Origin of the sequence: Arthrobacter sp. CG_A4, assembly GCF_035985125.1 — a bacterium.
Classification (GTDB): Bacteria; Actinomycetota; Actinomycetes; order Actinomycetales; family Micrococcaceae; genus Arthrobacter.
In genome coordinates this window covers 57672-115342 of record NZ_JAXCID010000002.1, presented here as the reverse complement: position 1 = coordinate 115342, position 57671 = coordinate 57672, and the positions used below count along the sequence as shown (strand labels likewise).

Below are 57671 nucleotides of genomic sequence, written 5' to 3'. Positions count from 1 at the left end.
GGGTTCCAGGGTCTTGTCCACCAGGTTGCCCAGCGGCTCCGGCGGCGGGTAGCGCAGAAGCTGCTGGATGTGGACGACGCCGAGGAAACGGCCGGTGGGCGTCTCCAGCGGGGGCCGGGCGATGAAGATTGATGACGCCAGCGCCGGGGAAAGCTCCTCGCGGCGGACGTGGGCGAGGGCTTCCGCGACGGTGGCTTCCGGCGGCAGGATGACCGGGACCGGGGTCATCAGGCCGCCAGCGGTGTCCTCGTCATATTCGAGCAGGCGGCGGACATCTTCGGCGCCTTCGGGCTCCATCAGCTGCAGCAGCTGTTCGGCCTGGGCGCTGGGGAGTTCGGCGAGGAGGTCGGCGGCGTCGTCGGGATCCATTTCCTCCAGCACGTCCGCGGCGCGGTGCACGTCAAGGGCGGAGAGGATCTCCACCTGGTCGCCTTCCGGCATCTCCTGGAGGACGTCGGCGAGCCGCTCATCCTGGAGTTCGCTGGCAACTTCGAAGCGGCGCTTGTCGCTCATCTCCTGGAGGGCCTCCGCGAAGTCGGCCGGCTTCAGGTCCTCGTGGGTCGCGACGAACTGGGTGGCGGCCTGCGGCTCGGTCCGGGCGCCCTGCTGCGCGTCGGCCCAGTCAATGATCATGGTTTCGTTGCGGCGCAGCCTGCTCAGCGGCGAGAGGGAATGGCCGCGGCGGACAAAGAGCTTGCTGACAAACCAGTCGCCGGAGCGGTGCTTGTCCATCGCGATGTCCTCGATGGTCGCATCCCCACTGCCGTCCGCGAGGGTCACGCGGCGGTCGAACAGTTCGGCCACCACCAGGGTCTCGGCGCCGCGCTGCTCGAAGCGGCGCAGGTTGACGAGTCCCGTACAGATGATCTGGGTCGGGTCGATCGAAGTGATCCGGGTCATCGGCACGAAGACACGTTTCTTTCCCGGCACCTCGACGACGATGCCCACCACATGGGGGGCGCCGCGGTTTCCGCGGGAGAGCACGACGACGTCGCGCAGCCGGCCCAGGCGGTCGCCCAGCGGGTCGAAGACGTCCAGTCCGAGGAGGCGCGCAACAAACACCCGCGAAAGATTTGTGCTCACCTGTACAGGCTACCCAGTCTGCTCTCTTTTAGCTGAATTTGCAGGCGATGCACAGCCGGATAGGTAAGAATGGGACTATGTCAAACATTTTTGGTGCCCCCAGGGCTGGTGCCCCCTCCGGCCCGGACGAGGCCCGCAGTGTCCCTAAGGGCGACACCGTCGGTTCCTACAACTCCTACCTGGATGCCCAGAAGGCGGTGGACTACCTCGCGGACCAGCAGTTCCCGGTGCAGATGGTATCGATCGTAGGCAACGAACTCAAAATGGTGGAGCGGGTGACGGGCAGGCTCACCTACCCCCGGGTTGCCCTCTCCGGCGCGGCCAGCGGCATGTGGTTCGGCCTGTTCGTCGGCATCATGCTCTCCTTCTTCTCCACGACCGACGGCGCCTTCTCGATCGTGACATCGGTGCTGATGGGTGCCGCGTTCTTTATGCTCTTTGGCATCGTCACGTACGCCATGCAGCGCGGAAAGCGCGACTTCACCTCGACCAGCCAGGTAGTGGCGACCAACTACGACGTCGTAGTCTCCTTCGAAGCCGCGAACGAGGCACGCCGGCTGCTCCACCAGCTCCCGATGACGCAGCATGACGCCTCGGCGTCCGCCGGGAGCACCGGTTACGCCCAGCACCAGCCGTACCAGCCGGGTCCGGAGCAGGGTTCCCAGCAGTCCGGCCAGCAAGGCCAGGCACCGCAGCGCCCCGCGAGCTGGAATGACCCGTACGGCCAGAAGACTCCGCAGGACAGCCGGCAACAAGACAGCCGGCAACCGGCCGAAGGCCAGCAGGCTGAGCCGTCCCCGCAGCAGGCCGCCGGTCCGGCTGAAGCAGCAGCCGCTGCCGCGCCGGAGGCGGAAGAGGCCGCCAAGCCAGCCGGTTTTGCGTATCCGGACCTGCCCGACGGCCGCCCGCAGTACGGCGTCCGCGTCACCGACGGGCCCAAGCAGGAACCGGGCCAGGGCAGCTCACAGCGCTAGTGGTTCTTTTCGTTAGTTCGGTGGGGTTGGACGCGGGGAGTTAGACAGGGCCTCGGCCTTTTCGCGCCGGGGGACATGTCCATTCTTCGCGCCCGGAACTGGACAGAATGAAAGTATGTCCATCCGCTGGCTCCGGCGCGGGGCATGTCCCATCGGGCCGGTGTCCAGTCCAGCGGGACATGTCCATTCTTTGCGCCCGGGACCGGGCACAACGGGACTATGCCCATCCGCGCACCCCGGCGCAGGGCATGTCCCTTAGCAGTGCCCTCCCAGCCCCCAGGAGCCAAGCCCAACCGACGAACCAACGAAAACGCCCGCTAGCCGGCGCTGCCCGGTCAGGGCTTAGGCCCGCGCACAGAAAGCCCCGTCCGGAGAACCGGACGGGGCTTTCTGCGGGGCTTTCTGCCCGGGCTATACACGGCGGCGGTATGCCCCGGGTGGTGCGGGCCTGCAGCCGGACCATGCGCCGCGGGCCCGCGGTGGAACTAGGGGTTCTGGCCGTTGGCTTCCTGGTAGATGCCCGCCATCCAGGATTCGACGTCGTCGGCCTTGCGCGGCAGGGCGGCGCTGAGGTTGACCGGGCCGGCCGCGGTCATGAGGATGTCGTCCTCGATGCGGACACCGATGCCGCGGTATTCCTCGGGGATGCCGAGGTCCTCGTTCTTGAAGTACAGGCCGGGCTCGATCGTGAAGACCATGCCGGGCGTGAGGACACCGTCCAGGTAGAGTTCACGTTTGGCCTGGGCGCAGTCGTGCACGTCCAGGCCGAGGTGATGGGAGGTGCCATGCGGCATCCAGCGGCGGTGCTGCTGGCCCTCGGCGCTGATGGCTTCCTCCACCGACACCGGCAGCAGGCCCCAGCCGGCGAGCCGCTCCGCCAGGACCGTGGTCGCGGCGGTGTGGATGTCGCGGAATTTGGTTCCGGGCTGGGCTGCAGCGAAGCCGGCGTCGGCGGCGTCGAGCACTGCCTCGTAGACCTTGCGCTGGATCTCGGTGAACGTGCCGTTGGCCGGCAGTGTGCGGGTGACGTCCGCGGTGTACAGCGAGTCCGCCTCGACGCCGGCGTCGAGCAGCAACAGCTCGCCGGCATTGACCTTGCCGGTGTTCCGTGTCCAGTGCAGCACGGTGGCATTGTTTCCGGCGGCCGCGATGGTGTCGTAGCCGAGCTCGTTGCCGTCCTCCCGGGCCCGGGCGAAGAACGCGCCCTCGACGACGCGCTCGCCGCGCTGATGGGTCAGCGCCCGGGGCAGGGCCTTGACCACCTCGGTGAAGCCCTGCACGGTGGCGGCGACGGCCGTCTTCATCTGCTCGATCTCCCACTCGTCCTTGAGTAGGCGCAGCTCGGAGAGGGCTTCGAAGAGCAACTCGTCGAGGGCGTCGAGGATGCCAAGGTCCAGGTTTTCCGGATCTTTGGCCGTGTTGTAGCGGGCGGTGTCCACGAGGGCGTCGATGTTCTCGTCCACCTTGCGCACCAGCCGGATCGAGATGCCGCCGATTTCGGGGGCGCCCACGTTCTTGGTGATGGCGAGCTCGAGCTCGCTGATATCGTCGGTCGCCAGGCCAAGGCGGGCCTTGAACTCGGCGAGGCTGGGCCGGGCCCCGATCCAGAACTCGCCCGAGCGGGAGTCGGCGTAGAACTGCTCGGTGTCGCGGCCGGCCAGCGGGCGGAAGTACAGCGTCGCATGGTGGTGGCCGCCGTCGTCGCCCTTACCCTCGCCGGCAGGTTCCAGGATGAGCACGGCGTCGGGCTCGTGGTCCAGGCCCAGTCCGGTGAGGTGCGCGAAGCCGGAGTGCGGGCGGAAGCGGTAGTCGCAGTCGTTCGAGCGGACCTTCAGCGGACCGGCGGGGATGACCAGGCGTTCGCCTTTGAACTGGTCTGAAATTGCGCGGCGGCGGGTGGCGGCATGGCCGGCGACGGCGTCGCGTTCCGGCTGCTCATCCCGGGACGGGGCCCAGTTACTGGCCATAAAGGCCTTGAAAGCGGCGGAACTGGGCCGCTGCGAGCGGTTGTTGACGCGCTCTTCGAGGGGCTGGGAAGCGGAGACTGTGGTGTTATCTGCATCGTTCACGCATCTATCGTCTCACCAGCGGCGCGGCCGAGGCCAACAGGCCGGCGTTGCCCATCTACTAGGCTGGTGGGGTGAGGATAGACCTGCATGCCCATTCGAACGTTTCCGACGGCACCCAAGCGCCCGGTGCGGTGATGGCCTCCGCGGCTGAGGCGGGACTCGACGTCGTGGCCCTGACCGACCACGACTCGACCGACGGCTGGGCCGAGGCCACGCTGGCGGCCCGGGAACACGGGATTGCGCTGGCTCCCGGCATGGAGATCTCCTGCCGGACCACCGAAGGCATCAGCGTCCACCTGCTCTGCTATCTGCATGACCCGGCGCACCCCGGTCTGCTGGACGAGATCACCAAGGCCAAGGACGCGCGCTTCGTCAGGGCCGAACGGATGGTCAGCCTGCTCGCGGAGGACTATCCGCTGAGCTGGGACGACGTCATCCACCATGTGGCGCCCGGTGCCACCCTGGGCCGGCCGCACATTGCTGACGCGCTTGTCGCCGCGGGCGTGGTGGCAGACCGTACCGAGGCCTTCGAGTCCATCCTGACGTCGCACTCGCGCTACTTCGTGCAGCACTACGCGCCGGACCCGGCACTCGCCGTGGGGCTGGTCCGTGCGGCCGGCGGCGTGCCGGTCTTCGCCCACCCGGTGGCCTCGTCCCGCGGACGGATCGTCGGGGAGCGCACTTACCGGGAGATGATCGACGCCGGACTGGCCGGGCTGGAGATCGACCACCGGGACAATCCCGAGGAGGGCAGGGCGTTCCTGCGCAAACTCGCCGAGCGGCACGGCCTGCTGGTGACGGGTTCCTCCGACTACCACGGGGCCGGGAAACCGAACCTGTTGGGTGAGAATCTGACCTCGCCCGAGGTGTTTGCCCGGATCGAGGAACTCGGCACCGGAACACCTGTGGTGCGCTGACGGACCAGCCCCCCGTCCCCGCCCGCCTGCCCGCCCGTTGCGCTATCAGTTGGAGTCCCCATCCGGCCGGATTAGGCACCGGGACTGATAGGGCACGGGGAGTCAGTTGGCCGGGAAGACGCTGAACTCGGCGTGGGCCGCGAGGCGTTTGGCCATGACGTCGATCGCGGGCTGGTTTTGGTCCACACAGACGAACCTGCGGTCCAGCTTCGCGGCGACGGCGCCGAGCGTTCCGGAGCCGGCGAAGAAGTCCAGGCACCAGTCGCCGGGGCGGCTGGAGGCGGCCACCACCCGGCGGATCACGCCCTCGGGCTTCTGCGTGGGGTAGCCGGTCTTCTCCTTGCCGGTGGGTGAGACGATGGTGTGCCACCAGACGTCTGTGGGGAGTTTGCCGAGCTCGCGTTTGGCCGGTGTGACCAGGCCGGGCGCCATATACGGCTCCCGGTCCACCTCGGCGCTGTCAAAGTGGTACTTCGCCGGATTCTTGACGTACACGAGGATGTTGTCGTGCTTGGTGGGCCAGCGGTACTTGGCCCGCGCGCCGTAGTCGTAGGCCCAGATGATCTCGTTCAGGAAGCACTCCCGGCCGAAGATGGCGTCCAGCATCACCTTGGCGTAGTGTACCTCCCGGTAGTCCAGGTGCAGGTACAGGGTGCCGTCGTCGGCGAGCAGCCGCCAGGCCTCGACCAGCCGCGGCTCCAGGAATGACCAGTAGTCGCTGAAAGCGTCGTCGTACTGGTGCAGGGCGCCCTTAATCGTGTCGTAGGACCGGCCCTTGAACCCCACCCGGTCGCCCCCGCCGGCGGCGTTGACCACCATTGTGGTTCCCTGGCGCGTCTGGACCCGTCCGGTGTTGAACGGCGGGTCCACGTAAATCAGGGTGAAGGCGCCGTCCGGCAGCGTGGGGAGGTAGTCAGCGTTGTCCGCGTGAACCACCAGGTTGCTGCCGTCCGGCGCCCAGACGTTCTCTGTCATGGAGAGGTCAGGCCTCGGTGCTGCTAGCGGGAGACCCGGCCTGGGCGTCGCCGGCGACCACTTCGCCGTTGCGGCGGCGGGTGCGGGTCCGGTTGCGGCGTGCGCGGGTGGCGCGGTCCACTTCGGTGGGCGGCTTGACGGCTGCGACGGCTGCCGTCGGCTCTGCCGCCGGGCTGCCCGTGGCGTCGGCGTCGGAGGTACGACGGCGGTCTCCGGACCGTCCGCTGTCCCGTCCGCCGCCGGCGCTGCCGCTGCGGCGGCTGTCGCGGCTGCTGTCCCGTCCGCTGCCGCGGCCCCCGTCCCGACCGTTGCCGGTGCTGCCACTGTTTTGCCCGCCGCTGCGGGTACTGTCGCGCCCGCCATCACGTCCGCCTGTGCTGCCGGCGCTGCGGGGCGCATTCCTCTTGCCGGTTTCGCCCAGGTCCTCGAGGACTTCGGCGTCGACGCCGGCGAGGACGCGCTTGTTGCGGGGTAGGCGGCCCTTGGTTCCTGCCGGGATGTCGAGCTCTTCGAAGAGGTGCAGCGAGGAGCTGTAGGTTTCCACCGGTTCCGGGACGCTCAGGCCGAGGGCCTTGTTGATCAGGCCCCAGCGGGGCATGTCATCCCAGTCTACGAACGTCACGGCGGTGCCCTTGTTGCCGGCGCGGCCGGTGCGGCCCACGCGGTGAAGGTAGATTTTTTCGTCTTCGACGCACTGGTAGTTGATGACGTGGGTGACGTCGTCGACGTCGATGCCGCGGGCGGCGACGTCAGTGGCGACGAGGACGTCCACCTTGTTGTTGCGGAAGGCGCGCAGCGCCTGCTCGCGGGCGCCCTGGCCGAGGTCGCCGTGGATGGCGGCGGCGGCGAAGCCGCGGTCCACCAGTTCCTCGGCAACCTTGGCGGCGGTGCGCTTGGTCTTGGTGAAGATGATGGTGCGGCCGCGGCCGCGGGCCTGCAGAATGCGGGCCACGACCTCGATTTTGTCCATGCTGTGCGCACGGTAGATGAGCTGGCGGATGTCGCGCTTGGTCAGGCCCTCGTCGTCCGGGTCGGCGGCGCGGATGTGGGTGGGCTTCGTCATGTAGCGGCGGGCCATGGCGATGACCGGGCCGGGCATGGTGGCGGAGAACAGCAGGGTCTGGCGGACATCCGGGGTGCCGGCGATCAGGGTCTCGACGTCAGGGAGGAAGCCCAGGTCCAGCATCTCGTCGGCCTCGTCGAGGATGACCATCTTGACGTTCTTGAGCACCAGGTGCTTCTGCTTGTAGAGGTCGATGAGGCGGCCGGGGGTACCGACGACGATCTCGACGCCCTTTTGCAGGGCCTCGACCTGAGGTTCGTAGGCGCGGCCGCCGTAGATCGTGGTGATGCGGGCGTTGCGCTTGCGGGCGGCGTTCTGCAGGTCGCTGGCAACCTGCACGGCGAGCTCGCGGGTCGGCACAATCACGAGGGCCTGGGGTGCGCCCGGGGCGGGCAACTGGTTGTAGCCGGCGTCGTCCGGCCCGACGACGCGCTGCAGCGCCGGGATGCCGAAGCCGAGGGTCTTGCCGGTGCCGGTCTTGGCCTGACCGATGATGTCGTGGCCCGACAGGGCCACGGGCAGCGTCATGGACTGGATGGGGAAGGGGTGGGTGATACCGGCGTCGGCAAGGGACTCCACGATATCGGCGCGGACGTTGTAGTCGGCGAAAGTCAGCTCGGCAATCTCGTGCGGCTTTTCGTCCGAGATGATGGTCTCTTCCGGCTCAAGCGATTCCGTTCCGGATTCGTCGGTCAGAAGCTGGTGCGTGTGCAATTCACTCACAGGGGAGTTTCCTTATTCGTTTTGGGCTGCGCTGCTTGCTCAACGGGGCCGGCCGGCAGGCCGTTCCGGAGCACGCTCAGGCGCGCAGGCAATTCCAGTGGAAGCCGATCGCGGGCTATCTATGCTGGCACTGGGGACCAGCGGGTGTATCTCAAGATCGCGTAGGGGCGGGCTTGTTGAATTCGGGAATCATGGAAATCAACGACCGGGCATCCATCTCTACCCTCCCAGTCTAGCTGTACGCAGCCCGGAATCTTGACTGGCCGTGCCGCTGCGGCGCCGTCACGGCGGAAATTGCGCACGTGAGCGCCGCGGAGTCTCAGCCCGCGAGCTCCAGCCGGACCTCACGGGTAGTGATATCGGAGGACACGATCCGGACCCGGACCTGGGTTCCGGATTCCAGTTCGCCGGGGCAACGCGCCGTGACCGCGGGATCCGCGATCTGCACGATCCCGGAGGGGCCTCCGCCGTTCCCGTTTGCCTTTCCGGACGCCCCGTTCCCGTTCCCGTTTCCGTTCTTCCCGTTTTTGACGGGCTTGGTTGGCTTGGACCCGGAAATGACGACGGCATCGAATTCCTGGCCGATGTGGTTGATCAGCAGCGCCGCCTCGACGGTGTCCAGTGAGAGGCGCTCCAGCTTCGCGGCCAGCTGGTCCGACGCGGCCATGATCGAGGGAAGGGAGGGCAGGGCCTCGCGCGCCCAGGCCGGGACGTCCGTGCCGTTGCTGAGCGCCTCGCAGATGACCAGGACAAAGCGGTCGATCAGCCGGCGCAGCGGTGCGGTGGAGTGGGCGTAGGCGGCGCCAATGGCGGCCTGGACGGCGGCGTCCGGTACCGTCCCGTCAAAGGGGGTGTAGCCGGCGCCGCGGAAGAGCATACCGGCCGAGTGCACGATCGCCAGCTGTTGCGGGTCCGTGGGGTCAAGGGTGCGCAGGTACTCGCCGTAGCTCATCTCCCCGTCCCAGGGCTTGCCGAGGGCCCGGGTCTGCCGGTGGAAGTGCGCCAGGGAGCTCTCATCCGGGGCGGGCATGGTGCGCAGGATCCCGACCTTGCCTTCGAGCATGATCCCGGCCGCCGCCATCCCGGTCATCAGCGAAATCTGGGCGTTCCAGTCCTCCACCGGCAGCGGCGGGACCGCCACGATCCGGTAGCCGCCGTCGGGCAGCTGTTCGATTTCCTGTTCCGGCATGTTCAGGCTGGCGCCGCCGCGGAGCCGTTCCAGCTCCACCCGCTTGATCCCCACTTCCCTGAGCAGCTGCAGCACGGGGGCCGCGGTGCCGGCGTCGAGCTCGGCCTGCACACCCTTGTAGCTGAGCTTGGCCCGGCTGCGGATCTGCGCCCGGCGCACCAGGACCGCAGCGACCTCGGCGGCGGAATCGAGCTCGAATTCCCAGACGAAGGCCGCACACAGCTGTCCGGCGAGCAGGCTGCCGGCTGCCTCGCTGATGACCTCCGGGTGCAGCGGGATCCGGCCGCCCGGGGTGTAGAAGGTCTGGCCGCGGCGGCGGGTTTCGGCGTCGAGCGCCCCGCCGGGGGCCACAAAGGAGGGGACATCGGCGATGGCATAGAACACTTTGTAACCGTCACCGGAGCGGTCGATGAAGAGCGCCTGGTCCAGGTCGGTGGAGGACTCCGGATCGATGGTGACAAACGCGATGTGGGTGAAATTCAACTCCGGCAGCTCATGCCCGGCCACGGCCTCCTTGGCTTCCCGGAGTGCGTCCTCGGGAAAGGGTCCCGGCAGCTCCAGCGTGGTGCGCAGCGTGGTCAGCGCCGCGGCAAGTTGGTTCTGCTGCTGGTGGATGCTGGGCGTCAGGCGATGATGGGACACGAAAATCAGAGTAGCCCGATTCCCGCGATTAGTCTTGGATCATGAGTGCATCCCCGTCCGATCCCGCGCGTTACAACAGTTTCCTGAGGGATCTGCTCGGCGCGATGGCCTACGGCGAGCTGTCGGCCTTCGAGCGGCTGTCCTCCGATGCCCGGTATTCGCCCACCCTCCACGACCGTGCGGTGCTCGGCCGGATCGCTGTGACCGAGTTCCAGCACTACGAACTGGTCAGCGCACGGCTGGAGGAACTGGGCCTCGACGCGGAGGCCGCCATGCTGCCCTTCCAGCCGTCCGTGGACCACTTCCACGAGCGCACGCGCCCGGCAGACTGGTTCGAATCGCTGATGAAGGCCTACGTAATAGACACGGTCTCCGCCGATTTCTACCGCGCCGTGTCGCGCCACGTCGACGGCTCGACCCGGGAGCTGGTGGAGCGGATCCAGTCCGATGAAGCGGCGACGGCGGTGCTGCGCGAGCTCCTCCGGGCGGCCCTGGACGATGACCCACGGCTGGCGTCGCGGCTGGCACTGTGGGCGAGGCGGCTGTTGGGGGAGGCCCTGACCCAGGCTCAGCGGGTGAGCGCCGGGCTTACGTTCCTCGGCGGCCTGATCGGCGTGGACGAGGAACAGTCAGAGGAACAGATCCGCGGGCTGAGGGCCGAACTCGCGGCCGGGCACTCGCACCGGATGAAGCGGCTGGGGTTGACCGGCTAGGTCCCTATCAGGACTCTGCCCCGAGAGGCCAGGCTCAGGCCTCCGCGGCGTCGAGCGCGTCGAGCAGGGCGCGGGCGGCGTCCGCGGGGTCGTCGGCCTCGGTGATCGCCCGGACCACGACGACCCGGCGGGCGCCGGCCTCCAGCACCTGCTCCACATTGCCCAGGTCGATGCCGCCGATCGCGAACCACGGCACGGTTCCGTTGGCGGCGCCGTTGGCCCCGCCGTCGTCCGTGCCGTCGTTTCCGGACCGGGTCCGGCGGGTGGTCTCGGCGGCGTACCGCACCAGATCCAGCCCGACGGCGGCGCGCCCCGGCTTCGTGGGGGTGGCCCACACGGGTCCCACGCAGAAGTAGTCCGGCCTGCCGCGGCCGGGGGAGGCCGCTATCGCGGCGTCCACCTGGTCGGGGCTGTGCGTGGAGAGCCCGATCACGGCGCCCTCGCCGAGGAAGGTCCGGGCGGCCGCAAGCGGGAGGTCCTTCTGCCCGATGTGGAATACCGGCGCCGCCGACAGCGATGCAATGTCCGCCCGGTCATTGACCGCCCAGAGCCGGCCATGACGGTGGGCGGCCTGGTTCAGCACCTCCAGGAGTTCCAGTTCCTCGGCCGCCTCGATGGACTTGTCGCGCAGCTGGATGATGTCGACGCCGCCGGCAAAGGCGGCATCAACGAAGGCTGCAAAGTCGCCGCGGTCCTTGCGGGCGTCGGTGCACAGGTACAGGCGGGCGGTGGTGTGGACGGCATCCTTGCTCATGCTCCCAGACTAGTAGTCGTTTTCGCTGGTTCGTCGGGGAAGGCACCGGGCGGGGGACATGCCCATCTTTCGCACCCGGGACTGGGCATGATGGCACTATGCCCATCCGCTGACCCCGGCGCGGGGCATGTCCCTTCGGGCCGGTGTCCATTCCAGCGGGACATGCTCATTCTTTTCGCCGGGGACTGGGCACAATGACACTATGTCCATCCGCTGGCCCCGGCGCGGGGCATGTCCCTGAGCCCGGACGCGTCAGCGCGCTCGGACCTCCGACGAACTAACGAAAATGCCCACCACTTCCCCTACACTGGGGCCATACCGCGGGAGCCCGCCGCAACCGACCGCCACTGGCGTTCGGCGCCGGAGGGGCTGAGAGGGCGTCAGAGCCGACCGCTTGACCTGATCCGGCTAGTACCGGCGTAGGGAAGGAATCCTTGATGGGCACACCATCCGCCTCAGTTGCTTTAGTGCCTGACGACGCCGGTCATGACGCCACGGCCGGGAATTTTTACGACGTTGCCGTGATCGGCGGCGGCGTGGTGGGCCACGGCATCGCCTGGGCCGCGAGGCAATCGGGCCGGTCCGTCGCCCTGATCGACGACGCCCCCGGCAGCGGCGCCAGCTTCGCCGCCGCGGGCATGCTCGCCCCCGTGAGCGAACTCCACTACCGGGAGGAAGGCCTCCTGGAACTCATGCTCGAGTCCTCCCGCCTGTGGCCTGGCTTCGCCGCCGGACTCGACGGCAGCGCCGGGAACCCTGGGGACCCCGGGGACCCCGGTCTCCCCGGGGGAATCCGGCAAACCGGAACGGGCACCGGCTACCTCACGACGTCGACCCTTGTCATTGGGGCCGACGCCGCCGACCGCCGGGCGCTCACGGACCTCCGGACCGTGCAGCAGTCCTGCGGACTGACCGTGGAGCAGTTGACCGTCCGCGGGGCGCGCGGACGCGAACCGCTGCTCAGCCCGGGGATCTCCTGCGCGTTCGACATCCGCGCCGACCATCAGGTGGACCCGCGCCGGCTGCTTGCCCGGATCGCGGCGCTGCTGGCGGCAGACAGCCGGTACTCCGCTGTTCCCCGCCGCGCCGCAGGGCTGCTCTGGGAGGGCGGACGCGTCAGCGGAGTCGGTTTGGCCGGCGGCGGGACGGTCCGGGCAGAGGAAACGGTCGTGGCAAACGGGCTCGGCGCCGCCGGGCTGGCCGGACTGCCTGCCGGGCTGAACCTTCCGCTCCGGCCGGTCCACGGAGACATCCTCCGGCTCCGGGTGCCCGCCCACCTGCGGCCGCTGCTGGGCTCGACAGTGCGCGGCCTGGTCCGCGGGGTGCCGGTCTACATTGTCCCGCGGGAGGATGGCACTGTGGTGATCGGGGCGACCCAGCGTGAGGACGCTCCCGCCGATGGGGGCTCCGCAGGCGACGCCGTCTCCGCCGGGGGCGTCTACCAGCTGCTGCGGGACGCGCAGCAACTACTCCCCGCCGTTGCCGAACTGGAGCTGCTAGAGGCTACCGCCAGGGCACGGCCCGGGACGCCGGACAACGCTCCGCTGCTGGGCCGGGTGCGGGACCGGGCCCCGGACCGGGACGTCGGAGGCCTGATTATCGCCACCGGATTCTTCCGGCACGGCATCCTGCTGACCCCCGCGGCCGCAGAGATCTGCCGGCAACTGCTGGACGGCACCGCCGATCCGCGCTGGGCGCACTTCCGGCCCGACCGGTTCTCCGCCGGCTCCCCAACAACCAGCCCCCGCGACACCCGCACCCAAGACACCCGCCCCCGCCCAGAGCACAGCAAGGAAACGGTATGAACATCAGACTCAACGGAACGGAGCACAAGCTCCCCGACGGCGCCTCCGTCAGCACCCTGGTCAGCCGGGTCACTGGCCGGAATTTGGCCCCGAACGGCCAGTCCGCGGATGGCAGGAAGCTCGGTGTCGCGGTGGCCCGCAACGCCGAGGTGGTGCCCCGCAGCCAGTGGCACGGCACGGCGCTCGCCGACGGCGACGACGTCGAGCTGGTCACGGCGGTACAGGGAGGATGAGGAACATGGAAGCAACCACCCGTCCAGCGGCCCCGGGAGCATCCGCGGGCATCAACGATCCGTTCACGGTGGACGGCGTGCAGCTGGGATCGCGGCTGATCATGGGCACCGGCGGGGCGCCGAGCCTGGCAGGCCTCGGGGCCGCGCTCCTGGCGTCCGGCACGGAACTGACCACGGTGGCCATGCGCCGCTACTCGCCCGCCGAGGCCGGCTCGCTGTTCCAGCTGCTCGTGGACCGGAACATCCGGGTGCTGCCGAACACTGCGGGCTGCTTCACCGCCAGGGACGCCGTGCTGACCGCCGAGCTGGCCCGCGAGGCGCTGGAAACGGACTGGGTGAAGCTGGAGGTGATCGCCGACGAGAACACCCTGCTGCCGGATGCCGTGGAACTGGTGGACGCCGCTGAGCAGCTCGTAGGCCGCGGCTTCAAGGTTTTTGCGTACACCAACGACGACCCCGTGCTGGCCCTGCGGCTGGAGAACCTCGGCGCCACCGCCGTGATGCCGCTCGGCGCGCCGATCGGCACCGGGCTGGGCATCCTCAACCCGCACAACATCGAGCTGATCGTCTCTCGCGCTTCCGTTCCCGTGGTCCTGGACGCCGGAATCGGGACCGCCTCGGATGCCGCCCTGGCCATGGAACTCGGCTGTGATGCCGTGCTGCTGGCCACTGCGGTGACCCGGGCACAGAATCCGGCGCTGATGGGGGAGGCCTTCAAGCATGCGGTGATCGCCGGTAGGCTGGCGAAAAAGGCCGGCAGGATCCCGCGCCGGGAGCACGCGCTGGCGTCATCTGCCATGGAAGGCCGGGCCGAGCTACTTTAGGAATTCTCTGCCCGGGCCGGCAGATCCGGACCAGCGAAGGAGCCGTTATGGCAGCCACGGACGATGTTCTCAGCCGAAGCCGGATCGATGCCGCCCTGGCGGGCCTGCCGGACTGGAGGTACCGCCTCGGCGGGTTGGTGACGGTCTACAAGGCGCCGACGCCGGCTGCCGCGCTCGAGTTGATCGCCGCCGTCGGACGCGTGGCCGACGAACAAAACCACCACCCCGACCTGGACTGGCGCTACACCAGGGTGTTCCTTCGGTACAGCTCGCACGACGCCGGAGACGAAGTTACGCCGCGGGACGTCGCCGCCGCGGGCGCGGCCAGCGCGGCGGCAGCGGGGCTCGGCGCCGCCGCGGAGCCGGGCCTGTACCGGACCGTGGAGGTAGCCATCGATTCTGCGGATCCGGCGGCGATTGCCGGGCTCTGGCGGGTGGCCCTCGGCTACCGCAAGGGCAGGTACGGCAGTCTCGTTGACCCGTTCGGGCGCGGCCCGGCCCTCTGGTTCCAGCAGACCTCCGCGCCCAACGCCAACCGGCTTCACCTCGACGTCCACCGCAGCGCGGCGGAGTCCGGGCCTGTGCTGGAGAAGACGGCAGCCACCGGGGCGTTAATGAACCGTGACCACGCACCCGGCTGGGTGGTGGTCACGGATGTGCAGGGCAACCGGTTCTGCCTCGCCACCGAGGAGGGCCACGGACCGGACCTGCCGTCGGGATAGACCCCAGGCAGTTCGATGGCCGGACCCGGTTAGAGGCGCAGGATGGCGGTGAGCCGGGCGGTATCCTGGCTGGTGCGGTGCTTGCCGAGGTACAGGACCGCCGCAGCGCCGGCGCCGGTGCCCAGCGCCATCGGCAGGATCCACGGGATCCAGGTCAGCCCCGGCTGGTAGCCAAGACCGGCCGCCATGAGGATGATCCAGCTCAGCATGCCGACGGCAAGGGCGACTCCGGCGGGCATGCTGATGCCGTACTTGGCGTGCCGTTTGTCATTGGCCCAGACCACGAACCCCGCGGCCACGGTCACCATGGCAACTACGATCAGGGAAAGCATTTTTCGGACTCCTAACGGATCTGGGGACAGGGCCTCGCGGCAATGCTGCGCGGGCCCGAGTCGCGGGCGGGGGACTAGAGCGCGCCGAAACCTACACGGCGCGTTTCCTCGGCACCGATTTCAACATAACCCAGGACGTTCGCCGGGATGATGATCTGGCGGCCCTTTTCGTCCGTCAGGCGGAGCTCGGTGCCCTTCGCGATGGCCTCGCCGACAACCTTGGCCACGGCATCTGCATCCTGGGCGGATTCCAGCACAATTTCGCGGCCGATGTTCTGTATGCCGATCTTTACTTCCACAGCAAGGCCTCCAAGCCAATCAAAGTCGAATAAATATCAAGGGTCATCTCTATTTGTAGCCTAGGACTCCTTGGGGAAGCGGGAGATTCCGCGCCAAGCTAAACGGTAGATCAGGTCGCTGGCCACATCGAGGTCAAGGTTTCCGTCGGTTTCCAGCCAGTAGCGGGCGCTGACCTGCGCCATTCCGGCGAGTCCGCGGCCCAGCAGCTGGGCTTCCAGCTCGGGCAGTTTGGTGTCTTCGGCGATGACGCGGGCCACGGCGTCGGCAAAGGTCTTGTTGAAGGATTCCAGCCGGGCGCTGACATCGGGGTCATTGATCAGGTCCGATTCGAACACCAAGCGGTGGGCCTGGTCGTCGCTGGCGATGAAGCGGAAGTAGGCGCGCATGACGGCCTGGACCCGCTCGTCGTTGTCCGAGGTGGAGTCCAGGGCGCCGAGCAGGAGCTCGATGAGCTTGCTCAGATGGCTGTCCAGCAGGGCCAGGTACAGCTCCCGCTTGGAAGGGAAGTGCTGATACAGCACGGGCTTGCTGACGTGCGCGGTCTCGGCGATTTCGTCCATGGCGGCACCGTGGAACCCATTGGCCACGAAGACTTCCTGGGCAGCGGCCAGCAGTTGAGCACGGCGCTCATCACGGGGCAGACGCGCCGAGCGCTGTCCGCTGCGTGCCTGCCCGGCCGGAGGTTTACCGGCCTGACCCCGTTCAACCGGTGCCTGATGAACCACTTTCAGCCTACTTTCCCTTGCCGTTACGACCACCTTACGCGCGGGTAATATGACCTGGCGGCATCTTCGGGCATAGATTGAAGTATGGCTTCGAAGTTCACCGCAAACGCCGGCCCCCCAATCACGGATCGGCAACCGGATCGGTTGCCGGGAACAGTGCCGGGCACACCGCCGGGCACACCGCCGGGACCGCTGGTAGAACCGGCGGATGACCTCAGCCCCGAAGAGGTAGAACGCTACTCCCGGCACCTGATCATCCCCGAGATCGGCGCGGTCGGACAGCGCCGCCTCAAGAACGCCAGGGTCCTGGTGATTGGCGCCGGGGGCCTCGGCTCGCCGGCCCTGCTCTACCTGGCCGCCGCCGGGGTGGGCACCCTCGGCATCGTCGACGACGACAGGGTGGACCTGAGCAACCTCCAGCGCCAGGTTATCCACGGCGTTGCCGACGTCGGGCGGGCCAAGATCGAGTCCGCCCGCGACGCCATCGCCGCCCTCAACCCGCTGGTGGAGGTCCGGCTCCACAATGTCCGGCTCGACGCGTCCAACGCCCTGGACCTGTTCGCCGGCTATGACCTCATTCTCGACGGCGCAGACAACTTCGCCACCCGTTACCTCGTGAACGACGCGGCCGCGATCCTTGGCATGCCCTACATCTGGGGCTCCATCTTCCGCTTCGACGGACAGGTCAGCGTCTTCTGGGAACAGCACGGACCCACCTACCGGGATCTGTACCCGGAAGCTCCGCCCGCCGGCTCGGTGCCGTCCTGCGGGGAAGGCGGCGTGTTCGGCATGCTCTGCGCCGCCGTCGGATCGCTCATGGTGACGGAGGCGGTCAAGCTGATCACCGGCGTCGGGCGCTCCCTGCTGGGGCGAGTGGCACTCTTCGACGCCCTCGGCGGAACCTGGCGCGAGATCAAGGTCTCCCGCGACCCGGCGGCTGAACGCGTGACTGAACTCATCGACTACGAGGCCTTCTGCGGCATCACATCCGCCGCCGACGCCGGTCCCGAACACACCGTAACGGCCACCCAGCTCGCCACCATGCTGGCCTCCCGCGGGGCCGGGCTCAAGGACTTCCACCTCGTCGACGTGCGGGAAAGCGGGGAAAACGAGATCGTCCGGATCGACGGGGCCGTGCTGATCCCGCAGGGCCGGATCCTGGCCGGAGAGGCGTGGCACGAACTGCCGCAGGACAAGGACATCGTGTTCCACTGCAAAGGCGGAACCCGGTCAGCGGCCGTCCTCGCCGCAGCCCGCGCAGCCGGTTACGATCGCGTCAGCCACCTCGACGGCGGGATCCTCGCCTGGGTGCGCGATGTTGAACCCGGGAAACCGGTCTACTGACCCCAGGAACCTGAACTGGCCCTCTTCTGGAAAGGCAGCGACATGAGCGATGACCTGAGTGATGACTTGGGCGTGACACAGCAGCACGCGATCGGCTCCGGCTTCGGACGGGGTTCGACGGCGGCAGCCGTCATCGCCGGGATTGACCTGCGCGGGAAGACCGCAGTCGTCACCGGCGGCTACTCCGGGCTGGGCCTCGAAACCGTCCGGGCGCTGGCGTCGGCCGGTGCCGCAGTGGTGGTGCCGGCGCGGCGGCCCGAACACGCCCGCGACGTCCTCGCGGACGCCGGATTCCCTGCAGGAACCGCCGCGGGGGAAGTCAGCGTGGCCGGGCTGGACCTGGCAGACCAGGCCAGTGTCAAGGAATTCGCGGACCGCTTCCTGGGCCCGGAAGGCGCCGGGCGCAGCCTGGACATCCTGATCAACAACGCCGCGATCATGGCCAGCCCCGAGCAGCGCGTGGGTCCGGGCTGGGAGTCCCAGTTCGCCACGAACCATCTGGGCCATTTTGCGCTCACCAACCTGCTCTGGCCCGCGCTCACGGCCGGTTCCGGGGCCCGGGTGGTTTCGCTGTCCTCCACCGGACACAAAATCTCCCCGATCCGCTTTGATGACCTCAACTTCGAGACCGGCTACAACAAGTGGACGGCCTACGGCCAGGCGAAGACGGCCAATTCACTGTTCGCCGTGCAGCTGGATGCGCTGGGGAAAGACGCCCGGGTGCGCGCCTTCGCCGTGCACCCGGGCGGGATCATGACGGAGCTGCAGCGCCACCTGCCACGCGAGGAAATGATCGCTTCCGGCTGGATGGACGAAGAAGGCAACGTCGACGCACGGTTCAAGACCCCAGCCCAGGGCGCTGCGACCTCGGTCTGGGCAGCGACGTCTCCGGCGCTCGACGGCAAAGGAGGCGTCTATTGCGAGGACTGTGACATCGCGGAACCCACGGCCGAGGGATCACCGGAGGCGCGGATCCGGGGCGTGAACGCGCACGCGGTGGACCGCGCGGATGCCGCCAGGCTCTGGACGCTGTCCGCCGACCTGACAGGCATCAACGCCTTCGGCTAGTGCCCGTATACCTCCGACTCGCCTGGATGACCACGTTGAAAGGCATGCGACGAGTCGTTCAGACGTAATGGAGCAGGAGGTCTTCCGGGAACGGGTCGCCGAGTGGCTCTGGCCAGGCCGGGTGGTCTGTGTCTGGGGCGGGCCATGGGTGTCCGGCCGTGAAGAGGTGCCAGTCGGGAAACGCGTCCTGGGGGAGTTTCAGGTCCAGGTCCAGGCTGGGGTCCTCGGGCGGTTCCGAATCGCGATGAGGTTCTGGATCCGTGGGCGGGCCTAGGTCGAGGTCAAGGAGTGCGTCTGTGGCCAGGGTGTGGTCGGGCCAGTGGGGTGGTTCCCAGTCCTGGTGTTCGCTGGGGTAGTGCCTGTTTGTGGGTGAGGTCCATCCTGGCGGGTGGTTTTTGCCGGCCCCGCTTGGGGTCCAGGCGGTGTTGTGTTTGAGGCGGTGGTGGCGGGGGCATGCTTGTCCGAGGTTGGAGATGCCGGTGGTGCCTTCGTCGGCCCAGGCCAGGAGGTGGTCCGCGTCGTTGTCCAGGGAGTGGTTGTTACAGCCCGGGAAGAGGCATCTGCCGTCGCGGAGCCGGAGCCATTGACGCTGGGCTTTGGTGAGGCGGTAGCTGGTCCGTCCGATTTCCAGGGGCGTACCGTCCCGCGGGTCGGTCAGGACCCGGTGGAAGGACTCGGCGCCGTCGGCGATCAGGCGCCGGGCCATGGACGGCGGGATCGGCCCGTACCCGTCCAACATGGCCGGTTCCCCGGTGACGCCCAGGAGGGACAGGACCGGGACGGTGATCAGGACCTGCGCCCGCGGGGACGGTATTCCGCTTTCGTCTGGTCCGCAGGTGACGCCGTTGGTGAGGAGCCAGGTGGCGGTGATGTCGGCGCGGAGCTGGGTGAGGGTGCGGGCCTCGTGAGGGTTTTGGAGGGCGCGGGCGGCGGCGGTGGCCCGGTCCCAGATTCCTGCGGCGGTGCCGGCCGGGAGGTACGCGGAGAGCCAGGCCATGCCGTCCCGGTCCGGGAGGTACTCGACCCGCCGGTCCGCAGCGCTGTTGCTGTGGCGGGTCTCGATGCTGACCGGGTGGTGGCGTTCGCGCCAGGTGCGGGCTTTGGCACGGAACCGGGACGGCACGAGCTCCCCGGGCGGGGCCCCGCGGGCGGGGTGCGGCGCGCCGGGGTCCAGGAAGTGCGCTTCCAGCCCGGCTGCCCCGGACGCGTCCAGGGTGCTGGTTTCCTCGCAGATGATCCGGGCGTGGGCCCAGGAGATCGCCCCGGCCTGCAACGCTCCCAGGGTCAGCGGCAGCGCCGTCGTCAGGGCCTGGCAGTCGGCCAGGAGCGCCCGGGAGGTCCGTTCGCTGACAGTCAGGACACAGGCGACTTCGGCGGTCAGCGCCATTTCCTGCATGGTGCGTTCCTGCGGGGACGCTCCCGGGGGTACCAGGGACAGGGTGGCCTGGACGTAGTCCGCGGCCAGCCGCACTTTCAGCGCCGCGGTCCGGGCCTCCAGCCGGGCCACGTCCGCGAGGGCGTCCAGGCAATCATCGGCCAGATCCCGCACCGGATCCCCGTCCCCCAAGGTGTCCGCGCCTGGCACTGAATCGGCGCCGTGCGGATCAGCATGGTCCGCGCCAGCGCCGAAGAAAGCAGCCAGCACAGCAGCGGACGCCGCGACCGCCGCCAGGGCCGCCCTGCTCTCCGCACTCCATGCTGTTCCGGTATCCATACACAAAGCCTAATAGGGAGCACCGACAATCCAAGGAGAGGCTGCGTGACGCTGGAACCGACGAACGTCCGTGGACAGGGTCAGTCTCCGAAAGGCGGGTGGGCGGTTTCCAACCATCGTCGCAACTGGGTCAATTCGAAATGGTGGCATGTTCGCATCACTAAAAGTCGGCCTTGGTGCCCGATGAACGATCCTTCACCGTGCACTCGTTATGCCGGACTTTTGCCGGGAGTACAACGCTGGACAGACACACAGAAGCGCACTAATACAGCTTCCGTCGAGTCCGACACTGTAAAGGTGGGATCGCGCATGGCGGCCCGAAAGTCGGGGCTATGCCAGAATTCCTCGTGGCCTACGCGCCAATCGGAAACCCCCTGGTAACCCTCGCCTTCGTCGATCGCGTGAGCTGCATCAACGGCGCCGAGGTGCACGACGCGAACCTCGGTAACTTCTGTGATGCAGATGGGCCGCCCTGACGAATCTACGACCACACCGCGTTCATTGACGACCGGCAACGGCTCGTCGTCTAGCGTGTATTAGACGACCAAGGAGGTCGTGCTCGTCTTCCGTCCGTCAAGGATTTCGCCCACGAGTGCATCTCGCAGGGGGCCCGGAAAGCCGTATTCTTCGACCGGTAGACCAGCACTTTCGTCTGGAGATAGCATGCTGAAAATCCTAGACGGCCCCACCTGCTTATGCATGACGCGCTGAGAATGACCGTCGAGGGTTCCGCAACGGGATTCCCATCCCCATACTCCAGCTGTCCACGACTGGGGCCAATTCGGGATATCCACGGCCGAAGTTGGGATCCATGGGGGTAGCTCCCTGGCCCAGCCGTAGCGGTGGATAACTCATGAGGACTGTCCCCGGTTGCCTGGGCCATCTCCCGGCTGATCGTTGAACGGACCGAAGGCTTGATCGTGCCAACAAACGGTCGGCGATGAACACCCGCTCATCTTCGGACAGACAACCCTTTGTTGCGGCTGATGCCGAGGATCCTGCATGCCGCGGAGTCGGATGCCCGTCTTTTATTAGCTGAACGTATCCAGGCGGCTTATCAACCAAGCCAACAAACCCCATTTCCGCAGGCGACGCGCCGAACGTCCCATAAACAGCACCCTTCTCAGTCAGGTGTTGCGACGGTGGTGAGAAACCGCGGCGTCCAGGCCGCTGAGCATGCGGACTGCGGCACGAAAGGATAAGATGTCGCGCCCTGTAGGCAGGGTCCGTCGGATGAGCCGAAGGAGAATGCGCTTTACGCGGTCTCCCGCGTGTCCCCGGCGGCGGGACGTTCCCGGTGGTCGACCGGGCACCCGGCGTCGGCGGTGTTTGCGGCGGGCTGCTCCACAGTGATGCCGTAGAGCGCCTCGAGGGCGGCGACATAATGTTCCTGCTGCCCGTTGGCGGCGAGCTCGCGGGCCCGGACGGTGGGGACGTGCAGCAGTTGCTTGACCATCCGGCGGAGGGCGAATTCGACTTCCTCGGCCGCGGCGGTACAGCCGTGTCGGGCGCGCACCTTTTCCATCTCGGCATCCAGCACGTTCATGGTGTGCCGGCGCAGGGCGACGATCGCGGAGTCCACGGAGCGGGCATCGCGTTCCTGTTCGAAGGAACTCGCGGCGCCGGCGACGATACTGCTGGCTTGGGCCAGCGATTCGGCCTGCTCCTGCGGGGCCGCCAGCCGGACCGATTCCAGCGTCAGCAGCTCGACGCCGCGGAGCCCGCCGACGGCGGGATCGAAATCATGGGTGAGGGCCAGGTCAATGGCGATCAGCGGCTGGAGTGACGCCGCGCGGACCCGCGCCAGCTCGGCTGCCTCGACACGCGTGTCGGAGCCGCTGCAGCCGATCATGACGTCGGCCGCGGCGACGGCGCCGGGGAGGGTGTCGCCATCGAGGGCGGTCCCGCCGCGGGTCGCGACAAAACCGGCGGCGCGGCCGGAGGAGGAATAGACAGAGACGTCGGTGCAGCCGCGTTCGCGCAGTAACGACATGGTGGCACCCGCGTAGGCGCCGGTACCGAAAACGACGGCCTTCTTGACCGACCAGCCGGGGTTCTCGGAGAGTTCGGTAGCGAGGTCCAGGGCCACGGAGACCACTGACAGCCCGCGGGCTCCGAGTGCGGTCTGTGCTCCGACGTCCTTGGCAGCCTTGGAGGCCGCCTGGAACAGCCGCACCAGGCCGGAACTTGCCGTGCCTTCGGCCTGGGCGGTGATCAGGGCCCGGCGCACCTGCCCGGCAATCTCGCGTTCGCCGACGACGGCGGAGTCCAGTCCGGAGCTGACCGAGAAGAGGTGCCGGCTGACCTCCGGGCCGGTGCGCGTGCTGAATGAGCGCGCGATGAGCTGTTCGTTGAGTCCCGTGGAGCCGCTGAGCTGGGTGATGAGCGCCGCGCGGGCGGCGGGAACGTCGTCCGGATGGGGGGCTTCCCCGTAGATCTCGAAGCGGTTGCAGGTGGAAAGCACAATGGCACCCGCCATGGCCGGCGACCCGGCGAGGGTGGATGTGGCAAGCGCGGAAGCACCGGTGCTCAGTTGAGCAACGGTCTCGAGGTCGATGTCGGCGTGGGTCGCCACCAATGAGAAAAGAACCACAGCAGGACAATCATAGCTTTTTCGCCGGGCTGTAGAACAACCGATTCGACATCAATCGCCCGTGTGTAGCCTCACCCCTGCCTGTGACCCCCGCCACCGCACGGGGACGCCCCGGGCCCGTGACAGGTTGTCGTTATCTTTTAGGGCTGATTTTGGGCACAATCGAAGTCATGACTCCTAGTGCTGCGGTAACTCCTGACACCACCTCCGGCCTCGATGCCGGGCACCCGCTGATGGACGGCCGTACCGCGGACTCACCGCTGATCACCGCCTACCGCGGCGGCAGGCCCTCCCGGCGTCCCGTCTGGTTCATGCGCCAGGCCGGCCGCTCACTGCCGGAGTACCTCAAACTCCGTGAGGGCGTCGCGATGCTCGACTCCTGCTTGCGCCCCGAACTCGCCTCAGAGATCACCCTGCAGCCCGTGCGCCGCCACGATGTTGACGCGGCCATCTTCTTCTCCGACATTGTCATTCCGCTCAAGCTGGCGGGCGTGGGAGTCGACATCGTTCCCGGCGTGGGACCTGTGCTGGACAAACCGGTCCGCACGGCCGCGGACGTCGCGGCCCTCCCGCAGCTGACCTGGGAGGCCCTCGAGCCGATCCGGGAGGCCGTCCGGCTCACCGTTGCCCAGCTGGGCAAGAACCCGCTGATCGGCTTTGCGGGCGCCCCGTTCACCCTCGCGGCGTACATGGTGGAAGGCAAGCCCTCCCGCGACCACCTCGGCCCGCGCACCATGATGCACGCCGACCCCGAGACCTGGACCGCCCTGGCCAACTGGGCCGCCGACGCCTCCGGCATGTTCCTCCGCGCCCAGCTGGAAGCCGGCGCGTCCGCCGCCCAGCTCTTCGACTCCTGGGCCGGCTCGCTGGGCCTGGCAGACTACAAGCGCTTCGTGGCCCCGGCATCGGCCCGGGCCCTGGACCACGTCCGGCACCTCGGCGCCCCGCTGATCCACTTCGGCACCGGCACCTCGGAACTGCTCGTGGCGATGCGCGACGTGGGCGTCGACGTCGTGGGCGTGGACTACCGCCTGCCGCTGGATGAAGCCAACCGCCGCCTCGGCGGCACAGTGCCGCTGCAGGGCAACATCGACCCCGCCCTGCTGTCCGCGCCGTGGGACGTCCTGGAAGCCCACGTCCGCGACGTCATTGCCGCGGGCGCCGCGGCCCCGGGCCACGTGCTGAACCTCGGCCACGGCGTGCCCCCGGAGACGGACCCCACGGTACTGACGCGCGTCGTTGAACTCATCCACTCGATTTCCCCGGAGTAGGGGAATGGAGCCAGGCGCGGGCGCCCCGGGTGCCCCGGCGAACACTGTGCCAAAAACCGCCGTCGTGGTGGGCGGCGGAATCTCCGGCCTGCTGGCCGCCCGCGAACTGGCCCGGGCCGGCGTCAGCACCACAGTCCTGGAAGCCTCCGGCGGCTGGGGCGGCTGCGTCGGCAGCCACACCGTCGCCGGGCTGACCCTGGACAGCGGCGCCGAATCGTTCGCCACCCGTTGCTCTGCCGTGGCCGACCTCGCCGCCGAGCTGGGGCTGGCGGCCCAGATCGTGGCCCCCAACCCCCGCGGCGCCTGGGTCCAGTTGCCCGAAGGCCCGCGTGAACTTCCCCGCACCGGCGTGCTCGGCATCCCGGCGAACCCCTGGGACCCGGAGGTCCGGCGGACCCTGGGGCTGCTCGGCACGCTCCGGGCCTCCCTCGACGCCCTGCTCCCGGCCTCGCTTGGCACCCGCAACGAGGACACCAGCGTCGCCGCTCTGGTCCGCGCCCGGATGGGACGGCGGGTCCTGGAACGCCTCGTCGCGCCTGTGGTGGGCGGCGTCCACTCGGCCGATCCCGAGGTGCTCGACGTCGACATGGTGGCACCCGGACTGCGTGCCGGCATCAGGGAACACGGCTCGCTCGCCGCCGCCGTCACCGCCCTGCGCTCAGGAGCCCCGGGCCGGGGAGGGGCGGATAGCTCAGCCCGCCCGCCCGCCACGCCCGCACACCCGCCCGCTTCGGGCGCGCCCGCCACGGCCGGCGTGACCGATCCCGGTCCGCAGAAGGCAGGTTCCGCCGTCGCCGGCCTGCGCGGCGGGATGTTTACGCTGGTTTCCGCGCTCCTGGCCGATCTGCGCCGGCGCGGCGTCACCCTGCTCAGCAACACCCCGGCCGGCTCCGTGGAACGCACCGCGGACGGCTGGCGCGTCGCCGCGGGGGACACCGCGTACGACGCCGGACTGCTCGTCATCGCCGTGGAGGGGCCGGCCGCCGTCGGACTGCTCACCGCCACCCTGCCGGAGCTGGCCCGCCGCCGCCCCGGCGCCGGCCCGGACGTGAGCCTGGTCACGCTCGTCGTGGATCTTCCACAGCTCGACGACGCGCCGCGCGGCACCGGCGTGCTGGTGGCGCCGCAGAGTCCGGGCATCCAGGCCAAGGCACTCACACACTCCACGGCAAAATGGGGCTGGCTGGCGGAGCGGACCGGACCCGGCACACATGTGGTCCGCCTCTCCTACGGGCGCGGCGACACCCGGCACGGAGTCCAGGGCGCGGGCGGGCCGCGCACTGACGAAGAACTGTTCGACGCCGCCCTCAGGGACGCCTCCACGCTGCTCTCCGTCCCGGTCACGGCCGCTGACGTGGTCGGCCGGGACGTGGTCCGCTGGGCCGGCGCGCTGCCCTTCGCATCCCTGGGCCACCAGCGCCGCGTCGCCGAGGTCCGGGGCATCTGCGCCGCGGACGGCACCCTGGCCGTGGTGGGCGGCTGGCTCGCCGGAAACGGCCTCGCCGCGATCGTGGCCGACACGCCCCGGCAGGTCCGCACGCTGCTGGGGTGAGCGCCATTTCCCGGTCCTGCTGTGGCGTTGCCCGGTCCGGCCGCCCCGCAAAATGTGAGCTTGATCACTTCTACGCGCTGTAGAAGTGATCCGTTTCGACTTCGCTACACCGAGGGGGCAAACTGGTAACCATGAGCCACACTTCTGCCGAATCTGTCACCAAAACCGGATCAGCAACCGAATCAGTAAGCGAAGAATCAGCCGGCCAGTTCTTCACTCTCTGGACTGTTTTTAAGCGCTCCGCCGACGTCAAGCGTTCTGCCGACGTCGAGCGCTCCGCCGACGTCCCGCGCCGCGGCGATGCTGCCGGTGATTTCGATGCCCTCGCAGCGCGGCTGGCCGAGGCGGGGGTGGTCCTCCGCGGCTGTTACGACGTTTCGGCAATGCGCGCCGATGCCGACATCATGATCTGGCTGCACGGACCCCAGCCCGAAGCACTCCAGCGGGCCGTCCGCGACATCCGCCGCAGCGAGTTGTTCGCCGGCACCGAGATCGCCTGGTCCGCCATGGGCGTGCACCGCGAGGCAGAGTTCGCCAAGAACCACACCCCGGCCTTCTCCCGCGGCGTGGAACCGGCAGAGTGGCTCTGCGTCTATCCCTTCGTCCGCTCCTACGAGTGGTACCTGCTGGCCGACGCCGAGCGCGGCGCGATGCTCCGCGACCACGGCCTGCTGGGACGCGACTTCCCCCAGGTCATCGCCAACACCGTCTCCTCCTTCGCCCTCGGTGACTGGGAATGGATCCTGGGCCTCGAAGCCCCCGAGCTCGTGGACCTCGTGGATCTGATGCGCCACCTGCGCGCCACCGAAGCCCGCCACCACGTCCGCGAAGAAATCCCGTTCTACACCGGCCGCCGCGTGAGCGCCGCTGAGATTGCCGAGGTCCTATCATGAGCCCGCTGGAGTCCCAGGAAACCGCCGCCGCCACCGCCGTGAACGAGGTTACGCAAGCGGGCCGGATGGCACCCAAAGAGTACGACGCCGTGCTCCTCGCCTCCTTCGGCGGACCCGAAGGCCAGGATGATGTTATCCCGTTCCTGCGCAACGTCACCCGCGGCCGCGGCATCCCGGACGAGCGGCTCGAAGCAGTCTCGCACCACTACCGCGCCAACGGCGGAATCAGTCCGATTAACCAGCTAAACCGCGATTTGTTGGCCGGGATCGAGGCCGAACTCGCCGCCCGCGGCATCGGACTGCCGGTGTTCTGGGGCAACCGGAACTGGGCCCCATACATCCCGCAGACCCTCACGGACATCCACGACGCCGGGCACCGCAAGGTCCTTATGGTGACCACGAGCGCCTACTCCTGCTACTCCAGCTGCCGCCAGTACCGTGAGGACATCGGCATCGCGCTGACCGAATCCGGCCTGGACGGGAAGCTCGAGGTCGACAAGGTACGCCAGTACTTCGACCACCCCGGTTTTGTGGAGCCTTTCGTCGAAGGCACCGCCGCCGGCCTCGCCGAGGTCCGCGCCCGGCTCGCCGCTGCCGGCACCCCGGACGCGCCCGTGCAAATCCTCTTCGCCACGCACTCCATCCCCACCCGCGACGCCGAGGCCGCCGGGCGTTCCAAGGGCGAGCCGCGCCACTTCGAGGCAGACTCCGCCTACGTCGCCCAGCACCTGGCTTCCGGCACCGAGGTCATCCGCCGGGTGGAGGCCGAGACCGGCCACACCGCGCCGTGGTCCCTCGTCTACCAGTCCCGCTCCGGCGCCCCGAACACCCCGTGGCTGGAACCCGATATCAACGACGCGATCGAGGAACTCGCCGGCCAGGGTGTCAAGGGCATCGTGATCGTGCCTCTGGGCTTCGTCAGCGACCACATGGAAGTCGTCTGGGACCTCGACACGGAGGCGCTGGAAACCTGCGACAGGCTGGGACTTGTCGCAACCCGCGTCCCCACCCCCGGCACGCACCGTAAGTTCGTTGCCGGCATCGTGGACCTGATCTGTGAGCGGACGGCCGCAAACAACATCGCCGGGCGCCCGCACATGAGCGCGCTGGGCCCCTGGTACGACGTCTGCCGGCCGGGCTGCTGTGCCAACTTCCGCGGCGAAAAACCCACCATCGCAGGAGCCGACACCACCGTCGGGACCGGCCACGATCCGTATGCGGTGGCTCCCTCCGCGGCGGGCACGCCCGCGCGGGCTTCGGGTCCGGAAACCCCGTGACGGTCCGGATCGGCACCCGCGCCAGCAAGCTGGCGCTCACCCAGACCCGCCAGACCGCGGACCAGCTGGCCGCCGTCGGCGGGTTCCCGGTAGAGCTGGTCCACATCCGCACCGACGGCGACGTGCTCACCGGCTCGTTGTCCCAGATGGGCGGTACCGGCGTCTTCGTCGCCGCGCTGCGCGATGCCCTCCTGCAGGATAAATGCGACGTTGCAGTGCACTCGCTCAAGGACCTGCCCACCGGCGCGGCACCGGGGCTGACGCTCGCGGCCACACCCAAACGCGCAGACGTCCGGGACGTGCTCTGCGCGCGCGACGGGCTCAAGCTCGCGGACCTGCCCGCCGGGGCCACCGTCGGCACCGGCTCCCCACGACGCGCTGCCCAGCTGCGCGCAGTCCGCCCGGACCTTGACATCCGCGACATCCGCGGCAACGTGGAAACCCGCCTGGGCCGAGTCCCCGGGCTGCCGGGCAACACCAACGACGCCGTCGTGGCGGGCAAGAGCTCCGATCTCGACGCCGTTGTGCTCGCCGCTGCCGGGCTCCACCGGCTCGGCCGGCTCGACGCGGTGAGCGAATACCTTGAGTCCGATGTTATGCTGCCGGCCGCCGGCCAGGGTTCGCTTGCGATCGAATGCCGCAGCGCCGATGCGCCGCGCAAGGCAGGGTCCACCGAAGGATCGCAGGGCGTGCTGGCGCAGGCCCTCGCCGCCCTCGACGATCCGGACACCCGGCTGGCCGTGACGGCTGAGCGCGCGCTGCTGGCCCGCCTTGAGGCCGGCTGCGCCGCACCGGTAGGCGCCTACGCGTCCCGAAAGGGCAGCACGCTGTCCCTCGAGGCCGTGGTCTGCGCCGTCGACGGCACCGCCTCCATCCGGGACACGAAGGCCACCGACGGGCTGACTGAAGTCGGCGCCACCCTGCTGGGGATCGAGCTGGCCGAGATCCTGCTGGCGCGCGGAGCCGCCGACATCGCGGACCTGGCCGCTTCCTGAACCGCGGAATCCATCAGTCCATGGGACGGCACAGTGAACCCGGCATGAGGATGCCCAGCGGCGCCCGCGTGCTGGTGGCCCGCAGCCCGGACCGTGCGGGAGAGCTCGTCTCGGCCCTGCGCGGGGTGGGGGCCGAGCCGTTGCTGCTGCCGCTGATCGACTTCGAACAGGCCGGCGACCAGCATTCCCTCGACGTCGCCTTCGATGCCCTGGGTGCCGGGGCCTACGGCTGGCTCGTGATCAGCAGCGTGACCACTGTCCGGGCCCTTGAGGCGAAAGCCGCCGAGCGCGGCACCTCACTCAGCGCCTGGCTGCCCGGCAGTATCCTCGTGGCCACCATCGGCCCTGCGACACGCCGGGTCCTGGAGTCCCGGGGTGTCGGCGTCGACCTTGCACCCACGGCCCAGCAATCCGGAACAGGCCTGCTCGACATCTGGCCCGACAACCAGGGCAGCGTGCTCCTGCCGCAGGCGGATATCGCCGACCCGCGGCTGCGCCGGGGCCTCGAAGCGAGAGGCGCGTCAGTCCAGGCCGTCACCGCCTACAATACCGTGGACTACCCGGCCGATCCCCGCCGCGCCCTGCCCGCCTGCCGGCCGGCCCTGCAGCAGCAGGATGTCCCGAACGGTGCTGCGGCCTTGGTGCTCACCGCCGCCGAGGCGAAAGCCGAAATCGGCGCGGGCCGGCTGCACGCCGTCGTCGCGGCCTCGCCCAGCGCCGTGCGCCGTATCCACGCGGACCTCGCCCCGCTGGGCACCTGCCGTTTCGTCGCCATCGGACGCTCGACGGCGGCCGAGGCGGCGTCCCTCGGGCTCACCGTTGCCTCCGTCGCGGAGGAGCCCACCGCCTCCGGCCTGGTGGCCGCCGTCGTCCGGTCTCTGGCTGCCCAGCCGCCCCCGCCCCGTCAGCCAGCCGTAAAGCACCCAGCAAAGGACACCCCATGAGCTTCCCGAGCCACCGCCCCCGCCGGCTCCGCACCACCCCGGCCATGCGACGGCTGACGGCCGAGCACCGCCTCTCGGCCGCGGAACTCATCCTGCCCGCCTTCATCCGCGAGGGCCTCACCGCGCCGAATCACATTGCCTCGATGCCCGGTGTGCAGCAGCACACCACCGACACGCTGAAGCGCGCCGCGGCCGAAGCCGTGGAACGTGGCGTCGGCGGCATCATGCTCTTTGGCATCCCCGCCGTCCGCGACGCCACCGGCACCGCCGCGCTGGACCCCGACGGCGTGCTGAACAAGGCCATCCGGGACGTCCGCGCCGAGGTGGGCGACGAACTGGTGATCATGAGCGACGTCTGCCTGGACGAATTCACCGACCACGGCCACTGCGGCGTCCTCGACGCCGGCGGCTACGTGGACAACGATGCCACCCTGGAGATCTATGGCCGGATGGCCGTCGCCCAGGCTGAGGCCGGCGCCCACGTGCTGGGGCCCTCCGGCATGATGGACGGCCAGATCGGCGTCATCCGGCAGGCGCTGGAAGACGCCGGCCACGCCAACACAGCCGTGGTGGCCTACGCCGCGAAGTACGCGTCGGCGTTCTACGGTCCCTTCCGCGAGGCAGTCGACTCGCAGCTCAAGGGCGACCGCCGCACCTATCAGATGGACGCGGCCAACCGCCGCGAAGCGATCCTTGAAGTGGAGCTGGACCTCGCCGAAGGCGCCGACATCGTGATGGTGAAGCCCGCCATGAGCTACCTCGATATCCTCGCCGACGTCGCGGCGATGAGTCCGGTGCCGGTTGCCGCCTACCAGATCTCCGGCGAATACTCGATGATCGAGGCCGCCGCCGCCAACGGCTGGATCGACCGCCGCGCCGCGATCACCGAATCCGTCCTGGGCATCAAACGCGCCGGGGCGAACATGGTGCTGACCTACTGGGCCACCGAGCTCGCCGGCTGGCTGCAGGAGTCCCGATGAACGCCGTGGCAACTACGGACCCTCTCCCGGCGGCGGACCCCACCGCGCCCGTCGGGCCGGGCCGGATCCTGCTGGGCCTGAACACCTTCGGCGACGTGGGCGTGTTCCCCGACGGGCATCCCGTCCCGCACGCCCAGGTGCTGCGGCAGCTGCTGGAACAGGCCGAACTCGCGGATCAGGTGGGGCTGCATGCCTTTGGTGTGGGGGAGCACCACCGCCGCGACTTCGCCGTGTCCGCCCCCGAGGTATTCCTCGCCGCCGCCGCAGCCCGCACCAAGCACATCCGGCTCGGCTCCGCCGTGACGGTGCTCAGCTCCGATGATCCCATCCGGGTCTTTGAGCGCTTCGCCACCGTGGATGCCATCTCCGAGGGCCGGGCCGAGGTCATGCTGGGCCGCGGCTCATTCATCGAGTCCTTCCCGCTGTTCGGGCTGGACCTGGCGGACTACGAGGTCCTGTTCGAGGAGAAGCTGGAGCTCTTTGACAAGGTCCGGGCGCAGCAACCCATCCATTGGGAGGGCCGCACCCGGCCGGCCATCAACGGGCTCAGCGCCTACCCCCCGCTGGAGCACCACCTGCTGACCGCCTGGATCGGCGTCGGCGGGACCCCGGAATCGGTGCTGCGCTGTGCCGAATACGGCTACCCGATCATCTTCGCCATCATCGGCGGCCAGCCGCGGTCCTTCGCCCCCTTGGCGGACCTGTACCGCGAGGCGATGGGCAAATACGGCCACCCGGTGCAGCAGCTGGCTACGCATTCACCGGGCCACGTTGCCGGGACCGACGAGGAAGCACAGGAAGAGCTCTTCCCGCACTGGCTCGGCCAGCGCAACCTGATCGGTTCCGAGCGCGGCTGGGGTCCGGGCAGCCGGGCCGAGTTCGACGCCCTGTGCGCCCCCGAAGGCGCCCTGTACGTCGGCTCGCCGGATACCGTCGCCGCGAAGATCGCCCTGTTGAAGAAGAACCTCGGCGTGGACCGCTTCGACCTCAAATACAGCAACGGCACCCTGCCGCACGCCGCCATGATGCGGTCCATCGAGCTGTTCGGCACCGAGGTGGCACCCCGGGTGGCCACCCTGCTGGCCGGCGCTGCGCCACTCCATTGAACGCGACTGAAAGATTAGGAACCATGACTTCCAGCCACCCCCGCAACGAGGAACTCTTCGACCGCGCCCGCCAGCTGATGCCGGGCGGCGTCAACTCGCCGGTCCGCGCGTTCGGCTCCGTCGGCGGGACCCCGCGTTTTATGGTCAACGCCACCGGCCCCTACCTGACCGACGCCGACGGCGACGAGTACGTGGACCTGGTCTGCTCCTGGGGCCCGGCGCTGCTGGGACACGCCCACCCGGCAGTCCTCGCCGCCGTACACGCCGCCGTCGACCACGGATTGTCCTTTGGGGCCTCGACGCCGGACGAGGCCAACCTCGCGGCGATCGTCCGGGAACGCGTCCCCGCGGCCGAGCGCGTCCGGATGGTGTCCACCGGTACGGAGGCGACCATGACGGCCGTCAGGCTGGCCCGCGGCTTCACCGGCCGGAACCTCATCATCAAGTTCGCCGGCTGCTACCACGGCCACCTCGACAGCCTCCTCGCCGCCGCCGGGTCCGGCCTGGCCACCCTCGCCCTGCCCAGTTCCGCGGGCGTCACCGCGGCCACCGCCGCCGAGACCCTGGTGCTGCCGTACAACGACCTGGCCGCCGTTGAAGCGGCCTTCGCCACCCACGGTGCGAACATCGCCGCGGTCATCACCGAGGCCGCGCCCGCGAACATGGGCGTCGTCACCCCCGGCGAGGGCTTCAACGCCGGCCTGTCCCGGATCACCCGCGAACACGGCGCCCTTTTGATTCTCGACGAAGTCCTCACCGGCTTCCGCACCGGCCGCTCCGGCTACTGGGGGCTCACCGGCGGGGCGGCGGACGCGGCCGAGCCATGGACCCCGGATCTGCTGACTTTCGGCAAGGTCATCGGCGGCGGGATGCCGACGGCGGCCCTTGCCGGACGTGCGGACGTGATGGACTACCTCGCGCCGCTGGGCCCGGTCTACCAGGCCGGCACGCTGTCCGGCAATCCGGTGGCCATGGCCGCCGGCGTCGCCACCCTGACCCACGCCACCCCGGAGGTGTACGCCTTCGTGGACGCCCGCGCGCTGGAACTCTCTGCGGCGCTGTCCTCGGCGCTGGCGGCGGCCGGCGTGGACCATTCGATCCAGCGCGCCGGGAACCTGTTTTCGGTGGCGTTCGGTACCTCCGCCCGCGGCGTGCACAACTACGACGACGCCCAGGGCCAGGAAGTCTTCCGCTACGCGCCGTTCTTCCACTCCATGCTGGATTCCGGCGTCTACCTGCCGCCGTCGGTCTTCGAGTCCTGGTTCCTCTCCGCCGCGCACGACGACGCCGCGATGAACCGGATCTTCGACGCCCTGCCGGCCGCGGCGAAGGCGGCGGCTGCCGCGAAGGCGTAGCCTCCGGAAGCCGCCGTCCTGCCGCCTACAGCACGTCCGAGAGGAAGCCCTGCAACCGTTCGGTCCGGGGGTTGGTGAAGAGCTGCTCCGGCGGGCCGGACTCCACCACGACGCCGGCGTCCATAAACGTGACGGTGTCCGAGACGTTCCGGCAGAACCCCATCTCGTGGGTCACCACCACCATGGTCATGCCGCCCTCGGCCAGCTCCGCCATCAGGGCGAGGACGCCTTTGACGAGCTCCGGGTCGAGGGCGGAGGTTGCCTCGTCGAAGAACATCACTTCGGGCTTCATAGCCAGCGCACGGGCGATGGCCACGCGCTGCTGCTGCCCGCCGGAGAGGTTGGTGGGCCGGGCGTCCGCCTTGTGCTTGAGGCCCACGAGGTCCAGCTGTTCCAGCGCCTCGGCCCGGGCCTGCTCCTTGGACATGCCGCGGAGCTTGTGCAGTGCCAGCGAGACGTTTTCCGCTACGGTCTTATGCGGGAACAGATTGAACTGCTGGAAGACCATGCCGATGCGCCGGCGGAGCTCGTCAGGGTTGTCCTTTAGCACGGACTTCCCATCGAGGATGATGTCGCCCTGATCGGGCTCGATCAGCCGGTTCATGACCCGGAGAAGCGTGGACTTGCCGGAACCGGACGGGCCGATCACCGATGCAGTGGTGCCCTTCTCCACCGCCAGGTCGATGCCGCGGAGGACATGGTTGGAACCGAAGGACAGATGGATGTTTTTCGCTGTCAGCGACCCTGAAGCAAACTCACTCATGCCTGGGCCCCCTTTCCGACCTTTGCGGCCGCTTCATCGGGTTCCTTCTTTTCCGGCCGGCCGGAACGCAGCCGGCCGTCAATCCAGTTCACGAAGTGTGTCAACGGAACCGTCAGGGCGAGGTAAAAGATTGCCGCGGCAACATACGGGGATAGGTTCCCGTTGGTCGACGCCGCGTCCTTGCCGATTTGGAAGATTTCCCGTTCCGAGGCCAGCAGGCCCAGGAGGAAAACCAGCGACGACTCCTTGATCAGGGCGATGAACTGATTGACCAGGGCGGGCAGAACCCGCCGGATGCCCTGCGGCACCACCACCAGCCGCATCGAAGGGCCGTAGCCGAATCCCAGGGCGCGGGTGGCTTCGAGTTGTCCCTTGTCCACGCTCTGGATGCCGGAACGGAAGATCTCACCGATGTACGCCGCCGACATCAGCGACAGTGCCGCCACGGCCATCGGGTAGGGGCTCGTGGAACCGGTCAGTTGCCGGATGATCGGACCGAAGCCGAGACCGATCACGAGGATGGTCAGGACGGGCGGCAGCCCACGCAGGATGTCGGTGTAGACACGCGCAATCCAGCGCACTGCAGCGTTCCTGGAGATACCCATCAGGGCAAGCACCATCCCGAGCAGTGTTCCGATGATCCCTGACGTAATGGCCAGGACGAGCGTATTCGGCAGGCCCACCGCGAACATCATGGGGATGACTGCGCCCATCGCCTGCCAGTCGAGGAAAGTCTCGCCAAGTTGCTTGAGGATATCCAGGAGATTCATCGACGCCCCGGGTTACTTGGCCGGGATCTGGACGGCCTTGCTGCCCGGCTTCCAGCCCTGCGGAGTCTGTTCCGCCGCGGTCTGGCGGTCCGTGTACCACTCGGATGTCAGTTTGGTCCATGTGCCGTCGGCGATGACCGCATCCAGACCGGTGTTCAGCGCGTCGATGAGGGCTTTGTTGTCCTTGTTAACGGCGTAAGAGGTGAAGTTCTGGGTGTTGACGACCTTCTCGGCGATTTTGGTTTTGTCGCCTTCCTTGACCTGGCCCGTGGCCTGCTGGGACGGGGCCACCCACGCGTCCACCTGGCCGTTCTTCACGCTGGCGTAGACCGTGTTGTAGTCCGGGAAGCGGACGGGCTCAAGCTTGAGGGTGTTGGTGACGTAGTCATCCTGGACGGTGCCCTGGACGACGCCGACACGTACCCCGGCCTTTAAGTCATCAAAGGACTTGATCGGGGCGTTGTCCTTCGTCACGACGGCCATGTAGCCGAAGTCGTAGCCGTTGGTGAAGCCGACCGATTCACGGCGTTTGTCGGTGGTGGAGATCGAGGAGGATCCGACGTCGAACTGCTTGTTGTTGACCTGGGAGAGCAGCGCGGAGAAGTCGGTTGACGCGAATTCGACCTTGAGCCCCAGCTTGTCGCCGATGGCACGCATGATCTCGTTGTCGTACCCGGTGAACTTGCCGGCGGGGTCGATGAAGATGTTTGGCGGCGCGTCCGAGAGGGTACCCACCCGTAGGGTTCCCTCGGTGATCAGGCCAAGTTTTGACTTGTCGATCGCGTCCAGGGGAGTGACGTCGGCGGTCGTGTACGTGTCCAGGGAGGTCTGGTCGCTGCCGGCGAGGGCATCACTGGGCGTTCCGCTCGGGGCGGCTGTTCCGCCGCCGCAGGCCGCCAGGGATACGGCAACGGCAATCGCCGCCGGGACGGTAGTCAGCCACTTCATCGCTTTGGATTTCATCGCGCAAATCACTTTCATCGGAAGTTCAGGGGGTCGCGGGGCCGCGCAATGCAGCCCCGCCCGGGCATCAGCGCCGGCAGGGGGCAGTTGGGTCCGCGAATATTATTGTTACACCTGACCCTGAGGCCGGTTGAATCCGAAGCAATGCAGGGCAGAAGCTGCTTTCACCGAATTTACTTCAGCTTCACCAGATATCGCCCGTAATCTGGGCAACGCAGGCGGGCTGCAGCGGAATGATCGGCTTGGGCGCGCCCGGCGTCCGGTTGGTCGCGGGTGTGTGACTTCGGTCGCATCGCCGGAATCAGGCGCCGCGGCCGTCGATTCGCGGGCCGTGTTTGCCCGCACGTTTCCTTCCATGACGCCCGGCCGCCCTAGAAATCCCCGCGGCCGGCGTCCTCGGGGGGCAGTACGGGCCAGTCACCCTCAATCACGGCGGCGGGCTTGGTCTTGCGCAGGTACGTCTGGAAATCGGCGGCCTGCGAGGATGCCCATTCGATCTGGAGTTGATGCAGGTGGCTGGCGGGCATCCGCAGCTTGGGGAATTTCCCGGCCATGGCGTCGAGCATCCGCAGGGTGGCCAGGGCGTCGGCCGCCGAGGTGTGCGCGTTGTCCAGGTTGACGCCGTACTCCTCGCACAGGGCGGTGAGTGTGCGCTTGCCCTTGCGGTAGCGGTCCACCTGCTTGTTCATGATGTATGGGTCCAGGACCGGGAAGCGGCTCAGCTGTGGAATGCCGTAGCGGGCCGATTCCGCGGCGAGCACGGTGAAGTCGTAGCTGGCGTTGAAGGCGATCACCGGGACGTCGGCGTCGAACAACTCCTGGAGCACGGCGGCAACATCGCGCGTGACATCCGCGGCGGGGCGGCCCTCGCGCCGGGCCTGCTCGGTGGTGACACCGTGGATGTCGCTGGCCTCCGTCGGGATTTCGATCCCCGGATCGGCGAGCCACTCGTGTTCCTTGATGATCCCGCCGTCGGCGTCCACGACGGTGATGGACGCCGTGACGATCCGCGCGGCGCGGGAGTCCCGCCCGGTGGTTTCAAGGTCGAAGGCTGCGCGGGGGAGGGTGTTCCAGGTGCTCATGCGTCAACGCTACCTGCTGCCGCCGACAGTAACGGGCCACCACCCCGGGCCTTGGGACGGCGTGATACCGCCCGCGCCAACGAAGGGCCGCACGACCCTGCACTGGCCCGCTCCGGCGGCCCCGCGCTGGCCCGCTCCGGCGGCCCCGCGCTGGCCCGCTCCGACGGCCCCGGCCGCTAGGCTTATGCCATGCGGATGGACTATGTGGAGGCGGTGCTGGAACTCGTGGCACTGATCCCCGAAGGCGCCGCCGTGGCCTATGGCGACGTCGCCGAACTCCTCGGCTCCGGCGGGGCCCGGCAGGTGGGTTCGGTCATGAGCCATCACGGCAGCACGGTCCCGTGGTGGCGGGTCCTCAAAGCCAGCGGTGACGCCCCGCCCGGCCACGAGCGCGAGGCCATCGCCCTGTACATCGTCGAAGGCACGCCGCTGCTCGGCAGCTACGCGGACTACCTCCGCACCGGGGAGGGACGCTGGCGGGTGGACATCACGGCTGCGCGATGGGCGCCGTCGGACGGCGAGTTCGGCCGGATTGATGCCATCGCCGGGCGGCTTGGACGCTCCTCGCCTAAAGTGTCAGCCCCTGATGATGAAATGACTGTGTGAGCACCCCCAGCCAAACCCCTGCTTCAACGCAGCCCCCGACGCCCAGGACGGCGCCGCCCGCAAAGGGCGGGTTTCGCGGCACCAGATCCGGCACCTCCGGTTCATCCCTTCGCCTGCTACCGCCGCGCAAGCAACACAGCGCAGTGCCCGTGCTCTCGACGGACCAGCTTGCCGCCGTCGACGTGGAACACGGTTCCGGTCCCGTCCTAGTCCCCGGGGCACCGGGCACGGGAAAATCGACGGTACTTCTTGAGGCCGCCGTCCGCCGCGCGGAACGCGACGGCCTGGACCCGGAACGAATGCTCATCCTGGCACCCGGGCGGCTCGCCGCCGATTCACTCCGGGACCGCTTCACCGCACGGCTGGACCGGAGTCTGAGTACGACGCCGGCCCGCACCTGGGCGTCGTACGCCTTCGACGTGATCCGGCGCGCCAAGGCGGAAGGCATCCTGCCGCTGCCGCGTCCGCCGAAGCTCCTCTCGGGTCCGGAGCAGGACCTCATCATCAAGGAACTGCTTGAAGGGCACACGCAGCCGGGGCTGGAGCTGCCCTGGCCCGTGGACCTGGCGGCAGCCCTGCAGACCCGCGGCTTCAGGCAGGAAGTCCGCCAGCTCTTCGACCGGATCATCGAATCCGGCCGCACCGCTGACGATCTTGTGGTCCTCGCGGAGCGCTGCCACCGGCCGGATTGGGTGGCCGCGGCGGCGCTGTATGCCGAGTACCGCGACGTCCTGGACCTGCGGATGCCCGAAGCCTTCGACCCTGCCGGTATCATCACCGCCGCCCGCCAGATCTTCCAGGATGCGCCGGATTTCCTCGCCGCGGAGCGGGACCGGCTCCAGCTGGTGCTGGTGGATGACATCCAGGAAGCCAACCCCGCCGTGTTCGAGCTGCTCGCGGACATCGCCGCGGGCAAGGACGCCATCATCACCGCTTCCCCGGACACCGTCGTCCAGGGGTTCCGTGGCGCCCGCCCGGACCTCGTGGCCGAACTGCCCCGCCTGCTGGCACCCGCCGGCGGTTCTGTGCTGGAGCGCCCGCTGTGGACCGCCCACCGCCACAGCCCCGCCGTGGCCGACGCCTGGCTCTCGGTGGCCGGGCGCATCTCCCGGCGCGCCGGCGGGCAGTCCGCGCGGCGGCTCGAACAGCCGGCACAGCCTGCGGCAGCACCTCCCGACGACGGCTCTTCCGCGGGCTCCGTTGAGGCGCACCTCCTGCCATCGCCCGTGCACGAACTGCGCTACGTGGCGCAGCGGATCCTGGAAGCCCAGCTCAACGACGGCCGCGAACTCGGCGACATCGCCGTCATTGTCCGCAACGGCGGCCAGCTCAGCCAGCTCCAGCGTTACCTCTCCGGCCAGGGCATCCCGGTCCGGATTCCGGTGGCCGAATCAGCCGTCCGCGATGAGGTTGCCGTCCGGCCCCTGCTGGACGCCTACACGGTGGTCCTGGACCCCGAAATGCTCACGGCCGAGGCTGCTGTCGCCCTGCTGACCTCCCGGGTCGGCGGAGCCACCTCGATCGAACTGCGCAGGCTGCGCCAGTCGCTGCGCCGGGAGGAAATTCTTGGCGGCGGCGGGCGCACCAGTGACGTGCTCCTCGTCGAGGCGCTGCTGGAGCCCGGGGCCCTCGCCACGATCGGCGTCGAGGGCCACTCCGCACGCCGGGTGGCCCGGATGATCCAGGCCGGCCGGGAGGCCTCGGAGGCCCCGGGCGGGAACGCCGAAACGGTGCTCTGGGCCCTGTGGAACTCCACCGGCCTCGCCTCGCGCTGGACCGAGGCGGCGCTGGCCGGGGGAGCCGCCGGCGCCCGCGCGGACCGGGACCTCGATGCCATGATGGCCCTGTTCCACACCGCCGAGCGCTTCGTGGACCAGCTGCCCGGTTCCGGGCCGGAGCAGTTCCTGGAGTACCTGCTCAGCCAGGAGCTCCCGATGGACACCCTGGCCGCGAGGGCACAGCTGGAGGATGCCGTGGAACTCATGACCCCTGCCAGCGCCGCCGGACGGGAATGGCCGCTGGTGATCGTCCCCGGACTGCAGGAAGGCGTGTGGCCCAACACCAGGCTCCGCGGCGAACTGCTCGGCAGCACCCTGTTCGCGGACGCCGTCGAGCACGGGGTGGAATACGCCCTGCAACTGGACCCGCTCAGCCGGCTGCGCGACATCCGCTACGACGAGCTGCGCAGCTTTTCCACGGCGGTGTCCCGGGCCCGGCAGGTGCTGATCTGCACCGCTGTGTCCTCGGAGGACGATCAGCCCTCCTCCTTCCTCGACTACGTGGCCCCGCTGCGCCCGGACCAGGACCGGCGCGGATTCACCCCGGTGGAGCGGCCGCTGACCCTTCGCGCCCTCGTGGCCGAACTGCGCCAATACGCCCAGCTGGACGATCCTGAAGCCCTGGAGGCAAGCGCCGTCCTCGGCGCCCTCGCCGCCGCGGAACCGCCGGTACCGGGGGCGCACCCGGCTGACTGGTGGGGATTGGCGCAGCTGTCCTCCGACGAGCCGGTGGTCCCGCCGGGGAGCACCGTCTACGTCTCGCCGTCGAAGGTTGAAACGGTGCAGAAATCGCCGCTCGACTGGTTCGTCCAGGCCGCCGGCGGAGAGGCGGCAACCGACTTTGCCCGCAGCCTCGGCACGCTTGTCCACGCCATCGCCCAGGACCTCCCGGATGCCTCGGGCGGGGAATACGTCGCCGAACTGGTCCGCCGCTGGCCCGCGCTCGGGATGAAGGACAACTGGGAAGGCAAGCTGGACTTCCAGCGCGCCGAATCGATGGTCCGGAAGCTGGCCCAGTATGTGCTGCTTATGCGCAGCGAGGGCCGGTCCCTGGTCGGCGTCGAGCAGGACTTCGAAGTTAAACTCCCTGACGTTGCGGCCCCGGCCGGTAGCGCCGGCGCTGACGCCGGTCCCGGGGCCGACGGCGAGCCCTGGCCTGCCCGCCCCGCCGTGCTGCGCGGGCAGGTCGACCGGCTGGAGATCGACGCTGAGGGCCGGCTGGTCGTCGTGGACCTCAAGACCGGCAAACGGCAGCCGGGCAAGGCCGATCTCGAGCGCCTCCCGCAGCTGGGCGCCTACCAGGCGGCCGTGCTCGCGGGCGGTTTTGCCGGACCCGACGACGGCCCGCCGCCGCTTCCGGGTGGTGCCGTCCTGGCGCAGCTCGGCACCACCACCAAGAGCCCCGGCGTGCAGGCCCAGAAACCGCTGGATCCGACGGACAACTGGGCGCTGGAGATGGTAGGCGATGCTGCCCGGGTCATGTCCGGGAGTACTTTCGAGGCCCGCCACGACCCTTCCAAGGGCGGCCACGGCGGCCACGGCTGCCGGCTGCCCGAGGTCTGCCCGCTGTGCGCCCGGGGAAAGCAGGTCACCGAATGACCGCCGAGCTAACACCGGGGCCCTTCGACGGCAGCGGGCCCCTTCCGGCCGAACTGCCCGCCGCTCCGCCCGCACCCCTGCCCGCCCCGCGGTTCACCCCCGAGGCACTCGCCACAATGCTGGGGGAGAAGAACATCCCCACGGCCGAGCAGTCCCTCATCATCTCTTCGCCGCTGGCTCCGCGGCTGGTGATCGCCGGCGCCGGCTCGGGGAAGACCGCCACGATGGCGGACCGGGTGGTGTGGCTTGTCGCCAACGGCTGGGTCCGGCCGGAGGAAGTGCTTGGCGTGACCTTCACCCGCAAGGCCGCCGGGGAACTGGCCACCCGCATCCGTGCCAAGCTGGCCGCCCTGGCCCGGATCGCCGCGGAAGACACGGAGAATAGAGTCTTCCCGGCCGGGCTGCTCAGCACGGACGCGCTCGAGCCCAAGGTCTCCACCTACCATTCCTACGCAAGCGCGATCGTGTCCGATTACGGGCTCCGGCTCGGCGTCGAACGCGACGTCGTGCTGCTCGGCGGGGCCCAGTCCTTCCAGCTCGCCAGCGAGGTGGTGGAGGCGTTCGACGGCGACTACCAGCATTTCCGCTCCGCCAAGTCAACCCTGGTCAAGGCGGTCATCCAGCTGGCCGGCGAATGCGCGGAACACCTCCAGGATCCCGCCGGAGTCAGCGGCTGGCTGTCGGAACGGGCCGGCGAGTTCGAGGCGCTGCCATACCTCGCCACCGCCAAAAAGAACCCCAGCCAGGCCACAGGGGAGCTGAGCGCCCTGCTGCGCACCCGGGCCAGCGTCGCTGAGATGGTGGGCCGCTACACCGACGCCAAACGGGCCCGGGGTGCGCTGGACTTTGGTGACCTCGTGGCACTGGCGGCCCGGGTGGCCAACGAGATCCCGGTTGCCGCGGAAACCGAACGCCAAAAGTACAAGGTGGTGCTGCTGGACGAGTTCCAGGACACCTCACACGCCCAGCTTGTCCTCTTTTCCCGGCTCTTTGGCGACGGCCACGCCGTGACCGCTGTGGGGGACCCGAACCAGTCGATCTACGGCTTCCGCGGCGCGTCCGCGGGCCAGCTCTTCCACTTCGTCCGCGAATTCCCGGTCCGGGTCGGAACCGGGCATCCGGCTGCTGCCACCCCGCGCTTTGCCGTGGCGCCGACGTCGTACCTCACCACCGCCTGGCGCAACGGCCGGAACATCCTCTCCGCCGCCAACGTCATTTCCGCCCCGCTCAGCAAGGCTGCGGCCCACACCGGCGCCGCTGGGGCTCGGGATACCCCCGACGCGGTCGAGGTCCCGCCGCTGCAGCCCAGCCCCGGCGCGGTCCAGGGCCGGGTGGTGATGGGCCGCTTCGGCACGGACGAGGAGGAGGCCGCAGCGATCGCGGCCGACGTCCTGACGTTCCGCGTCACGGACTTTGACGGGTCGACGGCGGACCCCGAGCCGCCCGCGATGGCGGTGCTGTGCCGGCGCCGGGCCCAAATGGAGTGCATCCGCCGGGAATTCGAGCTGCGCGGGATTCCCTATGAGATCGTTGGCCTCGGCGGGCTCCTGGACACCCCGGAGATTGTGGACCTGGTAGCAACCCTCCGGGTCCTGGCGGATCCGGGCCGCTCCGACTCGCTGATGCGCCTGCTGACCGGGGCGCGCTGGCGGATCGGCCCCGCGGACCTGATGGCGTTCCGCGACTGGTCGAGCTTCCTCGCCCGACGCAGGGGTCACCCCGGCAGCCCCGGGACCGACGACGGCACCAATGACGACACCGACGACGGCGCGGATGCGGTGGTGATCGAGGGCGATCTCACGGATGCCGCCAGCCTGGTCGAGGCACTGGACTGGCTGCCGCGCGAGGGCTGGATATCTGCGCACGGCCGCCGGCTGAGCCCTGAAGCGTTGGAACGGCTCCACCGGCTCTCGGCCGAACTCCGCCTGCTGCGCGGCTATTTGGGCGATGACCTCACCACCCTTCTTGGCGAGGTGGAGCGGGCCATGCTGCTGGACATTGAAGTCGCGGCCCGGCCCGGGATCAGCATCCACCAGGCACGCCGGAACCTGGATGCCTTCCAGGACGCCGCCGCCGGATTCCTGCACACCGCACGGCGCATCGACGTGCTCGCCTTCCTGGCCTGGCTCGAGGCTGCGGCTGCGGAGGAAAACGGCCTCGATGCCGCCGCGCCGGAAGTGAACCACGAGGCCGTGCAGCTTCTGACCGTGCACGCCTCCAAGGGCCTGGAATGGGACGTTGTGTTCGTTCCGGGACTCAACGCCGGGGCATTTCCCAGCAGCCGCGACTCGCGCTGGAGCAGTGGCAGCGCCGCCCTGCCCTGGCCGCTGCGCGGGGACCGTGCGGACCTCCCGCAGTGGGATCTAGAGCACCCCGATCAGAAGGGCTGGCTCGACGCCGAGAAGGAGTTCAAGTCCGCCGTTCAGGTCCACGGGGAAGCCGAGGAACGCCGGCTGGCCTATGTGGCCTACACCCGGGCCAAGCATGTCCTCTGGGTATCAAGCGCCGCCTGGGTGGGCTCCCGGGCCGGGATGGCGGAAATGTCGCCGTTCCTGGCGGGGCTTGAGGTTCTGGCGGCCGACGGCGCCGCGGAAATCCACCCCCTCTCCGTCACCGAGGACTCGCTGCCGGAGGTGAGCCCGCTGACCGCGGAACTCGACGTGGCAGGGTGGCCGTACGACCCCCTCGAGGGACCGATCGATCCCCGAACGGGCTCCCGGCTCCGGCTCGTCGCCGGCCGCCGGGCCGCGATGGAAGCGGCAGCCGCACGGGTGCTGCAGTCCCTCGATTCGGACGTCCTCGATGCGGACGTCCTCGGTGCGGACCTCGGTCCGGCAGTGGCCGCCGAAGGGGCTGCAGTTCAGGCCGGCGGGGAAACCCGGCGCCCGCTGCGCGGCCCGGCCGCGGGCTGGGCCCGCGAGGCCTCAAGGCTGCTGGAACGCCGGTCCCGGCGGACCACCATGCACCACGTCCACCTCCCGGGCCACATCTCGGCGTCCACCCTGGTGGATCTGGTCGAAGACGCTGGCTCCGTCGTCGCCCGGCTCCGGCGGCCGGTTCCGCGGGAGCCCGGGATGTCCGCCCGCAAGGGCACGGCCTTCCACGCCTGGGTGGAGGAGTACTTCGGCTCCACCGGCATGCTGGACCTCGGCGAGGCAGCCGGCTCCGATGACCATATTGACGTGGCGTACGGCCTGGACGCCATGGTGGAGACATTCCGCCGCTCCGAGTGGGCCCACCGGGCCCCGGCGCATGTCGAGGTCCCCGTTGAGACGCGGATCGGCGACGTTGTGGTCCGTGGCCGGATCGACGCCGTCTTCCGGGACGCCGACGGCGGCTGGGACCTCGTGGACTGGAAGACCGGTCGCCGGCCCTCTGCTTCCCAGCTGAAGGTCAAGGCCGTCCAGCTTGCCGTCTACCGGCTCGCCTGGTCGCGCCTGAAGGGCGTCCCGCTGGATCAGGTGCGGGCAGCGTTTTACTACGTTGCGGACAACCAGGTGGTCCGGCCGCACGATCTGGGGTCGGCGGAGCGGCTCGAAGCGATCGTAGCCGCGGCCCTGGGGCAGGGCCGCGACTAGCGGCCATTTCCGTTAGTTCGTCGGGGTCCGGGGCTGGGGGTTGGGGGTCCGGGCGCGGTGGCCGGGCTCGGGGACATGTCCCGCGCCGGGGCCGGCGGGTGGACATAGTGCCATTGTGTCCAGTTCCGGCTGCGAAGAATGGACATGTCCCGCTGGACTGGATACCCGCCCAAGGGGTCATGCCCCGCGCCGGGGCCGGCGGGTGGACATAGTGCCATTGTGTCCAGTCCCGGGTGCGAAGAATGGGCATGTCCCGCTGGACTGGATACCGGCCCAATGGGACATGCCCCGCGCCGGGGCCGGCGGGGGGACATAGTGCCATTGTGCCCGGTTCCGGGTGCGAAAAATGGGCATGTCCCCCGGCGCGAAAAGGTCCGGGCTCCGTCGACCCCCGACGAACTAACGAAAATGCCCACGGGCGGCCCGGCGTCGCCGTCGTGCCGTGGCCGGGTTCGAGGCGCGGACGCCGGGACAGATAACCTGGCCAGGTATGCCCATCATGGGTATATTGCCGGGTATGACCGAAGTTGCCTTCTGGATCCTCACAGCCCTCGCCGGCGGACGTCAGCACGGATACGCCATCCTGCGTGACGTTGAACAGCTCACGGCGGCCGAGGTCTCGCTGCGGGTGACCACGCTCTACGCCACGCTGGAACGTCTCGAACGGGAGGGGAGCGTACGCAGGGCGGGCGAAGAAACAGTCGACGGGCGTGCGCGCCGCTATTACGAACTGACAGAAGATGGGCATCAGGCCTTGGCCCTGGAGGCGGAACGACTCGCTGCCAGGCTTCGGGCTGCGGAAAGCCGGTTAGCGGCGCCCCGGACTGTTCACAGCCGTCCTGCGCCGGCAACGATGTCATGGGGGTTTGCACTATGAGCGGGTATCGACGGCGGCGGTACACCCGGCTGTTGCGCTGGTATCCGCGATCCTGGCGCAAGGAGCACGGCAGCATCGTGCTCGATAGTCTCGAACAGCATGCCGGCGACCGGGGCGTGGCGCGCCCGACGAGTCGGGAAGCGTGGTCCCTCCGGGCCCACGGACTGGGCGAAAGGGCGACGCATCGGTGGGCCGCGGGTTTCGCTGCGGCGGCTTTGGTCGCATACATCGGAGCCACCGGGCTGTTGTTGAGCAATGCGTCATTTCTTCCCGGGGCAGGCCTTGTTCAGCTCCTGTTTGCCGTGTTCATCGGACCACTCGCACTGGCCCTCTCCGCCGTCGTGCTTTTGCATCGGGCGGGGCGGCTCTCCGCCCCGGCGGCGTTGTCCACCGCGGCCAGTGCCTTACCGGCGTTCGGTTTCGCGGCCCTGGCAGCAGCGAGTTGGGCGGCCGGTTTCGACGAAGCCGACGCGGGTCTGGGTCGCAGCTGGTTTGGAACGTCCACGCTTTTATTCCTCGTTCTCGCGTGGTGTACCGGCACAATTTGCCTGGCTGCTCCGCTCAGTTCGGTGCTGAGCAAAGGGCGCTCTCTGCCCTCCCGATTCATGCAAAGTACTGTTCTGGCAGCACCTCTGGCGCTTATCCTCGGCGCGCTGACGCTGAGGGCACAGATCATCGGCACCCTGGGTTCCGTCGTGCTGCTCGTCGTGGCTCTGCGTAAAAGCACGTCGACGCACCCGGCAGCACCGCGTGGGGCTGCGCGGGCAGCGGTGCGGTCGTCCCCGCCGAGGCCGGTGGCAGCCTGGAGCCGGCAGGGGGACGCTGCCGCTGGCGCAGCGGCGCTGGTGACCGTGATTGTGGGACTCGGGTGCGCAGTGTTTGCCCTCACCGGCAGCAACTGGGCACCAATGGTCACCGATTCCACCCACGCCATGAACCTCGGCCTGGCCGCCGGCGCACTGGCAGCCATCCCTGCGACCATCGCTGCCGGGATCATGCTGACCCCGCGGTTTGGTGCCGTCATGCGCTGGTCGGCCCTCATTTGCTGCGCAAGTCTCCTTCTGGAAGCGGCCGCCCAACTCCTCGGCGCCGGGCACACCACGCAGTGGCCGCTTACCCTTGCTGCAGCAACGTTGATGGGCTTCGCTATCGCGCTGCCGTTCGGGCGGCTCCTTCCCGGAGGGCGCTCACTCCGCCTCGGCGTGACAGTGATGCTCGGCTTGGCGGGTTCGACCATCGGGCTTAACGTCGTGACCATGGCGGCCTTCATCGCACCGCTTGCCGCCGCCGTCCTCGTCGTCTGGTCACTGACGCGACTTGCCGCCTCATCGTCAAGGCCAGCGGAGGCCAGGCACGTAGGCAGCCCGTCGTAGGCTGCTGGCCAGGGGAGTGGGGGGACGGGGGCGACCGGATCCAGCGGCGCCGCCCTGCGACGGAAGCGCCTGCCAGCAAGCAATACTGGGAAGGCGGCTGTCACTCCATTGGCGCCCGCCACGCCTCTCACGCAACCACGTTCTCAAGGAGTCACCAAGGAATGCGCCCTACCGTCGTAGCCGTGCCTGCAGGAACTTTTGTCCTCCGAAAAGCTGAAGCGTCCGACGTCGACTCAATCGTGACGCTGATAGCAGCGGACCCACTCAGAGCGTCCGAGGAATCGGTTGCCCTCGAAGACCGCGATCCGTACGACCTGGCATTCAGCAAAATCGATGACGATGATGCCCAACTTCTGGTTGTCGCGGTTGCTCCCGCAGGCGACATCGTTGCACCATGCAGCTGACTTTCATCCCCGGCCTCGCCCGGGCTGGCGCGACACGGCTGCAAATCGAGGCAGTCCGGGTTCATTCCGGCCTACGCGGCAACGGACTCGGCGGTGCCATGATGACCTGGGCTTTCGCGGAAGGGCGGCGCCGCGGTGCTCGACTGATCCAGCTCACGTCAGACCAGTCCCGGCCCGCCGCACACCGGTTCTACGAGCGCATGGGTTTCGAAGCCTCGCACCTGGGCTTCAAGCTCACCCTCTGAGCTGTTGAACCGCCGCGTGAACCGCCGCGCGAACTGCCGCGCTGCTGATGAATCCGGCGGTGCCTTCGCTGGCAAGGTATTGCGGCGACTTCTACGACTGCGACTTCTACGACTGCGACTTCGCCCGGACCACCGAGATGGCTGCGGTAGAGGTGTCATCCGCGGCATGAGCCGCAGAACCTGCTTCCTCCGCGGCGGCCGGCTGGACGACGGCGATCGACTGCGTCGAGGTGTCACCGGCGTCGGGCTCGTCCCCGGGGATGGCCTGCACCGAAACGGCAGTACCCGCGGCGTCGCCCGCCGGAACGTCGTCGGTGTCAGGGGCGGCGATCGGGATCGGCGTCACCTGCACTGCAGGCATCGCACTGCTGGCGGGGACGGCCGGCAGGCCGGACACCGAATCCGGCGCAAGCAGCGTCACCTTGCTCACGGCCGGCGTCGGACTGCAGCCCGGATCCGCCGGCTGGCCGGCAGCGGGAGCGGCCGCAGGCTCCGGGAGCGGTTCCACGCTGATGGGCTGCCCGCCGTGTTCGGCGACGTCATCGGCCAGCGCACCGAGCATGGACTCCGCCTCGTCGGTCATGTCCTGGTTTCCGGCCGCGAGTCCCTTGACCAGGTACTGGGCCAGGGCGAATTCGGCCGAGAGCGCGGCACGCCGCAGCAGGTGGGCATCGGGAGCATCGCGCCGGCATGAGGTGTAGTGCTCCAGCACCGCGTCGACGAAGTCCTGGTCATTGGAGGCGACCAGCCACGCCATGTCGTCGGCCGGATCGCCGATCCGCAGATCCGTCCAGCCGGTCACGGCGGTCACCCGGTCGCCGTCGACCAGCAGGTTGTCCTCGTGGAGATCTCCGTGGACGACGCAGGGATTGAAGCGCCACAGCGAGACATCCTCCAGCGCGTGCTCCCAGCGGCGGAGCAGCAACGGCGGGATCTTGCCCGTGGTCGCGGCCTGATCGAGTTCGTTGAGGCGCCTCTGGCGGAACTCGTTGGGCGTGTAGCTCGGCAGATCGGCGTTGTTGACCAGGGTCTGGGGGAGATCGTGGATGGCGGCCAGGGCGCCGCCGATTTCGCGGGCCAGAGCCGCGGACCCGGCGCCTAGTTCCTCGACGGACCGGGTGGACCCTGCCAGATGCGAGTAAACGAAGGTGCTCAGCGGGCCCTGCCGCACGGTGCCGGCCACGGTGGGCATCAGGAAGGGAAGCTCGGCACGGATGCCGGGAACGAACGCCCGCAGGACCAGAAATTCCGTCTCCAGCCGTGTGCTGGCCTCGGGATGCCGGGGCGAGCGGACACGCCAGCGCTTGCCTTCGGAGTCCAAAAGGAGCGCCGAATCGAAGTCCGCCGGATCGTCGGGCGCAGAGCTAACGGCGGTCGGGGTCAGCCCGGGGACTGCCGCGGTTGCCACAGCTGCCAGTTCGATTGGTTGTCTTCTCACCCTTCCACGGTAGATTGAGCGGCGCCCACAACGGCGATGCACGACGGCGAGTCTGGAAGATAGGGAATAAATAGCACCCGTATTCCTTTTGCCAGCCCGCCCGTGCCGCCGCTCACACGGTGATGTGAGCGTGCCCGCCAGGACCGGCGGAAAATGTGAATTGTCAGCGGGAGTCAGTACGGTGGGTACATGAGTCATGCGGAGTCAGCGGCGTCAAAGTACCCGCCTCAGGTGAGCACCCCAGTCTCTCCCCAGCACGGTGTGCCCGCGGACCAGCTGGCGGACAATGTCCTGCCGGTGCGTGGCGCGCTGATTGACCGCGGATCCGCCGCCCGGACCAAGCCGGGCATGCTGGCGGAGCTCATCAGCTCCGGGACCGCCCGGGCCATGGTGCTTTCCGGCCGGCAGGCCCTCATCAGCGGCAGCAGCCTGGTCCTCCTGGATGCGGCTGAGCTGGCGGAGCATCTGCAGGGGACCGCCTACGCCCCGGAGCAGCTGATCTACCTGGGGACGGCACTGCCCGGCTCCGGCCTCGACGCCGGCACCCAGCTGGTTCTCTTTCTTCTGCCGCAGCAGTTCGAGGTCCAGGCCGAGGAATTCGAGGCGCACATCGCCGGCATCCCTTCGGGCGCGCAGTGGGCCGGCTTCCGTGATGTCGCCGCCGGGCTGAACGCCACGGACACCGCACTCTTCATCGAAGCGAGCGCCATCGCCAACTGGCATGCCACCCACACGCACTGCCCGCGCTGCGGCACTGCGACCCAGCCGGAAGCCGGCGGCTGGGTCCGCCGCTGCCCGGCGGATAACTCCGAGCACTACCCGCGCACCGATCCCGCGATCATCGTCACCGTGGTGGGAACCGACGGCCGCCTGCTGCTGGGCGGCGGCGGCCCCCTCGACGCCCGGAACTACTCCACGCTGGCCGGCTTCGTTGAGCCGGGGGAGTCGCTGGAACAAGCCGTCGTCCGCGAGATCGGCGAGGAGGTTGGGGTGCGAGTCACCGCGAGCCAGTACCTTGGATCCCAGCCGTGGCCCTTCCCTGCCTCGCTGATGCTCGGCTTCACCGCCATTACACCGGACACCGAGGCCAGGCCCGACGGCGTCGAGGTCACCAGGGCGCGCTGGTTCAGCCGGAGCGAACTGCAGGATGCCGTGCTCAGCGGCGAGATTGTCATCTCCAGCCGGCTTTCCATCGCCCGGGCCCTTATCGAGCACTGGTACGGCGGCGTCATCCGGGACCGGCCGGGCGGGTGACGGCTGCATGAACGCCCCGAACGCGCCGGCCGCGCACCGGCCCGTCCGCCGGGCAGGACACCCTCGACCGGCTGAACAGCACGTGATCCGCAAAAGTGACCCAGTAAAGTGACCCGGTAAAGTGAGTACAGAGAATTTCAGCCCCAGCGCCTTGCCCATGACCCTGTCCGACGTCGACGGGCCGGGCAGCGAGCCGGCGGCCCCGGACAGCAGCTCCCCGGACAACAATTTCCCGGACAACCGCTCCCCGGACAACCGCTCCCTGGAAGAACGCATCCTTGGCGGCCTCGACGCAGAGCAGCGCGAGGTGGCGAGTACCCTGCAGGGGCCGATGTGCGTGCTGGCCGGCGCCGGCACGGGCAAGACCCGCGCCATCACCCACCGCATCGCCTACGGAGTGCACTCGGGCGTTTACAGTCCGCAGCGGCTCCTGGCCGTCACCTTTACCTCGCGCGCCGCGGCTGAAATGCGCAGCAGGCTCCGGGACCTCGGCGTCGGCAACGTCCAGGCGCGCACCTTCCACGCCGCGGCGCTGCGGCAGCTGCAGTTCTTCTGGCCCCAGGCCATTGGCGGGGCGCTGCCCAACCTGCTGGACCACAAGGCCCAGATGATCGCCGAGGCAGCCCGCCGGCTCCGGCTCAGCACCGACCGGGCCTCCATCCGCGATCTTGCCTCCGAGATCGAGTGGGCCAAGGTGTCCATGCTGACACCGGCCAACTACCTGGAAAAAGCCCAGGGCCGCGGAAACCCCGGCGGCTTCGACCTGACCGCCGTCGCCCGTGTCTTCCAGTCCTACGAGGATGTGAAGACGGACCGCAACGTGATCGACTTCGAGGACGTGCTGCTGATCACCGTAGGCATCCTGCAGGAGGATCCCAAAGTGGCGGCCACCGTCCGCGAGCAGTACCGGCACTTCGTCGTCGACGAGTACCAGGACGTCTCGCCGCTGCAGCAGCGGCTGCTGGAACTGTGGCTGGGCGGCCGCGACGAGCTGTGTGTGGTGGGCGACGCCAGCCAGACCATCTATTCGTTCACCGGCGCCTCGCCGAAGCACCTGCTCGGTTTCAAGGCGATGTACCCGGAAGCAAGCGTGGTCAAGCTGATCCGGGACTACCGCTCCACCCCGCAGGTGGTGAAGCTGGCCAACGAGCTGCTGGCGGGCAGGCGCAGCGGCGGCCCCGTCGCGGATGCCGCCTGGGCCAAACCCCTGCAGCTCCTGGCGCAGCGCCCGGCCGGGCCCGTGCCGCAGTTCACCGAATGTTCCGACGACGAGGCTGAGGCCGCCACTGTTGCCGTCAAGGTCCGTGGGCTGCTCGACGCCGGCACCCCGGCGAGCCAGGTGGCCGTGCTGTTCCGGACCAACGGGCAGTCCGAAGCCTACGAACAGGCCCTGGCTTCGGCCGGTATCGGCTACCAGCTGCGTGGCGGGGAGCGGTTCTTCGCCCGCAAGGAGGTCCGCGACGCTATCCTCCAGCTCCGGGCAGCCACCCGCGCCGTCGCGGAGACGGCCACGCCCGAGCCGCTCGGCCAGCTGGTCCGCGATATCGTGGCCTCGCTGGGCTACACGGAGGCCGCACCGCACAGCGGCGGCGCCCTCCGGGAACGCTGGGAGTCCCTGGCGGCCGTCGTGGCGCTCGCCGACGAGCTCGTCATCAGCCGTGGGGGGCAGTTCAGCCTCGCCGACTTCGTGAACGAGCTCCAGGAACGTTCCCTCGCCCAGCACGCCCCGACCGTCCAGGGCGTCACCCTCGCCTCGCTGCACGCCGCCAAAGGCCTCGAATGGGACGCCGTCTTCCTCGTGGGCCTCAGCGAGGGGCTTATGCCGATCTCCTTCGCCGACAGCCCCGAGTCCGTGGACGAGGAACGACGCCTGCTGTACGTCGGGATCACCCGTGCCCGCGAGCACCTGTTCCTGTCCTGGTCCACCGCGAGGACGCCGGGCGGCCGGGCGAACCGCAAGCCCTCGCGCTTCCTGGACGGGCTGCGCCCGGACTCGGTAGCGAGTTCCTCCGTCCGGGGCAGGGGCGCCGCGCCGCGCCGGAAGGCCGCCGTGCCGGCGTTGTGCCGGGTCTGCGGAACCATGCTCTCCTCCGGTGCCGAACGCAAGGTGGGGCGCTGCAACGCGTGCCCGCCCACCTACGAGGACCAGACCTTCGACGCGCTGCGGCAGTGGCGCAAGGATGTGGCCCTCGAGGCGGACGTTCCCGCCTTCGTGGTCTTCACCGACGCCACGCTGACCGCGATTGCCGAGGCCCGGCCGGAGTCCCTTGAACAGCTGGCCAAACTCGCCGGCGTCGGCCCGGCCAAGCTGGAGAAATACGGCGAAGCCGTGCTGGCCGTGCTCGTCGAAAGCACCACCCACTGATGGCCGGCGATGCAGCCGGCCGGGCCGGGAACCGTGCGCCGTCACCCGCGCCCCCGGCGGCCGCGGCGCTGACCACCGCCGACGGCGCCCCGGTGGAGGTGCGCCGCTCGGCCCGACGGCGCCGGACCGTCGCCGCGTTCTGGGAGAACGGCACCGCCGTGATCGCCATTCCGTCGTCCTTCAGCGGTACTCAGGAGCGCGAATGGGTGCACCGGATGCTCGAAAAGCTTCGGCTCCAGGGGGAGCGGGGAACGCGCGCGGGCAAGAGCCGCCCGCGCAGCGACGCCGCGCTGGCCGCGCACGCCGCGGAGCTGTCCGGGAAGTACTTCGGCGGCCGCGCCGTTCCGTCCTCGGTCCGCTGGGTGGGCAACCAGAACTCCCGCTGGGGGTCCGCGACGCCGTCGGACGGCACCATCAGGCTCTCCGACAAGCTCCAGCCGATGCCGCAGTGGGTCATCGACTACGTCCTGCTGCACGAACTGGCGCACCTGCTGGTGGCCGGCCACAACGCCGCGTTCTGGCGCCTGCTGGCGGCCTACCCGGAAACGGGACGGGCCAAGGCGTTCCTCGAGGGTGTCTCCTTCGCGACCGCGCGGGGCCTGACGCCGGGCGACGCCGATGACCTGGACGGCGTCACCGACGCCGACTGAACGGCGACGACAGTGGCCGGCCGACTTGGACTGGACAGCGACGACGGCGGCCGGCATGGGAATGCCCCGGCTGGAACTGGCGTTCCGGCCGGGGCACACTCACTCGTCCGCTATGACTTGGTGCTGTCGCCCCCGCCGGGAGCTTCGTCGGGGCCGGGTTCCTGGGAACCGGCCTCCCCGGTATCACCGGCGTCCCCGGTATCACCGGCGTCCCCGTCGGCCGGTGTCCCGGTCTCGGGCTCATCGAATCCGCCGCTGAGGAGCTTCTGCAGGGCGTCGTCCACTTCGGTGCCGCTTGCCTCGGCAAGCTGCCGGCGACCGCTGAAGCCACGGGGATCATCCAGGTCCTCTGCCGTTGGCAGCAGATCGGGGTGCTGCCAGATGGCGTCGCGTCCCTCGATGCCGCGTTCCGCCTTGAGCGAGGCCCACAGCGTGGCGGCCTCGCGCAGCCGGCGCGGCCGCAGTTCCAGCCCCACCAGGGACGAGAATGCGTGTTCGGCCGGCCCTCCGCTGGCACGGCGACGGCGGACGGTTTCGCGCAGTGCCGCGGCCGAGGGAAGCATCTTTTCCGTGGCGGCCCAGGTGAGTTCGTCTACCCATCCCTCCACGAGGGCGAGGGCGGTCTCGAGCTTCTCGAGGGCCTGATCCTGCGCCGGGGTACGCTGCGGCATAAAGACGCCCTGGGACAAGGCTTCCTGGATGCCTTCGGGGTTGCCCGGATCCAGCTCACGGGCGAGTTCCTCGATCTTCGAGGTGTCGATGTGGATGCCGCGGGCGTAGGCCTCGATCGCTCCGAGCAGGTGCCCCCGCAGCCAGGGGACCTGCACGAAGAGCCGGGCGTGGGCCGCTTCGCGGACGGCCAGGAAAAGCCGGATGTCATTCTCGGGCAGGCTGAGGCCTTCGCCGAATTTCGCCACATTGGATGGCAGCAGTGCCATTTCGAGGTCGGCCAGCGGTACGCCAATGTCTGTGGAGCTGACCACTTCGGCCGAAAGGGCGCCGATTGCCTGCCCCAGCTGCATGCCGAAGATTGCCCCGCCCATGTTCTGCAGCATCGAGGAGGCGCCGCCCATCATGGACTTCATTTCCTCCGGCATCTGCTCGGTCATGGCGGTGGACAACGCATTCGCGATGCTGTTGGCCACCGGCTCGGTCAGCCGCTTCCAGGTGCCGAGGGTCTCCTCGACCCACTCCGCGCGGGACCAGGCCCGGCCGATCAGGCCGGTGGCGGGCAGCCCCGTGACCTGATCAAGCCACAGTTCGGCGAGGCGCAGGGCCTCATCTACTTCGCGGGACTGCTGGGCGGTGACAGAGGGGTCGGAGCCGCTCGCGGCCACCCGGCGGGCGTTTTCGTGCGCCAATTGCCAGTTGACAGGGCCCTCCGAGGAGGCACCCATCATCGCCTGGACCTGCGAGAACATCTGGGCGAGGAGATTCGGATCATCCGGCAGGCCGGCGGCCTTGGCGAGCTCGGCGGGGTCGATATTGCCCATGCCCTGGCCGCCCATCAGGTTCTTCAGCATCTCTGCGAGCGGATCCTTGGGTTCCTCGTCGCCATTGGACGGATTAAGTGGGTTAGAGGTCATGATCCCGCCGATCGTCGGTGTGGCTGCTTCTCACGTTCACGGTACCCCGCGGCGAGCAGGGCTGTCTGCCGAAACCGCGCCACGTTCGCTGTAGGCAAAGAGCCGTCCCGGCAAGCGAGCGCGTACTGTTAGGAACTGGAATATTGGCAGGCGGCAGCCGCGGCTGAGGCCGCAGCCTCGGTGCGCTGTTCACGGGTCCGCTGGATCCCCAGGCGCCGGCACGGAGAGGTCTTTCATTGACGATTACCCAGGGCGGACAGCCTGCCGGCGAGCCGGCAGCCGGCCAGGCCAAGGGCCGGAGGGCCCAGCTCGCCGGACCCCGTGTCGCCAGGAAACGGGACAGGCGGTCCTCCGCGCTGCTCATCTCCGGAGTGCTCGCCGCGGGCCTGGGCATCACCGCGGTGAGCCTGCCCGTCCCGTACGTCGTCGAATCACCCGGACCGACGTTCAACACCCTCGGCACTGACAACGGCAAACCGGTCATCACCGTGACGGGACGCGAGGCCTTTCCGGCGAAAGGAAACCTGGACCTCACCACGGTCTACGTCGACGGCGGGCCTAACGGCCCGGTCACCGTGTTCGAAGCCTTCTCGGCATGGATCGGCGGCACCAGGGCCGTCTACCCAGAGGAACTCATCTATCCCACCGGGGTGACGAAGGAGCAGTCCCAGGAGGAGAGCGCCGTCGCCATGACCACCTCGCAGGAGAACGCCGTCGCCTCGGCCCTGAAGGAGCTCAACATCGCCTTCGAGCAGAAGATGCAGATCGCCGGGGTCCCGGACGGATCCGCCTCAAGCGGACAGCTCCTGGACGGCGACGTACTGGTGTCCATCAACGGCAAACCGATCACGTCCCTGAGCGTTGTCCAGACGGAACTGGCTGCCGGCAACGGGGCCCCGGTGATGGTCGTCGTCGACCGTGGCGGCAGCAGCGTGCCGGCCACTATCACGCCGGGCAGGGCCAGCGGCGGCCGCTTTATTCTTGGAGTGATGCTGCAGTACAAGTTCACTTTCCCCTTCGACGTCACCATCTCCCTCGAGAAGGTGGGCGGCCCCAGTGCAGGGCTGATGTTCGCCCTGGGAATCGTCGACACGGTGACCCCGGGTGACCTGACCGGCGGAAAGCACATCGCGGGAACCGGTACCATCACCCCCGACGGCGCCGTGGGCCCGATCGGCGGAATCGCGCAGAAAATGCACGGTGCACGCTCCGGCGGGGCCACCATGTTCCTGGCGCCGGCGGAAAACTGCGGCGACGTCGTCGGCCACATCCCGGACGGCCTGCAGGTGGTCCGGGTCGAGAATCTGGCCGCGGCTCGGAAAGCTGTCGAACTGACCGCGTCCGGTGCCGATACATCCGGGCTTCCTGTCTGCACCAGCAACTAGACTGACCCCGGAACTAAGCCCTTCCGCCACTCGTGGCACGTATAACAGCCGACGCAGCCCTGCCGGGGCGGCGCCCGGTGTGGATAGAATGCAGCAACACCGTATATTGCAGCGCCGCACCAACCGATAACTAAACACCCAATACCTGACGACCAGCTATGAGGTACCGAGTTTGTCCCGTCCCGCCAGCCCTGTCCCGCCCGGAAGACCGCAGACACGACGAGGCGCACTGACGCCGACGCTGATTGTCGTGGCCTTGATCGTGGTCGGCTTCATTTTCCTCGCCAATGTCTGGACGGACGTCCTCTGGTACCAGCAGCTGGGCTTCTTTGAAGTCTTCGTGACGGAGAACCTCTCGCGCATCGCGATTTTCCTGATCGGCTTCGCCGTGATGTTCGCGGCCGTCTTTTTCGCCATCCGGATCGCCTACCATTCCCGTCCCGTGTACGCGCCGGATTCGGAGATCCGTGACAACCTGAGCCGCTACCAGACCCAGCTTGAACCGATCCGCCGCGTCGTGATGATCGGACTTCCCGTGCTGTTCGGCCTCTTCGCCGGCAGCGCCACCGCGAGCCAGTGGCAGAAAGTCCTGCTGTTCCTGAACCAGGAGCCCTTCGGCCAGACAGATCCGCAGTTCGGACTCGACCTCAGCTTCTACCTGATGACCCTGCCGTTCCTCGGCGTCGTGACCGGCTTCCTGATCAGCGTCACGGTTGTGGCCGGCGTCGCCGGCATCCTCACCCACTACCTCTACGGCAGCATCCGGATCATGGAACGCGGTATCTTCACGAGCCGTGCGGCCCAGATCCACCTTGCCGTCACCGGCGCTGTCTTCCTGATGTTGCTCGGCACCAATTTCTGGCTGGACCGCTACGCTGCGCTGCAGAGCAACGGGGGACGCTGGGCCGGGGCCATGTTCACGGACGTCAACGCCGTCATTCCCACCAAAGCCATCCTCGCCGTGGCCGCGGCCCTCGTCGCCGTGCTCTTCATCGTCGCCGCCGTCATCGGCAAATGGCGCCTGCCGCTGATCGGCACCGCCATGCTCGTGATCACCTCGATCCTCGCCGGCGGCGTCTACCCCTGGGTGATCCAGCAGTTCCAGGTCCGCCCCTCGGAGCAGACCCTGGAGAAGAAGTTCATCGAGCGGAACATCAGCATGACCCGCGCCGCGTACGGCCTCGATCAGATCCAGGAGAAGCGGTACGAGGCCACCACCGATGCCACCACAGGCGCCCTGGCCCCGGATGCGCAGACCACCACGAATATCCGCCTGCTGGACCCCAACCTGATCTCGGACGCGTTCTCGCAGCTTGAGCAGTACCGGCCCTACTACCAGTTCCCGAGCGCCCTGAACGTGGACCGCTACGAGGTGGACGGAAAGATCCAGGACACCGTCATCGCGGTGCGCGAACTGAACCCGGACGGGCTGAGTGCCAACCAGCAGTCCTGGTTGAACCGCCACGTCGTCTATACCCACGGCTACGGCGTCGTCGCCGCCAAGGGCAACAAGTTCACCGCCGACGGCAAGCCCGAATTCCTGCAGTCAGGCATCCCCTCCACCGGTGTGCTCGGCAACGACTCGACGTACCAGCCCCGGATCTACTTCGGCGAAAACTCGCCCGAGTACTCCATCGTCGGCGCCCCCGACGGGGCCCCGAACCGCGAGCAGGACCGTCCCGCGGCCAAGGAAGGCGACGGCGAGACGCAGTACACCTTCACCGGAAACGGCGGGCCGAACGTCGGCAGCTTCTTCAACAAGATCCTGTACTCCATCAAGTTCCAGTCCTCTGACCTGCTGCTCTCCGACGGGGTCAACG

49 protein-coding genes and 1 riboswitch (2 of these 50 cut by a window edge) are annotated in these 57671 nt (G+C 68.8%); of the genes, 31 read left to right on the top strand and 18 right to left on the bottom strand.

All coding sequences use genetic code 11. The features are described from left to right. Positions 1-1083: the 5' portion of a magnesium transporter MgtE N-terminal domain-containing protein gene (locus tag RCH07_RS01810; protein ID WP_326965751.1), read on the bottom strand. The gene continues 201 nt to the left of window position 1, outside the view; the window shows 1083 of its 1284 coding nt (coding positions 1-1083); it begins with the start codon at positions 1081-1083; the stop codon falls past the left edge of the window. A 77-nt stretch (positions 1084-1160) separates the two neighbouring features. On the opposite strand from RCH07_RS01810, the gene RCH07_RS01805 reads away from it, so the two are divergent. Next, positions 1161-2057 (top strand): general stress protein, encoded by an 897-nt coding sequence (locus RCH07_RS01805; protein WP_326965750.1) that lies wholly within the window; start codon positions 1161-1163, stop codon positions 2055-2057. Positions 2058-2542: 485 nt separating this feature from the next. On the opposite strand, the gene RCH07_RS01800 is transcribed toward RCH07_RS01805, so the two are convergent. Continuing rightward, a complete protein-coding gene (locus RCH07_RS01800; protein WP_326965749.1) occupies positions 2543-4126 on the bottom strand; it encodes an aminopeptidase P family protein in 1584 nt (527 codons plus the stop codon). Positions 4127-4197: 71 nt separating this feature from the next. Here RCH07_RS01800 and RCH07_RS01795 point away from each other — a divergent pair, with 71 nt between their 5' ends. After that, positions 4198-5043, top strand: a complete 846-nt coding sequence (locus tag RCH07_RS01795) for a PHP domain-containing protein (RefSeq protein ID WP_326965748.1) — start codon at positions 4198-4200, stop codon at positions 5041-5043. Between the two features lie 102 nt (positions 5044-5145). Here the strand turns inward: RCH07_RS01795 and RCH07_RS01790 are convergent, their stop codons facing one another. The 3 genes from RCH07_RS01790 to RCH07_RS01780 all read right to left on the bottom strand — a co-directional run bounded on the left by RCH07_RS01790 (position 5146) and on the right by RCH07_RS01780 (position 9635). Then, a complete protein-coding gene (locus RCH07_RS01790) occupies positions 5146-6018 on the bottom strand; it encodes a DNA-methyltransferase (RefSeq protein ID WP_326965747.1) in 873 nt (290 codons plus the stop codon). A gap of 7 nt (positions 6019-6025) precedes the next feature. Then, a complete protein-coding gene (locus tag RCH07_RS01785; protein WP_326965746.1) occupies positions 6026-7804 on the bottom strand; it encodes a DEAD/DEAH box helicase in 1779 nt (592 codons plus the stop codon). Positions 7805-8123: 319 nt separating this feature from the next. Further along, a complete protein-coding gene (locus tag RCH07_RS01780; protein ID WP_326965745.1) occupies positions 8124-9635 on the bottom strand; it encodes an RNB domain-containing ribonuclease in 1512 nt (503 codons plus the stop codon). A gap of 41 nt (positions 9636-9676) precedes the next feature. On the opposite strand from RCH07_RS01780, the gene RCH07_RS01775 reads away from it, so the two are divergent. Then, positions 9677-10348 carry a ferritin-like fold-containing protein gene (locus RCH07_RS01775; protein ID WP_326965744.1) on the top strand — a complete coding sequence of 224 codons (672 nt, stop codon included), beginning with the start codon at positions 9677-9679 and terminating at the stop codon, positions 10346-10348. A gap of 34 nt (positions 10349-10382) precedes the next feature. Here the strand turns inward: RCH07_RS01775 and RCH07_RS01770 are convergent, their stop codons facing one another. After that, positions 10383-11102, bottom strand: coding sequence for a thiamine phosphate synthase (locus RCH07_RS01770; RefSeq protein WP_326965743.1), 720 nt, complete (start codon positions 11100-11102; stop codon positions 10383-10385). 310 nt (positions 11103-11412) lie between these two features. Then, positions 11413-11546: riboswitch (TPP riboswitch) on the top strand. Between RCH07_RS01770 and RCH07_RS01765 the strand changes: the two genes are divergently transcribed. From RCH07_RS01765 to RCH07_RS01750, 4 genes are all read left to right on the top strand, one after another. Further along, the gene (locus RCH07_RS01765) at positions 11540-12907 is read left to right on the top strand and encodes an FAD-dependent oxidoreductase (protein ID WP_326965742.1); all 1368 of its coding nucleotides are present in this window, start codon (positions 11540-11542) and stop codon (positions 12905-12907) included. Its footprint overlaps the riboswitch before it by 7 nt. After that, positions 12904-13140, top strand: a complete 237-nt coding sequence (gene thiS / locus RCH07_RS01760; RefSeq protein ID WP_326965741.1) for a sulfur carrier protein ThiS — start codon at positions 12904-12906, stop codon at positions 13138-13140. The genes RCH07_RS01765 and thiS overlap by 4 nt, the downstream gene beginning before the upstream one ends. Positions 13141-13145: 5 nt before the next feature. Continuing rightward, a complete protein-coding gene (locus tag RCH07_RS01755) occupies positions 13146-13964 on the top strand; it encodes a thiazole synthase (protein WP_326965740.1) in 819 nt (272 codons plus the stop codon). 47 nt (positions 13965-14011) lie between these two features. Then, positions 14012-14686, top strand: coding sequence for a 4a-hydroxytetrahydrobiopterin dehydratase (locus tag RCH07_RS01750; protein ID WP_326965739.1), 675 nt, complete (start codon positions 14012-14014; stop codon positions 14684-14686). A 29-nt stretch (positions 14687-14715) separates the two neighbouring features. On the opposite strand, the gene RCH07_RS01745 is transcribed toward RCH07_RS01750, so the two are convergent. The 3 genes from RCH07_RS01745 to RCH07_RS01735 form a co-directional block, all read right to left on the bottom strand. Beyond that, positions 14716-15018, bottom strand: a complete 303-nt coding sequence (locus tag RCH07_RS01745) for a hypothetical protein (protein ID WP_326965738.1) — start codon at positions 15016-15018, stop codon at positions 14716-14718. Positions 15019-15092: 74 nt separating this feature from the next. Then, positions 15093-15317 (bottom strand): DUF3107 domain-containing protein, encoded by a 225-nt coding sequence (locus tag RCH07_RS01740; protein ID WP_326965737.1) that lies wholly within the window; start codon positions 15315-15317, stop codon positions 15093-15095. A gap of 60 nt (positions 15318-15377) precedes the next feature. Continuing rightward, positions 15378-15959 carry a TetR/AcrR family transcriptional regulator gene (locus tag RCH07_RS01735; RefSeq protein WP_442784761.1) on the bottom strand — a complete coding sequence of 194 codons (582 nt, stop codon included), beginning with the start codon at positions 15957-15959 and terminating at the stop codon, positions 15378-15380. 168 nt (positions 15960-16127) lie between these two features. On the opposite strand from RCH07_RS01735, the gene moeB reads away from it, so the two are divergent. Continuing rightward, on the top strand, positions 16128-17387 hold the full coding sequence (gene moeB, locus RCH07_RS01730; RefSeq protein WP_326965735.1) for a molybdopterin-synthase adenylyltransferase MoeB: 1260 nt from the start codon (positions 16128-16130) through the stop codon (positions 17385-17387). Positions 17388-17429: 42 nt separating this feature from the next. Next, positions 17430-18455 carry an SDR family NAD(P)-dependent oxidoreductase gene (locus RCH07_RS01725; RefSeq protein ID WP_326965734.1) on the top strand — a complete coding sequence of 342 codons (1026 nt, stop codon included), beginning with the start codon at positions 17430-17432 and terminating at the stop codon, positions 18453-18455. Positions 18456-18513: 58 nt separating this feature from the next. Here RCH07_RS01725 and RCH07_RS01720 read toward each other — a convergent pair whose 3' ends face one another. From RCH07_RS01720 to RCH07_RS01710, 3 genes are all read right to left on the bottom strand, one after another. After that, positions 18514-20169: an HNH endonuclease signature motif containing protein gene (locus RCH07_RS01720; protein ID WP_326965733.1), complete on the bottom strand. Its 1656-nt coding sequence runs from the start codon at positions 20167-20169 to the stop codon at positions 18514-18516. A gap of 209 nt (positions 20170-20378) precedes the next feature. Then, positions 20379-20660 carry an ASCH domain-containing protein gene (locus RCH07_RS01715; protein ID WP_326965791.1) on the bottom strand — a complete coding sequence of 94 codons (282 nt, stop codon included), beginning with the start codon at positions 20658-20660 and terminating at the stop codon, positions 20379-20381. Positions 20661-21424: 764 nt separating this feature from the next. Beyond that, positions 21425-22762, bottom strand: coding sequence for a glutamyl-tRNA reductase (locus tag RCH07_RS01710; RefSeq protein ID WP_326965732.1), 1338 nt, complete (start codon positions 22760-22762; stop codon positions 21425-21427). Between the two features lie 170 nt (positions 22763-22932). On the opposite strand from RCH07_RS01710, the gene hemE reads away from it, so the two are divergent. From hemE to hemL, 9 genes are all read left to right on the top strand, one after another. Further along, positions 22933-24033 (top strand): uroporphyrinogen decarboxylase, encoded by a 1101-nt coding sequence (hemE, locus tag RCH07_RS01705; protein ID WP_326965731.1) that lies wholly within the window; start codon positions 22933-22935, stop codon positions 24031-24033. 4 nt (positions 24034-24037) lie between these two features. Then, positions 24038-25585, top strand: coding sequence for a protoporphyrinogen oxidase (hemG, locus tag RCH07_RS01700; protein WP_326965730.1), 1548 nt, complete (start codon positions 24038-24040; stop codon positions 25583-25585). 131 nt (positions 25586-25716) lie between these two features. Next, a complete protein-coding gene (gene hemQ / locus RCH07_RS01695; protein WP_326965729.1) occupies positions 25717-26478 on the top strand; it encodes a hydrogen peroxide-dependent heme synthase in 762 nt (253 codons plus the stop codon). Next, positions 26475-27755 (top strand): ferrochelatase, encoded by a 1281-nt coding sequence (locus RCH07_RS01690; RefSeq protein WP_326965728.1) that lies wholly within the window; start codon positions 26475-26477, stop codon positions 27753-27755. The genes hemQ and RCH07_RS01690 overlap by 4 nt, the downstream gene beginning before the upstream one ends. Then, on the top strand, positions 27752-28750 hold the full coding sequence (gene hemC / locus RCH07_RS01685) for a hydroxymethylbilane synthase (protein ID WP_326965727.1): 999 nt from the start codon (positions 27752-27754) through the stop codon (positions 28748-28750). The genes RCH07_RS01690 and hemC overlap by 4 nt, the downstream gene beginning before the upstream one ends. A gap of 44 nt (positions 28751-28794) precedes the next feature. Continuing rightward, a complete protein-coding gene (locus RCH07_RS01680) occupies positions 28795-29694 on the top strand; it encodes a uroporphyrinogen-III synthase (RefSeq protein WP_442784757.1) in 900 nt (299 codons plus the stop codon). Beyond that, entirely contained in the window at positions 29691-30674 is a 984-nt protein-coding gene (hemB, locus tag RCH07_RS01675) for a porphobilinogen synthase (protein ID WP_326965726.1), read from the top strand. The genes RCH07_RS01680 and hemB overlap by 4 nt, the downstream gene beginning before the upstream one ends. Next, complete coding sequence (locus tag RCH07_RS01670; protein ID WP_326965725.1) at positions 30671-31780, top strand: LLM class flavin-dependent oxidoreductase; 1110 nt, start codon at positions 30671-30673, stop codon at positions 31778-31780. Before hemB ends, RCH07_RS01670 begins: the two co-directional genes overlap by 4 nt. A gap of 23 nt (positions 31781-31803) precedes the next feature. Beyond that, positions 31804-33135: a glutamate-1-semialdehyde 2,1-aminomutase gene (gene hemL, locus RCH07_RS01665; RefSeq protein ID WP_326965724.1), complete on the top strand. Its 1332-nt coding sequence runs from the start codon at positions 31804-31806 to the stop codon at positions 33133-33135. A 25-nt stretch (positions 33136-33160) separates the two neighbouring features. On the opposite strand, the gene RCH07_RS01660 is transcribed toward hemL, so the two are convergent. From RCH07_RS01660 to RCH07_RS01645, 4 genes are all read right to left on the bottom strand, one after another. Beyond that, positions 33161-33898, bottom strand: a complete 738-nt coding sequence (locus RCH07_RS01660) for an amino acid ABC transporter ATP-binding protein (protein WP_326965723.1) — start codon at positions 33896-33898, stop codon at positions 33161-33163. After that, positions 33895-34659, bottom strand: coding sequence for an amino acid ABC transporter permease (locus tag RCH07_RS01655; protein WP_326965789.1), 765 nt, complete (start codon positions 34657-34659; stop codon positions 33895-33897). Before RCH07_RS01655 ends, RCH07_RS01660 begins: the two co-directional genes overlap by 4 nt. Positions 34660-34680: 21 nt before the next feature. Next, positions 34681-35631, bottom strand: a complete 951-nt coding sequence (locus RCH07_RS01650; RefSeq protein ID WP_326965722.1) for an ABC transporter substrate-binding protein — start codon at positions 35629-35631, stop codon at positions 34681-34683. A 371-nt stretch (positions 35632-36002) separates the two neighbouring features. Beyond that, positions 36003-36713, bottom strand: a complete 711-nt coding sequence (locus RCH07_RS01645; RefSeq protein WP_326965721.1) for a 3'-5' exonuclease — start codon at positions 36711-36713, stop codon at positions 36003-36005. Between the two features lie 51 nt (positions 36714-36764). Here RCH07_RS01645 and RCH07_RS01640 point away from each other — a divergent pair, with 51 nt between their 5' ends. From RCH07_RS01640 to RCH07_RS01605, 8 genes are all read left to right on the top strand, one after another. Then, positions 36765-36893: a hypothetical protein gene (locus RCH07_RS01640; protein ID WP_326965720.1), complete on the top strand. Its 129-nt coding sequence runs from the start codon at positions 36765-36767 to the stop codon at positions 36891-36893. A gap of 9 nt (positions 36894-36902) precedes the next feature. After that, complete coding sequence (locus RCH07_RS01635; RefSeq protein ID WP_326965719.1) at positions 36903-37319, top strand: MGMT family protein; 417 nt, start codon at positions 36903-36905, stop codon at positions 37317-37319. Positions 37320-37462: 143 nt separating this feature from the next. After that, positions 37463-40696, top strand: a complete 3234-nt coding sequence (locus tag RCH07_RS01630; RefSeq protein WP_326965718.1) for an ATP-dependent helicase — start codon at positions 37463-37465, stop codon at positions 40694-40696. Beyond that, positions 40693-44274, top strand: a complete 3582-nt coding sequence (locus RCH07_RS01625) for an ATP-dependent helicase (RefSeq protein ID WP_442784756.1) — start codon at positions 40693-40695, stop codon at positions 44272-44274. The genes RCH07_RS01630 and RCH07_RS01625 overlap by 4 nt, the downstream gene beginning before the upstream one ends. Before the next feature lie 517 nt (positions 44275-44791). Next, positions 44792-45151, top strand: coding sequence for a PadR family transcriptional regulator (locus RCH07_RS01620; RefSeq protein WP_326965717.1), 360 nt, complete (start codon positions 44792-44794; stop codon positions 45149-45151). Then, positions 45148-46524 (top strand): hypothetical protein, encoded by a 1377-nt coding sequence (locus RCH07_RS01615; RefSeq protein ID WP_326965716.1) that lies wholly within the window; start codon positions 45148-45150, stop codon positions 46522-46524. The genes RCH07_RS01620 and RCH07_RS01615 overlap by 4 nt, the downstream gene beginning before the upstream one ends. A gap of 182 nt (positions 46525-46706) precedes the next feature. After that, positions 46707-46928, top strand: coding sequence for a hypothetical protein (locus RCH07_RS01610; protein ID WP_326965715.1), 222 nt, complete (start codon positions 46707-46709; stop codon positions 46926-46928). After that, positions 46919-47173: a GNAT family N-acetyltransferase gene (locus RCH07_RS01605; RefSeq protein ID WP_326965714.1), complete on the top strand. Its 255-nt coding sequence runs from the start codon at positions 46919-46921 to the stop codon at positions 47171-47173. Before RCH07_RS01610 ends, RCH07_RS01605 begins: the two co-directional genes overlap by 10 nt. 106 nt (positions 47174-47279) lie before the next feature. Here RCH07_RS01605 and RCH07_RS01600 read toward each other — a convergent pair whose 3' ends face one another. Beyond that, positions 47280-48611: a macrolide 2'-phosphotransferase gene (locus RCH07_RS01600; protein WP_326965713.1), complete on the bottom strand. Its 1332-nt coding sequence runs from the start codon at positions 48609-48611 to the stop codon at positions 47280-47282. A gap of 189 nt (positions 48612-48800) precedes the next feature. Between RCH07_RS01600 and nudC the strand changes: the two genes are divergently transcribed. The 3 genes from nudC (at position 48801) to RCH07_RS01585 (ending at position 52880) form a co-directional block, all read left to right on the top strand. After that, positions 48801-49865, top strand: coding sequence for an NAD(+) diphosphatase (gene nudC / locus RCH07_RS01595; RefSeq protein ID WP_326965712.1), 1065 nt, complete (start codon positions 48801-48803; stop codon positions 49863-49865). 157 nt (positions 49866-50022) lie between these two features. Continuing rightward, on the top strand, positions 50023-52230 hold the full coding sequence (locus tag RCH07_RS01590; RefSeq protein WP_326965787.1) for an ATP-dependent DNA helicase UvrD2: 2208 nt from the start codon (positions 50023-50025) through the stop codon (positions 52228-52230). After that, entirely contained in the window at positions 52230-52880 is a 651-nt protein-coding gene (locus RCH07_RS01585) for a M48 metallopeptidase family protein (RefSeq protein ID WP_326965711.1), read from the top strand. Before RCH07_RS01590 ends, RCH07_RS01585 begins: the two co-directional genes overlap by 1 nt. Before the next feature lie 110 nt (positions 52881-52990). On the opposite strand, the gene RCH07_RS01580 is transcribed toward RCH07_RS01585, so the two are convergent. Continuing rightward, a complete protein-coding gene (locus RCH07_RS01580) occupies positions 52991-54466 on the bottom strand; it encodes a zinc-dependent metalloprotease (RefSeq protein ID WP_326965710.1) in 1476 nt (491 codons plus the stop codon). A 236-nt stretch (positions 54467-54702) separates the two neighbouring features. On the opposite strand from RCH07_RS01580, the gene RCH07_RS01575 reads away from it, so the two are divergent. Both RCH07_RS01575 and RCH07_RS01570 read left to right on the top strand, forming a co-directional pair. Continuing rightward, positions 54703-55851 (top strand): YlbL family protein, encoded by a 1149-nt coding sequence (locus RCH07_RS01575; protein ID WP_326965709.1) that lies wholly within the window; start codon positions 54703-54705, stop codon positions 55849-55851. 172 nt (positions 55852-56023) lie between these two features. Then, positions 56024-57671: the 5' portion of a UPF0182 family membrane protein gene (locus tag RCH07_RS01570; RefSeq protein WP_326965708.1), read on the top strand. Its footprint extends 1376 nt past the window's final position; only the first 1648 of its 3024 coding nucleotides appear in the window; the start codon lies at positions 56024-56026; its stop codon lies beyond the right edge, outside the window.

What these genes read in the sequence shown, in the direction of transcription:
- RCH07_RS01725 (WP_326965734.1), top strand. Translation starts at nt 17,430, where the DNA reads ATGAGCGATGACCTGAGTGATGACTTGGGCGTGACACAGCAGCACGCG.
- RCH07_RS01635 (WP_326965719.1), top strand. Translation starts at nt 36,903, where the DNA reads ATGCGGATGGACTATGTGGAGGCGGTGCTGGAACTCGTGGCACTGATC.
- RCH07_RS01775 (WP_326965744.1), top strand. Translation starts at nt 9,677, where the DNA reads ATGAGTGCATCCCCGTCCGATCCCGCGCGTTACAACAGTTTCCTGAGG.
- RCH07_RS01580 (WP_326965710.1), bottom strand. Translation starts at nt 54,466, where the DNA reads ATGACCTCTAACCCACTTAATCCGTCCAATGGCGACGAGGAACCCAAG.
- RCH07_RS01680 (WP_442784757.1), top strand. Translation starts at nt 28,795, where the DNA reads ATGAGGATGCCCAGCGGCGCCCGCGTGCTGGTGGCCCGCAGCCCGGAC.
- hemE (WP_326965731.1), top strand. Translation starts at nt 22,933, where the DNA reads ATGACTCCTAGTGCTGCGGTAACTCCTGACACCACCTCCGGCCTCGAT.
- RCH07_RS01670 (WP_326965725.1), top strand. Translation starts at nt 30,671, where the DNA reads ATGAACGCCGTGGCAACTACGGACCCTCTCCCGGCGGCGGACCCCACC.
- RCH07_RS01755 (WP_326965740.1), top strand. Translation starts at nt 13,146, where the DNA reads ATGGAAGCAACCACCCGTCCAGCGGCCCCGGGAGCATCCGCGGGCATC.
- RCH07_RS01690 (WP_326965728.1), top strand. Translation starts at nt 26,475, where the DNA reads ATGAGCCCGCTGGAGTCCCAGGAAACCGCCGCCGCCACCGCCGTGAAC.
- RCH07_RS01650 (WP_326965722.1), bottom strand. Translation starts at nt 35,631, where the DNA reads ATGAAATCCAAAGCGATGAAGTGGCTGACTACCGTCCCGGCGGCGATT.
- hemG (WP_326965730.1), top strand. Translation starts at nt 24,038, where the DNA reads ATGGAGCCAGGCGCGGGCGCCCCGGGTGCCCCGGCGAACACTGTGCCA.
- hemB (WP_326965726.1), top strand. Translation starts at nt 29,691, where the DNA reads ATGAGCTTCCCGAGCCACCGCCCCCGCCGGCTCCGCACCACCCCGGCC.
- RCH07_RS01770 (WP_326965743.1), bottom strand. Translation starts at nt 11,102, where the DNA reads ATGAGCAAGGATGCCGTCCACACCACCGCCCGCCTGTACCTGTGCACC.
- RCH07_RS01805 (WP_326965750.1), top strand. Translation starts at nt 1,161, where the DNA reads ATGTCAAACATTTTTGGTGCCCCCAGGGCTGGTGCCCCCTCCGGCCCG.
- hemL (WP_326965724.1), top strand. Translation starts at nt 31,804, where the DNA reads ATGACTTCCAGCCACCCCCGCAACGAGGAACTCTTCGACCGCGCCCGC.
- RCH07_RS01660 (WP_326965723.1), bottom strand. Translation starts at nt 33,898, where the DNA reads ATGAGTGAGTTTGCTTCAGGGTCGCTGACAGCGAAAAACATCCATCTG.
- RCH07_RS01745 (WP_326965738.1), bottom strand. Translation starts at nt 15,018, where the DNA reads ATGCTTTCCCTGATCGTAGTTGCCATGGTGACCGTGGCCGCGGGGTTC.
- moeB (WP_326965735.1), top strand. Translation starts at nt 16,128, where the DNA reads ATGGCTTCGAAGTTCACCGCAAACGCCGGCCCCCCAATCACGGATCGG.
- RCH07_RS01765 (WP_326965742.1), top strand. Translation starts at nt 11,540, where the DNA reads ATGGGCACACCATCCGCCTCAGTTGCTTTAGTGCCTGACGACGCCGGT.
- RCH07_RS01720 (WP_326965733.1), bottom strand. Translation starts at nt 20,169, where the DNA reads ATGGATACCGGAACAGCATGGAGTGCGGAGAGCAGGGCGGCCCTGGCG.
- RCH07_RS01615 (WP_326965716.1), top strand. Translation starts at nt 45,148, where the DNA reads ATGAGCGGGTATCGACGGCGGCGGTACACCCGGCTGTTGCGCTGGTAT.
- RCH07_RS01625 (WP_442784756.1), top strand. Translation starts at nt 40,693, where the DNA reads ATGACCGCCGAGCTAACACCGGGGCCCTTCGACGGCAGCGGGCCCCTT.
- RCH07_RS01750 (WP_326965739.1), top strand. Translation starts at nt 14,012, where the DNA reads ATGGCAGCCACGGACGATGTTCTCAGCCGAAGCCGGATCGATGCCGCC.
- RCH07_RS01605 (WP_326965714.1), top strand. Translation starts at nt 46,919, where the DNA reads ATGCAGCTGACTTTCATCCCCGGCCTCGCCCGGGCTGGCGCGACACGG.
- hemQ (WP_326965729.1), top strand. Translation starts at nt 25,717, where the DNA reads ATGAGCCACACTTCTGCCGAATCTGTCACCAAAACCGGATCAGCAACC.
- RCH07_RS01585 (WP_326965711.1), top strand. Translation starts at nt 52,230, where the DNA reads ATGGCCGGCGATGCAGCCGGCCGGGCCGGGAACCGTGCGCCGTCACCC.
- RCH07_RS01620 (WP_326965717.1), top strand. Translation starts at nt 44,792, where the DNA reads ATGACCGAAGTTGCCTTCTGGATCCTCACAGCCCTCGCCGGCGGACGT.
- nudC (WP_326965712.1), top strand. Translation starts at nt 48,801, where the DNA reads ATGAGTCATGCGGAGTCAGCGGCGTCAAAGTACCCGCCTCAGGTGAGC.
- RCH07_RS01790 (WP_326965747.1), bottom strand. Translation starts at nt 6,018, where the DNA reads ATGACAGAGAACGTCTGGGCGCCGGACGGCAGCAACCTGGTGGTTCAC.
- RCH07_RS01645 (WP_326965721.1), bottom strand. Translation starts at nt 36,713, where the DNA reads ATGAGCACCTGGAACACCCTCCCCCGCGCAGCCTTCGACCTTGAAACC.
- RCH07_RS01590 (WP_326965787.1), top strand. Translation starts at nt 50,023, where the DNA reads ATGACCCTGTCCGACGTCGACGGGCCGGGCAGCGAGCCGGCGGCCCCG.
- thiS (WP_326965741.1), top strand. Translation starts at nt 12,904, where the DNA reads ATGAACATCAGACTCAACGGAACGGAGCACAAGCTCCCCGACGGCGCC.